We start from the raw sequence: 57,671 nt of genomic DNA on the forward strand, positions 1-57,671 counted from the left end.
TAACCCTCAGGAGTGCAAGCACTCCATCAGGTCCGCTCGACTTGCATGTATTAGGCACGCCGCCAGCGTTCGTCCTGAGCCAGGATCAAACTCTCCAATAAAGTGTTTGACTTGCTCATTTCAAAACTGACGAGATTTAAAATCTCATTTATTACTCACTCGTTGTTCAGTTTTCAAAGATCAACTTCGTTATCGTCTTATCGGCGACAACTTTTATATCATACCATGTCAGCAAGCTTCGTTGCAAGAAGTAATTCTTACCAATTCGCTTACCGCCTACCGTTCAACCGGCAGGACATTCAATATATCACATCAGTATGGCTCACATCAAGGCGAAAGTTTTTCCAAATCACTTCGATGGTTGCTTTTTGATGACCGCCTCTTGCTCAACATCGTTAGGATGCCGTTGCATAGGACGGAGTATTAATATAACACTCACACAAGTTACCCTGCAAGATGTAAATCCTGCCATTCCTTTGTGGCCGCCGTTTTTTCGGCCGGATTCATAGAATACCACGGAGGCCTGCCTGAAACAACCACAATTTATTTCCAAATTTGATCCCTCGGTTTAGAAATGAAAGACCATTGTCCCACAGGACAACGGTCTTTCCATGAATTAAATCCCTTGGCGTGCCGCTATATACTCAGGTCTCGGTTTTTGTCCGGAATACGGCTGAACCACCTTATTCTCCACACTGTTATAGACCATAAAAATATTACTGCGAGGATACGGGGTAATATTGCTGTTGGATCCATGCATGATATTGCAATCAAACAACAGGATGGAACCGGCCGGGCCCACGGGCGTATCAATGCCAAAGCGCTTCACAAGCTCGGTAAGACTATCGTGGTCAGGAACACCGTACTGCTGTTTGCGTAGCGACTCTTTATAATGATCGTCCGGCGTCTGTCCGATGCAGGGGACAAAGATTTGCTGCGAACCGGGAAGCACCATCAGCGGACCGTTAAATGAATAATTGTCTTCCAACGCGATGGAGCAGCTGAGCGCCCGCATTCGGGGCATCCCGTCTTCTACATGCCATGTTTCAAAATCCGAATGCCAATAAAACTCCTTGCCCGTAAAACCAGGCTTATAATTGATCCGCGATTGATGGATGTACACGGAGCTGCCTAGGAGGAACTCGATGATCGCCAGGAGCCGCGGATGCTGAGACAGCTCGCGAAACACCGGCTGGTTTCGATGGACAGCGAAGATAGATCGCACTTCATCCCCGCCGGGTTCGCGGATAATTTCGTCCACCTGCTGCCCACGAGACGACTCTTGGAATTGACGCGCCTCTTGTTGGTATCCTTTCAATTCTTCTCCCTCGAAAAAACGTTCCAAGAACAAGTACCCGTTCTTCTGGTAGGACTCCACCTGCTCCTTAGTAATCACCTTTCGAATCGGGCTCTCCGGACTCCATTCGGAGTACACCACCGGATCCTGTCGGGGCAGCCATTGCGGCTCCGTATGAATTCGAGAAGGATAAACATCCTTCGTTAGGTCGACATCAACTGAAATCTTGGTATCGCTCATCTTACTTCATCCTTTCTACATTAAATCACGAACTATAACAATGGATAAGTTCCTTCTTCATCATGGACTTCCCGTCCCGTGAGCGGCGGATTAAACACACAAATCATCCGCATTTGCGACCGCGCCCGCAGGTAGTGCTTTTCATGGCCGTTCAGCGCATACATCATGCCGGGGGTAATCGGATAGGTCTCGCCTCCAATGACTTCAATTTCTCCTACTCCCTCAATGCAGTAGACAGCTTCCACATGATTCTTGTACCAAATCAGCGTTTCCGTCCCTTCTTTAATCAGGGTATCGTTTAAGGAAAAGCCCATCTTGTCTTTACCCAGGAGCAATCTCCGAGAGTTCCAGGTTTCCGTATCTACGTCGTCTATCGTTCCAATTAAGTTGCTCAGATGTTTTACAATCATGCCGAAGCCGCCTCCTCTGCTAATTGGTTATAGCAATGCTCAAGTATCTGAAGACCTTGTTCAAGTGTCGAATTTTCAATCGTTAGCGGCGGCATGAGTTTGGCCACCTCACTGCACGGGCCCGAAGTTTCCAGAATCAAACCCGATGCAAAAGCCAACTCGCACAATCTCTCCGCCATCCCCGGTTGCTCAAAGGCGATCCCTTGAATCATCCCTTTGCCGCGAAGCGTCCCATGCAGTGCGGGCTGACGTTCCATCATCCTTTCTAATGAAGCGGTTATCCGGTTGGCCTTGTCTTCAATTTGCTCCCGGAATCCCCCGGTTTTCCAGTAATCCAGCGCTTCCGAAGCTCCAACAAACCCAAGGTTATTGCCGCGAAAAGTTCCGTTATGTTCCCCTGGCTTCCAAACATCCAACTCCGGCTTGATTAAAGTTAGCGCTAAGGGCAAGCCATAACCACCAATGGATTTGGACAAACAGATGAGATCCGGCTCGATCCCCGACGACTCGAAGCTGAAGAACGGTCCGGTTCGGCCGCAGCCCATTTGAATATCATCAAGAATCAACAAAATACCTTTTTGATGGCAAAGACGCTCCAGTCTCTGTAACCATGTATCGGAAGCAACGTTTAGCCCTCCTTCTCCTTGAACCGCCTCCACAATAATCGCGGCAGGCAAAGGAACACCACTTCCTGGATCATCGAGCAGTTTCTCCATATATTGAATCGTATCGACCGCTTCGCCAAAGTACCCGTCATAAGGCATAAAGACGGAGTGAGTTAAAGCCATTCCCGCCCCTTTGCGTTTAAAAGCATTCCCCGTGACAGCCAGCGAACCCAGCGTCATCCCATGGAAGGCGTTGGTAAAGCTAATAACGGTCGTGCGCCCCGTCACTTTGCGGGCGATTTTCAAGGCACTTTCCACGGCATTGGTCCCCGTTGGACCCGGAAACATGACCTTGTAATCCCACCCGCGCGGTTTCATAATAACCTCATGAAATTGACTCAAAAATTGCTCCTTGGCATGTGTCGCCATATCTAAACTATGGGTCACGCCGTCTTCAAGTAAGTAAGCGATCAGCTTATCGCGGATCTTTCGATTGTTATGTCCGTAATTTAACGCGCCGGCACCTGCAAAAAAATCGATATATTCCCGTTCTTTTGTATCCCAAAGCTTGGCATTCTGCGCCTTGTGAAATACCGTTCTGAAGTTTCGGCAATAGCTTCGGACCTCCGATTCAAGCTGTTCGAACACGTTCATACTCGGTGTTTCAAGAGTTTGGGTCTGCATCTCATACCTCCATTTATGGTTGTGGTGTAAAAGGGCCGATTCGGTACAACGGCTCCTCCTCATGTTGAATCTCCATTGGAAACAATTCCGTCTGATAACCGGTTGTAACCTCAATCGGTACGTCATGAGCTTTGGCTAACCCCGTAAACAGACGGGTCGAAGCCAAATTGCTGCGGGAGATCGTAGCTTCCAGATAAGTGATTGGGGGGCCTGCCGTCTTCGTTAGCAGATAAGTCAGCATTCGTTTACTGATCCCCTGTTTTCGATGGGAACCGGCAACCGCAACCTGCCAAACAAACAGCGTATCCGGACGGAGCGGCGACCGGAAGGCGGATAGAAATCCAACCACCCGTGACCCTACCTCTACAATCACACAGGTTTCGCGAAAATAATCGCATAATACCAAGTAAGCATAAGCGGAATTCAAATCCAGCGTTTGACTGTCGCGTATCAGTTCATAGACACCCCGTGCATCGCTGGGATTTGGCCTGCGAATCACTAGATTGCGAAGCGTGTTGTCCATTGTCGTTCCCCTGCCCCTCATGCCATCGAATACACGGCGGACCGGAATCGTTTTAAGAAAGATTGCAGCCGATCCGTTTGCGGATATTCGAATATCGCCTCCGGCGTCCCTTCCTCAACGATGTTTCCGTCCGCACAGAAAAGTACGCGATCCGCGATTTCCTTAGCGAAGTCCATTTCATGCGTGATGAGCATCATCGCCATTTCCCCTTCATCGGCGATTTCCCGAATGACCTCCAGCACTTCGCCGACCAGCTCTGGATCCAGCGCAGAAGTCACCTCATCAAACACCATCACCTTGGGGCGCATGACAAGCGCACGGGCCATCGCTACGCGCTGTTTTTGTCCGCCGGATAATTGAGCCGGATAATCCGCCAGCTTATCGTACAAACCTACTTTGCGGAGCATCTCGATTGCCCGTTCTTCCGCTTCCTCCTTGGACAGCTTAAGCACTCTCCTTGGCGCTTCCGTTACATTCTGCAGCACCGTTCGGTGCGGAAATAGATTAAAATGCTGAAATACCATCCCTACATTGCCCCGCATTTCATGTAAATGCTTCTCATTGGCGCGAACCAACCGGTCTTTCTTGGACATATGCCACAAATGGACACCGTCAATTTCGATCGTGCCGGACGTAGGCTCCTCCAGCGTCATCAACATACGTCCCATCGTTGTTTTGCCGGAACCGCTTGGACCGATGATCGCTACCTTTTCGCCTGCCGCGATGTCTAAATCGATGCCGGTCAGCACCTCGCGGTCACCGAAAGTTTTCGTAACTCCGGTATACTTTACCATCGGTATGGTCATAAAAATCACCCCCTCTTTATTTGCCCCTTTGAAGATTCATCCGTTTTTCCAATCGTCGGATCAACAGGGAGGACGGATAGCTGATGGCCAGAAACAATACGCCAACCAGCGTATAAGGCTCAAAAACCCGGAAGGATTCCGAAACGATATTTTTTGCGGTCAATAGCAATTCGACCAAAGTGATCGCGGACAAGATTGGTGTTTCCTTAAACATCACAATCAGATAATTGCCCAGAACCGGAATAATCGGTGGAATGGCTTGCGGAAGAATCACCGAGCGCCAGGTATCCACTTTGGAATAATTCAACGCAACCGCGGCCTCCCATTGACCTCGGGGAACGGCATCAATTCCAGAACGGTAAACCTCTGATAAATAAGTGCTGTAGTGAAGACCTAATCCCAATATCCCGGCATAGAAAGCCGGTAACGAAATGCCTGCCATCATTGGCAAACTGTAGTAAATAAAAAATACCTGTACCAGTAATGGGGTGTTGCGAATAAATCCATTCAACCCTTTAGCCGCCAACCGCAGCCAGATAAACCGGGAACGTATGGCAAAAGCCAGCAGCAATCCCCCGATTACAGCGGTCAGAAAACCGAGCAACGTAGCGACAACGGTCATTCTCAGCGCCACGAGAAGTTCCGGAAGGATTTCGAAAGCGTAATTCCAGTCCCACATCCGTTACATCCTCCCTTCGGACCATTTGCGCTCCCACACCCGAATGCCGAAGGAGACAAGCGACGCCATCGCCAGATACATCAGCAAGAGCAAGAGCAAAATCTCCGAAGTCCAGGAGATGTAGTTGTTCCGGAGAACCATCGCTTGGTACGTGAGATCCGCCATCGTGATGAAATAGACTAGAGACGTAGATTTAATTAATTCCACAAGCAAATTGCCAAACGGAGGAAGCATTCTTAAGGCCGCTTGCGGCAAAATAATGCGGCTCATTCGCTGCCACGGCGTCATATTTAAGGCAACCGCCGCTTCCCATTGCCCTTTGGGCACGGCCAGAATAGCGCTGCGTACAACCTCGGAACCATAAGCTCCAAAATTCAATCCTACCGCCAGCACAGCCGCAAGTAACTTGGGCAGCTCGATCCCAGCAAAAGGCAATGCAAAATACAACCAGAATAGCTGCACGAGCAAGGAAGTCCCTCGGAAGACCTCCACGTAAATCGAGGAGATCCAGCGAATAAGGCGCAATCGGGATAAGCTCATCAAGCCTGAGATGAACGCAAATCCAACCGCTAGGATTGTCGCTAACAATGCGACAGTAACAGTGATTTTCGCTCCTTCCAGTAAGGTGGGGATAAAATCAATCCAGGATTCCGGCATCTTATACTCCGCAAAGTACGGCAGCCGTCATATCTCCGGGCAGTTCCTGCTCCGTAAATCCGAATTTCTGCAAAATCTCCAGAAGCTCGCCGGATTCCTTCATCTTGGCCAGCTCTGCGTTATAAGCCTCTTGAAATGCCGTGTCCGCCAAACGGAACGCCGTCGCACCATATCCGCGAACGCTTTGACCGTCAATCACCGGTTGCGTAAAATCGCTGACTCTCTCAATGTCCTGATCCCCCGCGGATTCAAGCATGGCTTGCAGGGAAGGTCCCGTCATCGTGATCGCCTCGACGCGTCCGGATTGAAGCGCGCTGATGGCCGACGCCTGGTCCGGAACTTGAATGATCCGTTCATCCGGCACGCCGGACTTCTGCAGATAACCGATTTCCACCGCTCCCGTCATGACGGCAACGCGGGCTTTCTCCTGATTCGCGATGTCCTCATAGCTGCCCAGCCCAAGAGGATTTCCTTGTTTTACGGCAATCGCTTCGCCGATGCTATACTCCGGGTTGGCGAACAACACGGCTTCACATCGTTCCGGGTTGACGAACATCCCTGCCGTAATGAGATCAAATCGGTTGGCCTGCAAACCGGCAATCAAGGAACCGAATTCGGTCAACTCGCCTTTCATCTCGTTAATGCCAAGTCTTTTAAGGATCACCCGAGCGATTTCCACAGCTTCACCGGTGAGTTCTCCGTTAGCATCTTTGTAGGCATAGGGCTTCTCATTTGCAAAACCAACCGTAATGGACCCCTTTCGGATGGCCTCCGCCAGCGTCCCTTCCGCCCCTGAATCGGCGTTTGAACCTCCATTCCCCGTTTTCGTGTTTGTCCCCGGGTTACAAGCGGTTAACGAGACCGCAACTAGCAATAAAGTCAACAACCATGACACTTTCCTCAACCTGATTCACAGCCTTTCTTTCTTATTTTTTGCATCGGTTTAGTAGGATTAAGTCCAAGTTCTATTCCAAAAGCGTAAACCCCCCTTTCATTTCTCATCCCGGAGCACATAAAAAGAGACCCCTCGCTTGGGGGAAAGCATAGCTCCGCCAGCAGGGGTCCGCACAAAAAAATAAAAAACGGCCCTTATAAAAGGGCCTTGGAAGTTTTCGTGAAGTTGCTTGAAACTAGACCCATCCACTGCTGACGAGGTTAGCTGACGGACTCGGGTAAGATGGTACCCTACAATCGTTAAAGAATGATTCGCCCCAAAAAAACTGGTTCCCCCGCTTTCCAGTTCTGAACTGGAAACTAAGCGTGTGTTTATCGTAAAGGCTATTCCAGGCAATGTCAACCCATTATCTGTAATTTTTACATTTTAACTTTCAATTAATTCAGTTGATTTTCCGCTTCCGCCAACGCCGCCTGGTCTTCGGCCAAATCCTCTTTGGCCCGCTCCATCGGCTCGGTGTTCATCCGGCCGTCAGCCTGGGCGATGGCGTTTTCCGCTTTTTCGATGGCATTCTGGGCACCTTCGATCGTTTCTTCGCTAGGATGCGATTGAGCTTGGGTTACCGCGCGATGCGCCTTCTTGACCGATTGTTGCGCGAGTGAGATCGGATTTTGCGATTGCATGCTGGAAAACGGATTTTCCATGTTCAGCCTCCTCAAGCGATGATGAGGTTAGGATGCGAAAGTGACGCGAAAATCATGCACGAAACCCGCATCATCCGCGGCGAAACGCCCGCTCTTCCCGTTCACGTAGCTCCACCCGCCGAATTTTACCCGTGTTCGTCTTCGGCAGATCCTCGATAAATTCGATTTGACGTGGATATTTGTAGGGTGCCGTCCATGTTTTGACATGAGCTTGCAGTTCTTTAACCAGCTCGGCGCTGCCTTGAATGCCTTCCTTCAGCACCACAAACGCTTTAACGATATGGCCGCGCAGCTCATCCGGACTCGCGACGGCCGCACATTCCTTGACGGCATCATGCTTCATCAACGCTTCCTCGACTTCGAACGGACCGATGGTATAACCGGAGCTGATGATGATATCATCCCCGCGTCCTTCGTACCAGAAGTAACCCTCCTCGTCTTTATGCGCCCGATCCCCGGTCAAAAAATACGACCCGCGAACATTTTGCTCCTTCCGTTCAGGGTCCAAATAATACGATTGGAATAAAGCGGGCATGTCGACATGGACCGCAATGTTCCCTACGACTCCGGCCGACAACGGCACACCTCCATCGTCGACAATCTCCGCCACTCCCGGTGAAATGGCCTTGCCCATCGAACCCAGCCGCAGCGGGGTATCCTTCAGGTTTCCGATCAGTAGCGTGCTTTCCGTTTGCCCATAACCGTCACGGATCGTGAGGTCAAACGCGCTTTGGAACTTGCGAATCACTTCCTGGTTGAGCGGTTCGCCTGCTGAAACGGCGCTGCGTAATCCCGACAAATCGTATCGCTCGAGCCCGTCGGTCTTCGACATGATCCGATACTCCGTTGGCGTGCAGCACAGCACCCGAATGCCGTGTTGCCGGATCAGCTCCAAATACCGCTCGGCTTGAAAGGAACCATGATACACAAAGCCGGTCACGCCATTGCCCAACACCGACAGAAACGGGCTCCAAATCCATTTCTGCCACCCCGGGGCCGCCGTAGCCCAGACGACATCGTTCTCCCGAATATCCAGCCAGGATCTCGTAATCCGTAAATGGGCATACCCCCAACCGTGACTGTGCATAACGCCTTTGGGGTTCCCGGTCGTTCCGGACGTGTATGCCAGCACAGCCATATCCTCGCGACGCGTTTGGACGGCTTCGAACGTTTCAGGCTGTCCGTTCATTAGCGTTTCAATTGGAACCCAGCCGCCTGGGAGTGCCTCTCCGTACTTGTTCGAACCTACCAATAGGCGGAAATTCAGCGCCGGCAGGTCATCACCGATTTTATCGACCTCTTCCGTCACGCCATGCCATACAACAACAGCACGCGCTTCGGAATGCCGCAGCCGGTAAGCCAAATCCTTGGCCCGCAGCATTTCCGATGACGGGATGATCGTTACCCCCAGCTTCAAGCAAGCCAGGTAAATCGCATAGGCCATAATATGCCGAGGCATCATCACCAGCACGCGGTCGCCGGACTGTAAGCCCAATTCACTTAAACCACCGGCTAGTTGATTGGCCATAGCGAACAGCTTCCCATAGGTAATTTCCTCGTATTCCCCCTGTTCGCTTCGCCATTTCAGCGCAATTTTATCGGGATCATGCCGTTCCATCTCCGAGGTCACATTGTAATATTCGGGAGCGATCCATTGCTCATATGGTTTCAAATTGTCCTATCTCCTTCGAAACTCGTTTTGGACTCATTATACCACGTAATAGTACCTGGTTCTAAAACCTACCCAATTCAAGTGTGCCAATAAAATGACAATCCCGATAGGAACAGAAAAACCTGCGATACCGCAGGTTTATTAAAATGAGTGACTATCGGATCCAGCTGCGTTTCCGCCGTATGCAATCCATAAACGCCCCCCTGGTTCAAATCCGTGACCCGCAAACCCCATACCCGGCACATAAACATCAGATGGCATGCGCAGCAGATTTTTTCACTCCCCGCCCGTTCGTGCTACAATAAGGGGTGTTTGTACATAGGAAAACTTTAAACGCGGGAGGAATCATACACATGGAAGCTTTTGAGGTGCTTCTTGAAAAATACGCCGAATTGGTCATTCGAGTTGGCGTCAACATCCAGCCCGGCCAGAACCTGATGCTCACAGCGCCGCTGGAGACCGTAGAGTTTACGCGCCTGCTGGTGGCCAAGGCTTACGATGCCGGAGCCAAATACGTCCACGTCGATTGGGAGGACGAGTTTACGACTCGGATTCGCTACGAGCACGCGTCGGACGAATCTTTGTCCTATTATCCGCAGTGGCTCGCGGATATGGCCGAACAGTTTGGGGAGGAGGGCGGCGCGATCCTGCGGATCAAAGTGCCGGATCCGGAGCTGTTTCAAGGTATCCCATCCGCTAAAGTGTCTACTGCAGTTAAAGCAGCAGCCAAAGCGCGCGAGAAGCATTCCGCCCAAACGCGTAACAACCGGATCACCTGGTCGCTGATTAAAGCGCCGACCCAGGCTTGGGCGAATAAAGTCTTTGCCGATCTGCCCGAAGAGCAACGAATCCCGGCTATGTGGGAGGCGGTATTCCATATGAACCGCGTCGACCGCGAGGACCCTATCGCCGCTTGGCACGAGCATATCAAGCAATTGAAAGATAAACAGGAGTATATGAATGCCAAACGCTACAAAAAGCTGCATTACCGCGCACCGGGCACCGATCTTCAGGTAGAGCTGCCCGAAGGGCATTTGTGGTTGGGCGGCGGCGATTATAATGCGGCAGGGAATTATTTTGTCGCCAATATGCCAACTGAGGAAATTTACTCGATGCCGCATCGTACCGGCGTGAACGGCACCATCGCCAGCACGATGCCGCTGAATCTGAACGGACAGCTCGTTGAAGGCCTAACGCTGACGTTCAAAGACGGCAAAGTGGTAAGTTATGACGCAAAATCCGGCCGGGAGCATATGGAGAACCTCCTTAGCACGGACGAAGGCGCGATGCATCTTGGCGAAATCGCTCTGGTGCCGCATGATTCGCCGATTTCCCGGTTAAACCGGATTTTCTACAACACCGGCATCGACGAGAACGCCTCCTGCCACTTTGCCTTAGGCAGCGCGTATCCGGTGAATATCGAAGGCGGCGCCAAGCTGAGCAAAGAAGAACTGCTCTCCAAAGGCGCCAACGTCAGCCTGACGCATGTCGACTTTATGATCGGCTCCGCGGAGCTTGAGATCGACGGCGAACTGGCGGACGGCACGATCGAGCCGGTCTTCCGCCAAGGGAACTGGGCCTAACCCACTGCCTCGAACTAAACGAGAAAAGCTCCCCTCTTCCGCCAAGCGGAAAAGGAGAGCTTTTTCTTAATTCATCCCGGTGTAAATGCGAATCGCATCCCTTAGGAATTCCGCCGTCCCCGGCTGATCCTTGTCGTAATAAGCTTTGAACCGCTCATCATCGACGTACATTTGCGCCAGCCCGGCATGGGCTTCCTTGCTGTATTCGCTCCAGTGGAACGTCAGCCATTGCTTATGCAAATCTGCAGCCTTCTGGGCAAGTTCGCCAGCGGGATCTCCCGTCTTAAAAGCCTCGGCTAACGTGGCATTCAACTCGTTCGACAGCTGCGTCACCTTTTCGTATTCCTCTTCGGTCATGTTCATCAGCTTGCGATTGGATTGCTCTACCTTGTCTTCTCCATATTTTTCGCGGATTTCCCGGCCGTATTTCTGCTCGTTCTCCTCAATCATCTGTCGTTTAAAGCCCTCGAATTTTTCTCGATCGCTCATTTGGATTCTCCCTTCCTGCGACGCCATCGTTTTCTCCACATTGGCGATTAAAGCGTCCAATTGCTTTCGTTTGTCCAGGAGCTGATTTCGGTGTTCTCTCAGCGCACGGGCACCATCGAAGTCGGGGTCGGTCACGATCGACCGGATGTCCTCCAGACTCAGGCCTAGCTCCCGGTAGAACAAAATCTGCTGCAGCAGATCCACTTCTCGCTGACTGTATATACGATATCCTGACGAACTTGTTCTTGCCGGCTTCAGAAGTCCAATCTCATCGTAATAACGCAGCGTTCGGGTGCTGACCCCCGCGAGGTTGCCCAGTTTCTGAATGGTGTATTCCACATGCTCACCTCCTGACAAAACTCATGATAAACGTTGACGTAACGTGAAGGTCAAATCTTTTTTTCAAAAAATTTTACGCCCAACTCAGACGTGCCGCAACCACCGTCTCCCCGGTAAGGATCGCTCGTTCGATCATCATCCCGAGATAATGATCCTGCGCCGCTTCCCATAACTCGTAAAAGGCCGGTCCGCCTTGAGCATACACGCCCATCTTCTCCAAACAGGATGCAATCGCCAGCTCGTCATCATATAATCTGGCCGGTGCAAACGGATTGGTATACAACCATTGTTCCCCGCACAAAATACCCTGCAAAAAATACCCTTCCTGGTTTTCTTGCTCGCCTTTATTCACCCTTTTGAGTTCCAACTGCAACGGAACCGTATCCGCCTGCTGAATCAAGACCCGCGAATCGAAGATTTCCCCACGTTCGCCGCGGACACAGCAATGATTGGAGCGGATCCAGGAGCGATGCTGATCGCGGGTAAAATCGTAAATCCCCAGCCGATCGCCAAAATCGAGCCAAGCCAGCTCCCTTACGGAGGGGACGAGCCGATCTTCCATGGGCGGACCGCTGCGCGTTGGCCCCTGCACCCAGCTCGACTCAAAACGCATCGCGCGAATCCGCACCTCCTCGAACGCAACTCCCAACAGCCGGCGAATCAGGCTGACTCCGTGGTACAAATGGGAGATGGACACGGTTGCCTCGGTAATCCGTCCCAGCCGTCCCGATTCGATCAACCGGAGCCGAGCTTGCTGGATCGGGTGTAAATGATATTGCTCGGCGACCTGGATCCTCGCACCGCTTCCGCCTAGCCGTGAGTGAAGCAATTCCAACCCGTCCAGGTCGGACGCCGGCGGCGTTTCCGAGAGGACGGGGATCCCCGTCTCCGCCAGCTGAAGCAGATAAGGCAACATCTCCGAGCCGCTGACCGATAACACGATAAAATCCTGCTGCTCCTGCTGCAGCAGAGCTTCAACCGAGCGGTAGGTCCGAACGCCCCATTGCCGCTCTATTGCCTGTGCCTTATTTTCGTCGCGAATGACCAAACCTCCGATTTGAAACCGATCCGGCAGCGCTTGAGCGATCCGTAAATAATATTGGGCCCGAAAGCCCGCCCCACCAACGAGGCTGAAAGTAACCGGCAACCCTGCTCCCTCCTCCTTACTTACGCCTTTGAGTGAAACCGAGGCGCCTCCCTGAGAATACGCTCCTGTGCATAAAAGATCGAATCCTTCGATAGCGGCAGCGCAACCGGCTTCCCTGTTGCGGAGGATTCGTAAATCGCCATAATCAGCTCGATCGTTTTTCGTCCTTCGATACCATCGATCATAACTTGCCTGGAACCCGATTCAATCGCGCGCAAAACGTCATCCATTTGTCCGGCATGTCCGGTATACTGCAGCGGTGCAAGCTCCCCCGCAACTTGCTGAATTTCCGCCTCCAGGTCCGGATTCCGCTGCGGAAACCCGCCGTCCCCTTCGGTCGAAGCGAACAGTTGCCACGGCATCCCTACCTTGGCCCGCTCCCCCTGAAAAACAAGCCGCTGCTCCTCGCCATGATGGACAACGGAGCTGGTCACCTGAGCCAGAGTGCCGTCCGGGTACTTCAAGATCGCAATCGATAAGTCCTCAACCTGCGAATTCTCATGCGATGTATTGACGGTGACCGCCTGGACTTCCGAAGGCATTCCTCGAATCCAGAGCAGCAGATCCAGATGGTGCACCGCATGATTCATTACACAGCCCCCGCCCTCAGATTCCCAAGTTCCCCGCCATTCGACGTCGTAGTAACTTCGGCCGCGCCACCAATAGGAATTGGCCTCGGCATGGACAATCCGACCCGCCAAACCGGCATCCAGCACCTGTTTAACCCGGCGGATCGGATCGTAGAAACGGTTTTGTCCAACAACGGACAGGAGGGCATCTCCTTTCGCTGCCGCCTCGAGCATTTGGTCGCATTCGGACAGCGACGGGGCCATCGGCTTTTCGACTAAGACATGTTTGCCCGCCAACAGAAACGCCGAAGCGAGGTTAGCATGAGTTGAGGGCGGGGTGCAGAGGGAGACCAAATCCACCGAATCCAGCTTCAGCACGTCCTCGTAATCCGAATAGATCGCACAATCCAATCCAAAGCGTTCCTTCAGCTTCTCCGCCTTCTCTCCGCTCCGGTCGACCAACGCCGTGATCCGGCAGCGGTCCTTAAAGCGGGCAAATGCCTCCAGATGCGTTCCGGCAATCGAGCCGGTGCCCACGAGGGCAACGTTGATCATGATTTCTCTCTCCCCTGTTTTCTATTTAATTAAATCGGTTGGGTTCATGCCGGTAATTTTTTTGAATAAAGTGCTGAAATAAGGCACGTTTTTGTACCCAACCCGCTCGGCCACCTCATACACGAGCATCGTGCGTTGCAGCAAGAGCTCGCGTGCTTTTTCGATGCGAACCCGGGTCAGATAGTTGTTAAATGTTTCTCCGGTGATATTTTTGAAAATAATTGATAAGTGGTTGCGAGAAATGTAAAGCTTCTCCGACAGCTCCGCCAACGTAATGTCCTCGGCATAATGCTCATGGATATAACCGGTCATGTAGTCCACCACCTGCCGGTGTTTGCTGTTTCCCCGCCATTGGCGGCTGCTGCAGATCAGCGTGATTTTGTCCGACAGCCATTCCGTCAGTTGCTCCGGCCCGGTCAAACTCACCAGCTCTTTGGTGATCTGTTCGCCGGGCACGAGATCATTTAGCAACACGCCGGCTTCATAGAGGCAATACGTAAAGACGCCCCACAGCTCGCTGGCGAGGATTTGCACGGATTCGGGCGTCATCGCTTTCTGAAGCTCCATTCGGCTCATATAATCAGCGACCAGCTTCTTCGCTTCCGTCTCCTGAGATGCTTTGATCGCCGACGCCAGCTCCACGTAGAACTTCACCGAAAACAAATTGTCCGCGTACGCGTGCTCGTCTTCGTCTTCTTGATAAGCATACAGCGCGTAGACCGGATCCCGCCGTCCCGATCGTAACTCGATCGCCCGGAACGCTTCCTCCGTCGACTCCGGGATATGCTGCCACTGCGGCTTCATACCTCCGATCCCCACGCGAACAACCAGCTTGAGATAACATTTGATCGCATCGATCAGCTTCACGCCCAGCTCATGTAGCTTCTTATCCAGCAGCTCGACCGGCTCCTCCGGCCGCGGGTGGACGATCAACACCGCCCTCGTGCTATGCAGCTCGGTATACTCCAGGGATCCGAACATTTTGCGGGCCACCTCGCAAGCGATATTGCGGATTGCAAACCGGAACAAATTCCAGTCTGAAAGAGAAAAAGCACTAACGCGTGCATCCCGGATCAGATCGATGCCGATGGTCACATGGCGGGTATCCGTCCAATACCGATAAGGCTCCGGCAGCCGCCCCGCCTCACGGTAAGAGCTGTCCAGCGTGCCAACGACGGCTGAGCGGACCCATTCTTTTTCGATGAAAGGTTCATACAAGCTTAGCTTCTGTTCCATCTCGCCTTGCTTCAGCCGGTTCTCCTCCTCCTGAGCCAGTTCCCCGATCACCTTGGTTAAGATCGTCTTTAGCGTAGGCACACTGATCGGCTTGGAGACGTAGTCGCTGACATTAAAACGCAACGCTTGCCGTGCATGCTCGAAATCCGAGTAGCCGCTGAAAATGATCACTTTGCCGTCGTACCCTTCCTTGCGCAGCTGTTCAATCATATCGATGCCGTTCATCGCCGGCATGTAAATGTCTGTAATCACGATATCCGGTTCGGTTCGACGAACCACGTCCAGCCCGTCTGCGCCGTTCAACGCCTCTCCAACCCATTCCGCCCCCAGCTGCTCCCACGGAATGGCGCGTTTCATCCCTTGCAGCACTTGGCGTTCATCATCGACGATGGCGATTTTCCACACCCTCAACTACCTCCTTGGCTGTTCTCTAGATGATCTTCAAGGGAACTCCGCTCACGCGGCTGGCCCCGGTTCTATCGGTTCACCGAGCAAGGGCACCGGCGGTTCCAGCAGCTTCGGCAGCGTGATCACGACACGCGTACCGCCTTCCTCACGTTCGGTTAACTCCACGCCGTAAGCGCCTTCAAAGTACCCGGCAATCCGCTCCCTCACATTACGGACACCATACCCTCCGGTCCGCCGCTTGCGCTCGCGGTTCACGTCCTGCCTTAGTCCCGCGCCGTTATCTTCGATCGTAATGACAAGCAGGTCCGGTTGCTCCTCCATCTGGATCCAGACCTTGCCGCGGGAACGCCCGTTAAACCCGTGGACGATGGCATTTTCCACAAACGGTTGCAGGGTTAGTTTCGGAAGAAACCACTCCTGGACGGAGAGCGGCGCATCGATGGCATAGTCCAGTTCGCCCTCGCCCTCACCTCCGGCTTGCCACCGCAGCTGTTGGATTTCCAGGTAACAATGGATATGCTCCAGTTCCTCGGAGATCGTAATAAAGCTGTTTCCGTTGGACAAGCCGATCCGGAACATTCGCCCCATCAGCTCAAGAATCCGGCTCAACTCGTCTTGCCCCGCTTCGATCGCCATCCAATTTAATTGATCCAGCATATTGTACAGAAAATGCGGGTTAATGTTGGCTTGTAACGCTTCGATCTCCGCTTTTCGCTGCTGTTCATACCGCCGCTGAAGCGAACGGTACAGCTCTTCGATCTGCTCCATCTGCTTGCGGTATCCGGCGAAGAGATACCCAAACTCATTCTCGTAATCGTCCGGCAGCTCCACGGGATGCCCGCCGCTACCGGCATGACCACCGCCGCCCACAAAATACTGCCGCATCGCCATCACAAGCTCCTTGATCGGCTTCGTAAACTGGCGGCTTAAATAGAGGGTCAGCAGCAACGCCAACAAAATGGCGAGCACCCCAATCACGCCGATGACCAGGGCCAGACGGAAGCTGCCTTTCGTAATTTCACTCCAAGACGTGATTTCCACAAGCATCCAATGGGAATCACGCATCTTGGAATACACCAGCAGCGAGTTGCCCAGCTCCCGATCGCCTTGAATATGCACATACCCGGATTGGTCGGATTTCACGTTGATCCACTGCGACAGCTCGGCATGCTCCGGAACCTGGCCGGTTTTCACCGTCTGCTGGCCCAGCGTATCGATCATCATCCGATTGACTGGCCCCGAATGCCCGGCCAGCAGCTGTTCGATCTCCTTCGCTTTGACGTGGACAACCAGTACCCCGAGGTACTTGTCCTCCTCGACGATTTTGCGCGCGAAGCTGAGCACCCGCACATCCCCTTGAAAGCTGGGGACTTCATGCTCCCGGGACCAGGCGAAATCGTTCTTATCAAGCGCCTCCGCCCACTCTTGTTTCGCCAGATCGCCCAAACCGCGGAATTGGATATAGCTGTTGGCGTCCCCCCGCAGTGGACGCTCCATATATAAGTCGATCCCCTGAATGATGGGCATCGAATAGGTCAGATTAGCTAAGGCACGCTCCACGCTGACCGACCGGCGGTATCGGTCGTATTCATCCTGCCGGTCACGCAGAAACGTAATCAGCTCGTTATCACGGGACGTCGACAACGAGATTTGCTCAATGGTCACCAACCGGGTGGTGATTTCGTTATTCAGCTCATCCAGCAGCAACTGCTGGTAATGGGAGCTGGTTTTCGCCAACTCATTAGACGAAATGAGGTAGCTGGCCCAGGCGATACACGCCAGTACGGCCACGATAAAGATGGCAAAACTGCGAAAGAACAAACTATCAATCCGGAACTTCTTGAACGGATTCTTCATGCTCAAGGATGCACTCCCTTCAGGTGTAAGGAAAAAACGGTAAAGCCGCGAAGGAAACTCACGCTTTACCGTTATATAATTGGCCGTTCGCCGTCCTTATCCCTTTATTCCGGTTGTGGCAATCCCCTCGACGAAGTATTTTTGCAAGAACATAAAGATTAAGGTAGCCGGAACGATGGAGACGAGCGACATCGCCAGCAACTGCCCCCATTCTTGGGCCGACTGGGAATCATTAATCATCCGCAGCGCCAGGCTGACCGTATATTTGTCCACCGAATTGAGATACAGCAAGTGTCCGAGGAAATCATCCCAGTTCCACAGGAAGCAGAAGATCATCACCGTTACAATGGCCGGCACCATCAGCGGCATCACGATCCGGAAGTAAATGCCGAACCAGGAGCAGCCGTCGATTTTCGCCGATTCATCCAGCTCCTTCGGTATGCCGCGCACGAACTGAATCAGCAGGAAGACGAAGAACGTCCCGCCCGCGCCGCCCGCCAGCATATGCGGTACGATAAACGGCCAATACGTGTTCACCCAGCCGAGTTGGTGGAACAAGGCGTATTGCGGAATGATCAGCACCTGCCCCGGCATCATCAAGGTGAGCATAAACAAGGAGAACCACAGGTTTTTCAGCGGAAAATTTAATCTGCCAAACCCAAACGCGACCAACGTGCTGGATACCAGCGTCGCCGCGATGACCGCCGCCTCGAGGGCGAAGGTGTTCAGATAGAAATCGGTGAAGGAATGGCCCGGCACCGAATTCCAGCCTTTGACAAAGTTGCTCCATTGCGGGACCGAAGGGAAAATGCCCGGCGAAGCCAGTTCTGCGTTTGTTTTAAGCGACGCCCCGATCCACCAAAGCACCGGATAAACCATCACCAGACTGAATAGGATCATGAAGAAGTGCCGAATCAGCGGCTTCCATTTGAAGGTCATTTGCCTTTTCTCCCTTCCGGTTCCGTTTCATAGAACACCCAGTATTTCGAAGTCCCGGCGATTATCAACGTTGCCACAACGATCATCACCAACATAATCCAGGCCAATGCCGAGGAATAACCCAACTGGTACCGGCTAAACGCCCGTTCGTACAAGTAGAGCGCGTACACATAAGTCGAGTTCATCGGTCCGCCATTCGTGATGACAAACGCCGAGGTGAACATTTGGAATGCGTTGATGACACCCATCACCAGGTTGAAATACAAGACCGGCGACAGCATCGGTAACGTGATGTTGAAGAATTGGCGAACTTTGCCGGCCCCGTCTACGGCGGAAGCTTCGTATAGATCGCCCGGGATTTGCTTCAGCCCTGCCAGGAAAATCACCATCGACGAGCCGAACTGCCAGACCGTCAGCAGAACCAACGTGCTTAACGCCGTATCCGGACTGGTGATCCAGCCTTTGCCTTCGAGGCCAAACGCCCCGATAATTTTGTTGAAGATCCCGTCCACCCCAAAAATATTCCGCCACAGCAGCGATACGGCGATGCTGCCCCCGATCAGCGACGGGAAATAAATCGCCGTGCGGTACAGCCCAATCCCTCGCACCGCCCGGTTCAGCACGATGGCGACAAGCAACGCCGCGATCAGCTTGAGGGGGACCGATGCTAAAACGTACAGGAATGTGACCTTGACCGAAGTAACAAATTTGGAGTCCGCCGTAAAGATCAGTTCGTAATTCTTGGTGCCAACCCAATTGATCGGCTCGAGCAGTGTGTAATCCGTAAATGAATAATATAGCGATAAAATCAGCGGGTACGCGGTCAGCCCTAGAAAACCGAGCAGCCACGGCAAGATAAATAAATAACCGGCGACCGGTGCATTCCATCGTTTCAGGAATTGCCGGCGCTTGTTGATTCCTGGCGCGTCTTTGACAGCTAGGGCCGCGGAACTTTTCATACTAGCTTCACCTCTGCAGTTTCTGAGTGCTTATAACTCAAGTATAGGGCGGGCCCGCGGCCGGTTGTAGAAGAGGAATCCTCGAAATCTTTTAAAATATCACGAAAAAGGATCAATAAATCCGCCGACCCTGCTGATCGGGAATCCCACTTTTGCGGTAGAAATACGTGTTGATTTGATCCCGCCACTCCTTGGCATGCTCTGCTTGTTCAACCAAACGCTCGGCGACCTGCCGATGCAGCGGCTCTGCGATCATGCTGGACAGCCCAGCCCACCGCTCCACCAGCTGTTCGGCTCGTTCCACTCCTTCAAAGTGGGTATCGTAGATATGTTGAATCACGGTCTTGCCCGATTGCAGCACATGCGTGTAAGGCACATGATGGAAGAACAGCAGCAGCTCGTCCGGACAAGTCTCCAGCGATTCGTAACGGCTTTGATTGGGTTCGGCGTATTGCGAGGTATATCCCGTTCCCGTCACTTTCGTCCGGTCAACGCCAATCCCGTGGCAATCCGCAAAATGATACGTCCCCCACATCGAGTATTCATAGCCGTCCACATTCGGGCCGTAATGGTGGTTCGGATTCACCATAAAACCGATGCCCAGCGGTGCCGTATAGCTTTCGTAGATGCTCCAGGAATCCTTGAGAATGCCGCGAATGACCTGAATCACCCGATCGTCGCGACCAAAGACCAGCCGAATCCATTCGTCCGCGATAGCCTCGGCGCTAAGCTCCGGATTCCAGGCCAGCCGCCCGTATCCGTAAAGGTTAGCCTGTGCCAGCAAATGCCCGGTCCAGTTAACGTCGCTGCCGATATTCGAAACGGCGGCGAACCCGCTGTAACGGGAGCCGTGCAGCGTGCCGTCCACGATCCGTTTAACGGTTGAGCCTTCGCCTTTCAGATGGGTGTCGAAGTCCAGCACCTCCTTCCACTGGGGAACGAGGTAGCAGACATGGTGCTGCTGCCCGGTATACTCTTGCGTGACCTGGAACTCGATCATTTGATTCGTCGACGGCATCGCGCCAAGTAACGGCGATACCGGCTCGCGTACCTGAAAGTCGATCGGCCCGTTTTTGACCTGCAGGATGACGTTCGCTTTAAACCGCCCGTCAAGCGGGACGAAATGATCGTAGGCTGCCCGTGCCCGATCCGTCTTGCGATCCCGCCAGTCCTGCTTGCAGTTGTAGACGAAGCAACGCCAGATCACAAGCCCGCCGTAAGGCTCTAGCGCTTCGGCCAGCATGTTTGCGCCATCGGCATGATCCCGCCCATAGGTGAACGGCCCCGGCCGGTTCTCCGAATCCGCCTTCACCAGGAACCCGCCGAAGTCCGGGATCGCCCGGTAAATCTCCACCGCACGTTCGCGCCACCAGGTCGCAACCTCCGGGGCGAGCGGATCGGCGGTAGATAACCCGCCGATTTCCAGCGGGGCGGCGTAATTGATGCTGAGGAACAGCTTAACGCCGTACATGCGGAAGATCTCGGCCACTTTGGCCACATCCGGCAAGAACGTCTCCGTAATCAGCTTCGTTTCGATTTGATGTACATTCACGTTGTTGATGGAGATCGCATTAATCCCCGTCGAAGCCAACAGCCGCGCGTAGTCGCGAATGCGCTCCAGGTTCTGCGTAAATCGGTTATTTTCATAAAAAATTGAAGAACCCGCATACCCCCGCTCAATACTGCCATCGATGTTATCCCATTGATTCAGCATCCGCAGCTCATTTACCGGACGCTCGGCGACATTTAGTCCTTGCAGTGAATGTCCGGTGCCGATGCGGCGCAGCACGTCAAACGCGCCGTACAGCAATCCTGCGGCGCTTCCCGCGCCGATGGCGATCCGCCCAGAATCGGGTTCATGGCGCAGGGCGTAACCTTCCCGCCCCAGGCTCAAGCCGCTCTCCCCTTCCGGGAACACGCCGTCAATGATCGGACTGCGTCCCAGCAGCCCTAGCACAAAACAAGGCGCATCCTCCGTGCGCCTGCGTTCCGAGACGACGGCCACCTCGCGCCCCAGCATCGCGCTTACCCCTCTCGACAACTCGTGAGCTGCCGTTAACGCCGCAGGTTCGTCAGTTCCCTCAACGAGGATCCCGCCAAATCGGTTGAGTTCATCCCGTCTCTCGCCCGGTTCGAGACTGTGATACCGAAGCCAGGCGTCATATCCATTTTCCGCTAATGCAGTTGGTTGTTGGTTCATGGTTTCTCCCCCTGTCCTATCCAATGAAATAATGGCTCATTCTCGATCACATGCACCGGAAGGGATGGAAAAGCAGCGCGAAGCTTACGAGCCAGCCGCTTCATCCCGGGCGCTTCGCTTGGACCGTGGCCCAGAAGAATCATCGCTTTCTCCTTGCCCTGGTAGACAGCGTCGCGCACGTACTCCGGCGCTTCCCATTCCGGGCCTTCGCCGGCGATGATCAAGTCGACCTCCCCCAGCAGCGGGATCGCCAGATCGCCTCCGCCGCGGTAACCCACCAGCACGCCAACCTTCCGGCACCGCATTGCCGGATCCCCCGTGAAACGCACAAACGGGAGATTCAGCTTCCGTTTTACCATGCGGGCCAACTCCTCTAGAGTCATTGCCGGGAGCTCTAGCACCGCTGAAGCAGGGTGGTATTCGCACACCGCCTCCTGCCAGCCGAGCTCCTCGATCAGCCCGGCGGTAATGCCGTCCGGCGTTTCCCGATGGATACCGTCATGGTATCGAATCACCGCAAGGCCAAGTTCCTCCAGCCGACGCAACTTCAGCTGAACGACGGGATCTTCTTTCAGTTGACTCCCGTCCGAGCGATGGCTATAAAACAAGCCCTCATGCGAGATGAGCAAATTGGCCCTCCGCGAAGCCGCCTGTTCCATGGCTGCCTGCGTCGCCATAAACGTGACAGCGATCCCTCCCACTTCCACCTCCGGCCTACCGATGACCAGGCCGTCCACGGTGGGATTTATCGCCCGCACCGGCTTCAACCAATCCAGAACATCTTGAATACGAAGCATCCTCAGGCCTCCCTCCCTTCCCAGGTATAGACTTAAAAATCAGCCCGGAACGGGAATCCGGTTCCGGGCTGGGGTCGAATATCTTATTCGTAAGCCATTGCCGCTTCTTTCAGCTGCTTGTAGGCCTCTTCCGGGGTGATCTTCCCAAAGCTCAGCTGATCGTGCACCAGCGGGAAGTCCTTATCAATGTAGTTCGTCCAGCCTCCCGCACCGGCTGTCCACGTTTGGCCGTCTTTTTCGGTCGCACGGAGCAGCACCATGCCCACCTTGTCGACGTCGCTCATGCTGGATTCCAGCGCTGCCGCGTTATCCTTGTTGACCGGCAAGCCCCGGGACGTCTTCAAGATTTGCGCGACTTCCGGATCATTGACGAACCAATTGATGAACGCTTCTGCTTCAGCCTTATGCTCGGAGTTGTCGGATACCGACAGGTACATCGACGGCTTCAGCCAACCGCCGGCTTCCTCGGCCCGCGGCATTGTCACCAGCGCGTAAGCCCCTTTCTTGATGCTGTCCCATGCGCTGTAATTGTTGGAGAAGCTGTAACGGAACAGAATTTTTCCGGCAACCATTAAGTCCATTTGCGGATCAAATTCTTTGTCGGAGGAGTTGACGTCGGCCGGCGGCACCAAACCTTCGTTGCGAAGCTCCTCAAAATGCTTGGTCCATTCCAGGAAGGACGTTTCATCAATGTTGAACTTCCCGTCTTCCGTGATGACCATACCTTTGCCTTTACTGTATTGATATGCCGAGTACATGAAGTAGTTGGCCGCATAATCCTTCGTGAAATATTGGCCGCTTGGCAGCTTGCCTTTCAGCTCTTTCGCCAACGCGAAGAAATCGTCCCAAGACCAGCCGTTTTCCGGATTTTTGACGCCCAGCTTATCCAGCGCAGCTTTGTCGTAAATCATCCCAAACGCAACGGATCCAAGCGGTATCGCGTATTGCGTGCCGTCCAGTTGCCCGCCGGCGAGCAGTTTCGGATCGATCTTCGACACGTCGACCGCATCCAGTGGCGCGAGCTGCTTGCGGTTTGCCCAATCGGGCGCCCAGCCCGGATCAAGCTGAACGATGTCCGGTGCGTTTTTCGCTGCCGCTTGCGTGGACAGCTTGTCCAAATAACCATCCATCCCCGAGTATTCCGGTTCGAAGGTGATGTTTGGATTGTTTTTCGTATACAAATCTAGGGCAGCCAAGGTCGCTTCATGCCGTTCCTGAGACCCCCACCACATGATCCGCAGCTTCACGGGCTCATTGCCTGAGCCTGTAGCGGTATTGCCTTCCGCCTTCGCTCCCGCCGGCTCTGCCGCATTGTTCTTCCCGCCGCCGCAAGCCGCAAGCGACCCGACCAGGGTAACCGCCACCAGCGCTGTTAGTAAACGCTTCCATTTGAACATTGATAACCCTCCCATTTGAATCGTAAGTATCTGGTTTACAACATTTATAGTAACGACTTCAATTGGAAGTGGGTAGGAGAGCAATGCACGATTTGTTTTAAAATTGCCCGATAATGTGGATCCATCTCAATATACCTCTTCCTTATTTAAAATAGGCTCCAATCCAAGGTTTGCGACAGCCGTTCGATTAACTGGACCCCGGCGATGCTGTTGCCTTTAGGATTTAAAGCCGGTCCCACCACACCGATGCCGTACCGTCCGGGCACCAGGGTCAAGATCCCACCGGAGACGCCGCTTTTAGCCGGCAGACCTGCGCCGATGGCAAACTCACCCGATCCGTTGTACATCCCGCAGGTGACCATAAATGTTTTGGCGATTTGCACATAACGCCGCGGGATCAGCGTTTTACCCGTCGCCGGATCGGCTCCGTCCAAGGCCAGCACTAGCGCCATCCGCGCCAAATCCTTGCAGCAGACCTGAATTGAGCAGTGGCGGAAGTAAATGTCCAGCACCTCCTCCACGCCGCAGCCCAGGATTCCTTTATCCAGCAAAAAATAAGCCATCGACCGGTTTAAATGTCCTGTCTCCGACTCCGAACGGTAAACCTGTTCATCGTAAGCCAAGCCGGAATTACCGGCTAACTCGCGAAAAAATGTCAAAATGCGCTCCGACTTTTCCGCCGCATTCGCCCCCTTGATCATCGAAGAGACCACGATTGCGCCTGCGTTAATCAACGGATTAAACGGAATCGCCGGTTGGGCCAGTTCCAGCTTCATGATGGAATTAAAATTATCGCCGGTCGGCTCCATCCCAACTTTAGAGAAAACGGCGGCTTCCCCATGGTCGATGAGCGCCAGGATCAACGTAAATACCTTCGAAATGCTCTGCATCGTAAACGGAATCTGAGCCTCTCCGGCGGAAATCGATAGCCCTTGAGCACCCAAAAGATAAACTCCGAGCATATCCTGCTTCGCCTTTGACAGCTCCGGAATATACTCCGCCACCGTTCCTGCAGCGCTGGTTCCCCGGCATTCCTCCACCCACTCTTGCAGGTGTTGCTTCAGTTGATCCCACTCGTTCATGACCATGGCGAACCTCCATTCGTAAATTTATGGCTGATCGTTTAAACGTTGTTTGGCTAAGCGAATCATTTCCTTAACCATCGAGCCGCCGATGGCGCCGCCAACCTTGCCGGCTTTCGCCGTTGTCAGGTCGCCGTTATCGCCTTCCCGCAACGTCACGCCCAACGATTGAGCCACTTCATACTTCACATCATCCGGGCGCTCCGGATTAACGTGATATCCCTCGCGCATCATCACTTCCGCCTTAAACCGACTAAGCCGAACCGACGGGTCCGTCTCTAGGCGATAATTCCCGTCGTTCCCATTTGTTTGTACCATGGATATCCCTCGCTTTCAAGTGAGAATTATCCACTAAGATTCCCTTTTCGAGGTGAGATAAGTCATAGTCTGATCCCGTGATAAAAATGATAATTTAAGCCGATAATAATATTTTATAACACTGATACGTAAGGAAGGCATTGACATGAATTTGGACCAGTATCGCCCGATGATCGAAAAACCGCTTCGAGCATCTCTAAAACCCGCGCAGGAGGTTGGCATCATCCTGCTCTCCGCCTTGCTTGTCGCCGCAGGGCTCGATTTGTTCTTGATCCCCCATAAGTTACTGTCCGGGGGCGTAACCGGTGTGGCTTCCATCATTGGATATTTGACCGGATGGAACATCTCGCTCGTCTTTTTTCTGCTTAACGTCCCTCTGATTGTATGGGGATGGAAAGCGGTGGGTCGCCGCTATATCGTACTTAGCTGCATCTCCGTCGTCAGCACCACCTGGTTTATCTCCCTGATTCCCGAGGTTCAAGTCACGAAAGATCCGATTCTGGCAGCGGTGTTTGGCGGAATCATCTCGGCGGCGGGTATCGGGTTTTCACTGCGCGTTGGCGGCTCGACCGGAGGATTTGATATCCTGGGTTCTATCGTCACACGCAAAAAAGACGTTCCCATGGGGAACATCCTCTTTGTGCTGAATGGCCTGGTCATCCTCGCGCTAGGATTTTTTCAAAGCTGGGACCTGGCCCTCTATTCCATGTTGTCGACGTTTGTCAAAGGTAAAGTCGTGGATATGATCCATGTCGGCCACATCAAAGTGACCTGCTTCATCATTACGAAGCGCAAGGAAGAGATGCTTTGCCAGCTGCGCAAGCAGCACCACGGCATCACCTGCCTCCATTCCGAAGGCGGATTCCGCGAAGAGCAGAACTATACTTTGATGACCGTAACAACTCGGTACGAGTTGGCGGCCGTCCGCAAAGCGGTGGTTGATACCGACCCTCACGCGTTTATGAACGTGGTGCAATCCATCGAAATTGTCGGACGTTTTGCCAGACCGGTCAAATAATCATTACCTACTCAAGCTCATAGATTTTGAACAGCTCGTCAAGCAACAGATTGGCTGCTTTGATGCCACCGGCGGTATTCCAAATCGCATCGTCCACCTTATAGGTCTTTCCGTTCTTCACGACGTTCAGGTTTTTCCAGAGCGGATCGTTGGTCCAGTCCGTTTCGGTCTGATTGGCTTTACCGTCACCCGTTTCATAGGTGAAATAGAATAAACGGTCGGCATCCACCTCAGGCAGTCGCTCTTTGGTGATCTCATCAACAAAGGTATCTTTGGCGTTCAGTGTCATTTGATTTCTAGCGATACCCAGCTGTTCAAAAATAATACCGGAGAACGTGTTCGTATGATAAACCCGCGTTTTGCCGTCCATGAACCGCACCACCGATACGGTTTCTTTCAGCTTATCGCCAGCTTTGGCCTTAAAGTCCGCAATCCGAGCATCGAAGTCACCCAACAGCTCATTGCCTTTATCGGTAAGTCCCAACGCTTCCGCATAGAGCTTGAAGTTGTTCATCCAATTCCCCCGAAGGTCCTCGGACATCACCGTTGGAGCGATCGCTTGCAATTGCTCGTATACCTTTTCCTGGCGCATCTTGTTGCCGATGATGAGGTCAGGTTGCAGACCGGCGATCAGCTCCAAGTTCGGCTGACTTTCCTCGCCAACGACCGTAACTCCCTCCATCTCGTCTTGAATGTGCGGATACCAAGGATCTCCCGTCCAGGAGCGAACCGCTCCAACCGGCTTGATCCCGAGGGCCAACAGGGCTTCCGTGCCTTCATTGGTCAATACCACGACTTTCTGTGGAGTTCCTTCGATTTCGGTCTCTCCCATGGCATGTTTAACGACCCGTTTGCCATCGGCCGCCGTTGGATTCCCTTCCTTTTGATTCTCCGCCGCCGCACTGCCGTTCGTTTCGGTCTTACTGGAATTCCCCTGATTACCGCCCTTTCCGCAGCCCGAGATAACCAGCACCAGCGCTAGTACAACGATAGCCCACCAAGCGGCACGACCGCGATAAGCGTTGTTGCGAGTATGATTCATGATTCATGCTCCCCTCAAAATGATCTGTTTGCTTTCGCTGATAATGATTATCATCTTCACGAATATAGGGCATGACCCTTGCTCTTGTCAATACATTAAGAATGATTCTCAACCTCATTGACAGTCTCTTCCCCATCTTCTAAGATTTAATGGGCATTATATTTGATTTGGAAAGTGGGAATCGACCTCATGAAAGGTTTCGGCTTGTTGATTTGCGCTTTGGCGTTGGCTGCAGCGCTTGTATGCAGCATCAGCTTCGGCGTGACGGACATCCCGTTCCCTACAGTCTGGGAATCCTTCGTCCACCCGAATGGCAGCAATGAGCACCTGCTCATTCAAACGGCTCGCGTGCCGCGTGCATTTATCGCTGCTGCCGTTGGCGCTTGCCTCGCTGTAGCGGGCGCGCTGATGCAAGTAATCACCCGGAATCCGATCGCTTCACCCAGCACGCTGGGCGTCAATTCCGGGGCCGCTTTCTTTATCATCCTCGCATCCGGATGGCTAGGCTTGTCGGGGATGCAAGCCTTAACCTGGGTTGCCTTGATCGGGGCGGCACTTAGCGGTGCGGTGGTTTTCCTTTTGGGAAGCCTCGGTCGGGACGGCATGACACCGCTAAAAATTACATTAGCCGGCGCTTCGATGGCGGCCTTCTTCTACTCGTTAACCCAAGGGTTGATGTTGTCCGACGGCAAGATGTTCGACCAGGTGCTCGTCTGGCTGGTTGGCTCAGTGGCAGGTCGGGGAACGGACCAACTCCTGAATGTGCTTCCCTACATGGGGGGCGGGATCGCCATCGCCCAGTTGCTAGCCCGGCAGCTTAACGTGCTGGCCATGGGAGATACCGTGGCCCAAGGGCTTGGCCAACGGACAGGCCTGATTAAGACGTTAGCCGCCGCCGCCGTAATTCTTCTAGCCGGAGGCTCTGTAGCCGTGGCTGGGCCGATCGCCTTCGTCGGCATCATTATCCCGCATATTATCCGCCATTTCGTCGGAACGGATCACCGCTGGATTTTGCCGTATTGCGCTTTGACCGGAGCCTTGCTGCTCGTCTCGGCCGACCTCGGCTCCCGATATATCGCCATGCCGAAGGAAATTCCGGTTGGCGTCATGACCGCGATCTTGGGCGTCCCGTTCTTCGTTTACATCGCTAGGAAAGGGGTGAAGAACTGATGGCCAAATCCGGAAAACCACCTTTGTTCAGCGCCAACTCCTCCCTGCAGGCGAAAAGGAAAAGAACCTTATGGATTTGCCTGCTGTTGTCCGTCCTCTGTCTGGGGATGATGGTCATCAGTGTAGGGATCAGCAGTCAATACCTCCCTCCCCTAACCGTGTTAAAAGCCTTATTCGGTATGGCCGAACCGGGGGAACAAGTTATCGTAGTAAATCTCCGCCTGCCGCGCATTTTAGTAGCCGTGCTGGTCGGTGCCTCCTTGGCCGTTGCCGGGGCGATTTTGCAAGGCGTCATTAGCAATCCGCTTGCTTCGCCTGACGTTGCAGGGATTACCGAAGGGGCTTCGCTGGGTGCGATCCTGTTTATCTACCTGTTCCAGGGTACGATTTCGATTCACTGGATGCCGCTGGCATCGATTCTCGGCGCGTTCCTCGTGACGGCGTTGTTGTATGTATTGGCTTGGAAAAAAGGGGCGTCCCCGCTGCGCATTATCCTCATCGGCATCGGCGTCTCCGCCGCGATCAAGTCGCTGTCGTTTATGCTGATCATCTCCGGACCGATGCAGCTAGCCAACCAGTCGCTCACGTTTATGACCGGCAGCATTTATGGCGTCTCCTGGGATAATGACGTGTTGACGCTGCTGCCTTGGACGGCCGTGCTGCTGGTCTTGACCTGGCTGCAAGCCCGCCAGGTGAACATCCAAGCTTTGGGCGACGATATCGCCACCAGCGTGGGCTCCCGCGTCCAGCTGCAGCGCCTGCTGCTGATCGCGCTTAGCGTGTCGCTGGCCGGTGCCGCGGTAGCGATCGGCGGCGCGATCGCGTTTATCGGGCTGATGGCGCCGCATATGGCCCGTCGGTTGACCGGGCCGTCCTTCTCCGGCGTCCTCCCGGTCAGCGCGCTGATTGGCGCATTGATCCTGCTTGTGGCGGATCTGGTTGCGCGAACCGCTTTTTTGCCGCGGGACGTGCCTGCCGGCGTGTTAACCGCGGCTATCGGAGCACCGTTCTTTATGGTGCTGCTGTATCGCAACCGCAACCGGTTCTGATCTAGGTCCATGCCGGTGTGGCTACCTTTGCCCTCTACAGGGGATTTCCTTCGCCTACTCCGCTTGCAGGGCGACTTCCCTGCCTGCTTCTTGAAGGCCAACGCAAAAGTGCATCTCAAAACACGCCAAATCTATGATTTAACGTAGGTGAGATGCAAAAGTACATTTGAATTTGGAGGTTTTCCGCCAATCCGCTCCAAATGGCGAAATTTAACTGCAGATTTACATTTAGTTCGCGCGTAGAGCCCCGATTCTGCGCAAATGAACTGCACTTTTGCATTTGAAGCGAGGAACGAGAACCAACAAAAGCCGGCGCCCCTCAGGGACGCCGGCTTTATTAATAAATATGTGGTCTATGACCCCGCGCCCCGGTACCGCTTCACGCCGTAGTTCCAAGACGTCAGTCCGATCGCCAGGAATACGAGGCCTACCAGCGGGGTGAGCCAGGCCATTTGCCGCATCTCCTCGCGCTCCAGGAACAGCGAAGCCGGATAGACGCCAACGAAAGCAAACGGCAAAATCCAAGTCAGCAGCACTTGAATCGCCCGGTTGTAAATCGTCACCGGGTACCGTCCATACCCCTGAACATTGTACATCAACGGCAAGATGCCGGTTGGTGCATCCGAGTAGAACGATAAGGACGTTAACGTCGTATAGATGCCCGTATAGATCGCAACCGCGCTTAGCGTAAATAGCAGCAGCGCAGGAATCGTCCACCATTCGAAGCTAAGCCCCAACTGGCCGCCGCTGATCACCATGATGATCCCCCCGATGATCGAGCCAACAAGCGCCGGCGGATCGACGTTTTCCAGGAAGATCTGGAACAGATTATACGCCGGACGGGTCATAATCCGGTCCATCTCCCCTTTCACGATATACCGCTCGCTGAAGTTCCACAGGTTGACAAAGCAGCTGAACACGCCAAACGGCACCATAAAGAAGCCATAAACAAACACCACTTCGCTTTCGCTCCAGCCACCAAGGCTGTTGGTGTGCATAAAGATCACAAAGATAAAAATCAGGTTGGTCGCCTGAAACAACAGGTCGGAAATGACCTCCACCCAAAAGTCAGCGCGGTAGGTCATCCGGGTTTTCATGTAATTTTTCAAATATTCGCCCATGAGGCCCAAGTAGTACATACTCCCCTTAACCCCCTTGCACGAACAGCCGTTTCCGCGAAGCGCGGTACAGCCCAATCATCGGAATGAGCAGAATGACGAACCAGATGACCTGAATGCCCAGCACGTTCCAAATCGAAGCACCTTGAATCCGGCCGGTGAACACCGAACCCGGCAAGTAGGTAATCGCCTGAAACGGCAAGAACGACATAATGCCGCCAAGCCAGCCAGGAAACAAGCTGATCGGAATAATCAGACCCGAGAACAGATCGACGACAACCCGTTTCATGCGCATAAAGCCCTCGTTATTCTCCACAAAAAAAGACATCAATCCCGTGATCACGTTCAGCTGTGAATTGATCAGGAAGCTGAAGAACAGCATCACCAGGAAGCCTGCCCAAGCGCTCGCCTCGTTCGGCAGCTTGACAGGAAACAGCAGCATGGCGATCGCCATGCCGGGAACCATCAGCATGATGAAGCGGAACATGCCTTCACCGAAGCCTTGCATCATTTTGACGATAAGGTAGTTATAAGGGCGAATGAACTGTATGGCGATACTTCCGTCCCGGATATCGGTTGAAATTTCGCGGTCCAGGTTGTTGAAATAAAACGCCCGGGCCATCCAGGAGACCGCCAGATAAGTCGTCATCTGCGAGGCAGTAAAGCCACCAAGCTCGCCTCCGCTGCCGTAGATCGCTTTCCACGTAAAATAGTAAACTCCAATGTTCAACGAATAGATCAAGATGCCCGAATAATAGTTCACTCGATATGCCAGCATCGTCAAAAAACGGATGCGGATAAAATCGAGGTACGCTCCCCACTGGTTAGACATGGATAACCGCACCTTCTTTGCTCTCCGCGTCCGTGTCCGCCGGTTTGTCCGCCGAACCGGATTGGTAGATGCTGCGAACGATCTCATCCGTATTGGTTTCGATGATTTTGATATCCGTGATGTCCGCTTGGCCAACGACCTGTCCCAGCACCTCGGAAACCCCGATGTCCCGCGGGATCCAGACCTTGGCGTTCAGGTCGTTTTCCGCCGTCCAAATGACAGGCAATGCGCCCGTCCAGCCCCGCAATTGATCGAGCTTAGTGGCCGTCCCAAACTGGAACAACACTTCCTTGCCCGTCCCCCAGCGGTCCTTCAGCTCTTCTAAACCGCCGTCGTAAATGATCCGGCCGTCGTCGAGCATGATGACGCGGGAGCAGAGCGCCTCAATGTCCTGCAGATCATGCGTCGTCAACAGGATCGTCGTGCCGTGCTCGCGATTCATATCCTTGAGAAAATCGCGGATTTCCGATTTCACGACGATGTCTAGACCAATTGTTGGCTCGTCCAGGAAGACGATCGACGGGTTATGCAGCAGCGCCGCGACCAGCTCGCAACGCATCCGTTGACCTAGGCTCAGCTTCCGCACCGGGCGGTTCAGCAGCTCCTGCAGTTGGAGGCGCTCCACCAGTTCGTCCAGCCGTTTCTTGTATTCGTCCTGCGGCACGCGGTAAACCTTGCGCAGCAGCTCAAACGACTCGATCACGCCGATATCCCACCAGAGCTGGCTGCGCTGGCCGAAGACGACGCCGATATGCTGCACGAACTTCTCGCGCTCGGCATAGGGCACGAAACCGCCGACCTTCAAATGGCCCGACGTCGGCACCAGGATGCCGGTGAGCATTTTGATCGTCGTCGATTTGCCGGCCCCGTTCTCGCCGATATAGCCGCAGATCTCCCCTTCCGGAATCTGAAACGAAATATCTTTCACGGCGGCCACTTCGTTGTATTCCCGCTTAAATAAATCAAGAAAGGCCCCTTTGAGGCCTTCGCGGTTTTTCTGCACCTTAAATGTCTTGCGCAAATCGCGCACTTCAATGGCAGCCATGGGTATCCCTCGCTTTGATTTCAAATATGAGTCCGCTAAAAATTATATAGTAACTTCCATCAAAGCACCACCCCTTGGACGCGAGTTTTTGAAGTCCAAGAGCGGCGACCGATCGGAACCCTTGGGCGTGGCGCTTTTCCGCATTATCCCTTTGGATCAGAGAGCAAGAGAGCTCCCCATCCGTATCCAGATAGGGGTTATTGTTCCCTTAACGAAAGGGATAATCGTGTAAAAGACCCGGAGGAGGAAAGGCTCCCACAAGCTATAAATTAAAGCGATAACCAACGCCCCAGATCGTTTCGATATACTGCGGCTGCGACGGATCCCGCTCGATTTTCTCCCTAAGCTTGCTGATGTAGACGGTGACGGAAGCCAAATCACCCAGCGAATCCATCCCCCATATTCTCTCGAACAAGTCATCCTTTGAAAACACCCGGTTCGGATGCATCGCCAAAAACAGCAGTAAATCGTATTCTTTGCCCGTCAGCGTAAGCTCGGTGCCGTTCACCCACACCTTCCGCGACATTTTGTCGATGTGCAAACCGCGCAGATGCAGCTCGTCACGGTTAGCCGGGCGGGATTGGTTCGTGAGCCGCTCATACCGGGCCAAATGCGCCTTAATGCGAGCCATCAGCTCCCCCACGCTAAACGGCTTGCTAATATAATCGTCAGCGCCTAAGCCCAGACCGCGGATTTTATCGATATCTTCCTTTTTGGCCGAGACCATCAGGATCGGAATCTCCTTGGCTTCGCGCACTTGCTTGCAGATCTCGTAGCCGTCCACACCCGGCAGCATCAGGTCGAGCACAAGCAGGTCATATGGCTCCGAAAGCGCAAGCCGTAACCCCTCTTCCCCGTTCGCGGCAATATCCGCCGCATACCCGCTCGCCTGCAAATAATCCCGCTCCACCTCCGCGATCACGGGATCGTCTTCGATAATTAAGATCCGTTTCATCTCACTTCACCACCCGTTCGGGGATGTGTTGGCTTGTGTCTTGGCAGCGTAAAAGAGATCGTCGTCCCCACACCGATCTGGCTGTCTGCCCGCACGCTGCCGCCGTGCGCTTCGATGATCTGCCGAACGATAGCCAAGCCCAGACCGCTGCCGCCGCGGCCGCTCTGGCTGCTCCGTGAAGCTTCAGCGCGGTAGAACCGCTCGAACACCTTCGGCAGTGCGTCCGCGTCGATCCCAGCTCCGTTGTCCCGAAGGCGAACGAGCACTTCGCTTGGATTCGCTTCAAGCTCCAGGGTCAATCGTTTCTCCGTCTTATTCATATAATGCAAACTGTTGTCGGCAATATTCATGAGCACGCGTTTGAGCTTATCCCGGTCGGCATCGACGTAAAGAAGGGGTTCCGCGCTAGAGATAAATTCGATTTGCACCTCTGCGTAGCGGGGGTCCGCCTTCCATTCCTCACTGCAGCTCTGCAGAAAACGAATGAGATCCACCGGTTCAAAATCAAACGGCAGACGTTTCAAATCCAGCTTGGAAAACAGGAACAGCTCCTCGATCATCCGGTCCATATCGTCCGCTTTTTGCCCGATCATAGCAATGTATTTGTCCCGCTTCTCCTCCGTATCGGCTACGCGATCACGAAGCCCTTCAACGCAGGCTTTGATCCCGGTGATAGGCGTTTTCAAATCATGGGAAATATTCGACAGCATCTCCTTCCGATTCTCCTCGTATTGGAGTTGCAAATGAATCGAGTGATTTAGCCGTTCGCGCATCTCCTCGAAAGCCTCTCCCACTTCGCCGAATTCATCCTTACGTTGCATCAGGAGCGGACGGTCCAGTTCGCCTTCCTTGATGCGTTCCGCCGCATGTTTAAGCGTATATAAGGGGCGAAGGATGCTGCGGGACACGAAAAACGTCAGCACCAGGTTGGTGAATGCCACAATCAGCAGCAGCGAAAAAAACATCAACGGCATAAACCGCGACATTTTGCCCAGCAACGGATTTAAATCGGATAAGAGGTAGAGGGTTCCGGCGCTCTGATCGTCAAAGGTGAAATCCACACGTTCCGCGGTATAACGTCCGGCAATTTCCGGTTCCCGGTTCATCATCCATTTCGCATGGCTTCCCTCCTGTTCCGCATCAACTTGGGCCAGTTCCGCTTCCAAGCCTTGTTGCTCCACATCGGCGGGAGCATACGTGACCTCACCGTTTCGAACGACCACGAGTCCGGCTTGAAGTCCTTGAAGCTTCCCCCCCGTTTCAGCCAGAAACTTCGGGTTCGCGAGCAGCTCCGGATCCTGTTCAGCGACGAACTTGACGCCATTCATCAGCCGTTCGCGCTCGTTGATTTTCTCCCAAAATTCCGATAAGGCGTGCCCATGGAACTGGAAGCCGTCTCTCCCATTGGTCGTGGAATCGCCCGGGCCGAAGAATACCCGCGTCAGCACCATAGCGATCATCATCGTCAGGAGAATAGGGATCAATACCATCGCAATATAGGATAAAATCAGTCTTAATCGGATCGTCATCGGCGTCCGTTCCTTTCAACATAATCAATAGGACTTGCGTTCAAAGCGGGTGACGCTGCTTACATAAGCCATCATACTATAAGCGATCAAAATGAAAAACGATTGCAGCAGTTTGTCGGTGCCAGCCCCGGCGCCAACCCATAACGTGTGCCAATCCGTATAAGAAAAAGGCGACCAGATCGCAAATGCCGGGAACATCACCGGGAGCAGCTTCGCCGCCGCATATACCAGGATCATGGAGCCGAGGGCTGCCGCGCTGTTCGCAAAAAACATCGCGATCCACACCGCGATTAGGCTAAGTGCGGCCAGCGGCACGATCGATACGGTATAGGCGATCAGGCTGTCCGTCCACTCGTGAACCGGCGATGCGGAGAACGACAGCAGCCCGCTTACCGCGGAAGCAATCCCGGCGGCGGCTAAAATGGCCGCAGCGGCTGTGCCGAGCGCCAGCACCTTGGCGGCGAACAGCTTGGCGCGGGTCACCGGACGCACCAGCATAAGCTTCATTGTTCGTGCGGAGGTTTCGCCGGGAAACAAATCGGCAGCCGCCATAAACAAATAAAGCGGCAGTAAAAAGCCCGTCACGACATTCAAGGTGATTAAGGAGACCTGCCTGCCCAGTGCAGCGCTCAGCCCCAAGGCCCGGCCAAGGAAACCGATACCCAGCGTAAACATTACCGGAATCAAGACGGCCAACGCGAGTACCGCTTTGGTTCTTTTACGCAGCCACAGCTTCTCCACTTCATTACGCCAGCTTGCCAGCAGTGCGTTCATGTAGATCCTCCCCTTTACCTGATTGGATGGCGTCCAAATAATAATCTTCCAACGTCATGTCCGGCGGCACCAGCTCAAAACGGCGGCCGAACCGAACCAGTTCTCCGCGGTGAAGGATACCAATAGATGTCACGATCGGTTCGAGATGGCTTAACATATGGCTCGAGATCAGAAAAGCAATCCCCTCTTCGCGGGCCAGTCGAGCGATCGTTTGGCGAAGCTCCACCATGCCTTCGATATCCAGTCCATTGGTGGGCTCGTCGAGGATCACAAGTCGCGGTTCCGGCAGCAATGCAGCTGCCAGCGCCAAGCGCTGCTTCATTCCCAGGGAATAGTGCTTCGCCCGCTCGTTCTGATAAGACGCCAAACCCGTCATTTCCAGCACTTCCTCGATGCGTGAAGCCGGCAGACCTGGATAGTAACGGGCGGCTTGCCGAAGATTCCGCTTTCCGGTCATATAGTCGTAAGCGTCCGCCGCTTCGATCACGCAACCCACTCGCGACATGGCTTGCTCATAGTGCGTATTCAGATCGCATCCGAACATCCGGATCCTCCCCTCATCGGGGCGGCATAATCCGGTGATTGTCTTGAGCAGGGTCGTCTTGCCGGCCCCGTTTTGCCCGAACAACCCCACGATATCCCCGGCTTTAACGTCAAAGCTGACCTGACCGATCCCGCGTCCGTTGCCGAATCGCTTACTTACCCCCTGCACTTCCAAAAGCGTCTCCACCTGCTTCAACTCCTATCGATAAGTTCTCAACAAACGATGCCGGGCCGCCTGGCCCGGCATCCGGCTAAACTCGGTTTATCGATGCCCATGCGGCATATGTTCCGACCTCTCGATGGTTACGACCTGCTTCCCGGTCAAGTCCACGGTATCCGGGGTCGTTTGACCAAATCCAGACAGATCAAAGCTGGCTTTGATCACAACTTCGTGGGCTTGCCCTGCCTCGTCCGTACCGCGGACAATCATCTGACCCTGTTGATGCTCCACCAATTGATCCTTGTTGATGTCCGCATCCAAACGGATATCCTCGACCTTCACGTCCTTGGTTAAGGCCGGGAGATCAAAATCCTTCAAAGAAGGATGCATCGACATCATCGCGTTGGAGGAGGATCCCATCATGCCGTGGCCTTGTTGTGCACCCTGACCGCCTTCTGCCATCATCTTGTCGGCTGCGGCCATATGTCCGGCCGCAAGGGAGCCCGCCGCCTGTACAATCGCCGGAATTTGGCTACCGCTTAAATGCAGTGTGGTTTGCTTGCCGCCGGATGGCAGCTCCTGGACCGTGGCCAAATCTTTGATATTGCCCAACAAGGCTTCCATCAGCTGCTCCGCATGCTGCGGCGGATCAAAATCTCCGTCCCCGAACCGCTGCTCGTCTTCCGCAAGCGGCAGGACATGGTAGGTGTCGGTATCGTCGCCGCCGACAAACACCATTTTCCCGTCTTGCTTATACGCTTGGAACGTTTGTGTTCCCGAGGCTCCGGTCAACTCGATGTTCGCGCTTAGGGTGTCCTTCTCCTTGTTCAATTTGACCTCCAGCTTGGCGTTTACAATCGTCTTCCCGTTGTCGGTCACGACGATGCGGCCTTGGTTCGTTAAGCTGGATGCGGCATGCGTCTGCTTGATGGCGGTTTTGTACGTTTCGTACCCGGACGTTCCCGCCATAGCGGACAATCCGCTGCCGAGCAGTAGCGCAGCTCCGATGCCGAACACCGCTCCACGCTTGATCCATTTCTGGTTCATCTTCAACTTCCTTTCCCTTTGGTTTTGTCCTTCCTTTCTTAGCTTAGCCCCCGGCTCTAAAGCGCTTCTTAACGAATTCTAAAAAAAGTATAAAAAAGCCGGCTTAACGCCTATTTTAAAGACGTCAAGCCGGCTGATCAGCCATGATTATATCGGTTTTAGGAGGTTTCGGACGACCCGGGTGATAAAGGGAAAAATCACGGTCTTGGGACTCTTGATTCATGTCCTTCATCTTCCTTTATCAATATCCTTCTCTCAGTATATTGATAATCGTTCTCAATCGTCAATCCCAGTTTGTACCGCCTTCGCAATCCGGTCGATTCGGTTCGTCCAGATCCAGCCGCTATATCCCCCCGGCAGGCGCCTCATATCCTCGATCGTATCGAAGCCGCTGGAGAAATCACTGCCGTCCCCGCCGACAATGACGACGCGCGTGTTCGCCCGTTCCATGCGGTTTAGGAATTTATCCGGCCAGCCCCACAGCCAAGGCGCGATTTTCTCGGGGATATGCAGTTCGGTGTTACGGCAAGCGTCGGGGATGTATCCCGTCCAGCCGGAAGCTTCATACGAAAGCAGACATTGCTTTAATGTCGCTTTCGACATAACCCTTATCTCCGGTAGCAATTCCTTTAAGGCCGCGATGGGTTGGTCCCCACCGTAGACGGTCAGCAAATCCCGTTCCTCCTTCTTCAAGGTAGAAAGATAGGCCGCCAGCTGCTTCCCCTCCTCGGGATCCTCGCTCTTGATATGCAGCAATAGCTCCTTCCCGGGGAAATGCTCCACCACCTCAGGTAATGACGGCATCATCCCAACGCCTTTGCCGCGGAACGGATACGTCTTGCCATGATCGACCGTATAGCCGTAACCGATATCCAACATCTTCAGCTCGGCCATCGTATAGTCTTTTGTGGTGCCCTCGGCATTGGTGCGGCATTCCAGGGTCCAGTCGTGAAATACGGCGAACTGCCCGTCCTGGGTTGGCTTCAGATCCAGCTCCACCATGTCCGCGCCCGCCGCAAATGCCGCTTCCATAGAAGGCAGCGTATTCTCCAGAAACTCATGCTCCGGCTCGTAAATCCGCTCGGCCGTACACGTGTCGTTTTCGATTCCCTCCATCGGGAAGGTTTGCGCCAGACCGCGATGGGCCAACAGCTTCGGCTCCCCGCCGCGGGCGGCGGTCAAATGCGGCGTATTGTTTAAGTAGATAAAGGCTATAAGGATGAGCAAAATCCATAACGTTCGCGCTCTAAAGATATTCCTGATCTTTCGCATTCCAGTCCCCCCGATTCCTACCCAAGCCCTGCTTTTATTCTGTCTCTAAAATATACCCGCTCCCCCGGATCGCGTTGATCTGGAACGTATCGCGCCCGTATTTCTTACGAATCCGATAAATTAATGTCGTTAATTCATCGATTGTAACGTCCGGCAGCCCGTCAGGGCCCGGACTGCGGTCGTACCATACCGTCTGCTTGATCTCGCGGATCGTTACCAGCCGGTTCGGGTGCTCATGGAGTAGCTGCAGCAGCAAAAATTCCTTTTCTGACATCGAAATTTTAACGCCGTCCACGATACATTCCCGCTTCTCCCAATGAATCGTTACCGTTCCTTCAATCGCTTCCGGGTGCGACACACTGCTCACCGGCTCAAACTCCAGGGTCTGTTCCCCAGGCGAATAAGAGAAGTGCAGCACGCTTGTGCCCCGCGCCAATTTCAAGATATCGTTCGTTTCCAGCACGTAAGGGGCATGCGGGATCATCCGCACGCCGTTCAGCTCCGTGCCATGACGGCTTCCCATATCGTAAGCAACCGCACGCTCCCCTTCCCGCCGAATCATGAGATGCTTGCGGGAAATAAAGATGTTCGTAAACGACATATCCGGAAAATGATCCGAAGACGTGCGCCCGATCTCCGTCACATCTTGATCCAGGTACAAGCAGGTTCCGGGACGAAACGGGTCCCCGCGAAGAATATAAATACAGGCAAAGGTATCCATACCTCAATTCCCTCCATTTGCATTTCCATCATCATCTTATCTTAAGGGAAGGGCAAAGAATATGGCAACCGCAGTGACATTATCCTCACAGCTGGCTGATACCCCCTCGTTTTTAACCGGGCGGTTTTCTGTTATCATAAGGGGAGAACAAAAGGCGAACGCCTGACGAACGGAAATGGACAAGAGAGGAATTCATCCATGAGCTTTCAGTTAACGCAGCGCGTCATCAAATTATTATGCGGCCGAATCGCTTACGAGCGCGGTGAAGCCTATTACCGGACCGGTAAAGTCACTTTCTTACGAATCGATCACGGCTCCAGGGTCTATGAAGCGGCGGTGTCCGGAACCGGCCATTATCAGGTCTCGCTGCAGATCGATCAACATGGCGACGTGCATGCGGAATGCAACTGCCCGGCCTTCTACTCCTATAACAACTATTGCAAACATATCGCCGCCGTCTTGCTGGGGATTCATGACATGCTGCAGGGCGGAAAGCCGCCGGTTCGTCCTTCCCGGTCGCTGCTGCATCAGGATGACGATTTGAATCTAACGGGGGATGCTTGGAACAGCTCCCCTGGCGTGATCCAGCGAAGACAAGCCGGGGATATCCCCTCGCGCGATATCTGGATCGCCCGCGATATGATGCGTTTGTTCGAAGACAACGCCCAGCCTCCGCTGCGGACCGGAATGATCTTCGACCAACGCACGCCGCTGGAGGCGGAATTTACGCTCCGTCCGGTGCCGTACGGCTACCGCAAGTACCTATTTGGCCTGGAGTTGAAGATTGGCGAGAAGCGCCTTTACATCGTTAAGAACATCCGGGATTTTCTCGATAAAATCTCGCGCCGCGAGCCCTACAGCTTCTCCAAGCATTTCAACTACGATCCGGAACGTCACGGCTTTCGGCCTGAGGATGAAGCAATCCTGCAGAAGCTGGCGGAAATCCAGCGTAATGAGCAGATGTACCAAGAGAGCCTGGGAGGTTATACAGCAAAATCCTACGGTCATTCCGACCGGCTGCTGCCGATTCCGCCGTTTTTCTGGGACGGGCTGCTGCCTCTTCTCGTTCAGGCGCCCAACGTGCAGTTAGAACAAGACGGCCAGATATGGCCGGGACTGACGGTGACGGACGAATCACTGCCCCTAAGCTTTGACCTCGGTCAGGCCGGGGACGATAGTTACCAATTTTCCGCCCAGGGTCTGGACGAGGTTACGGTGATGGATGCCTACGGGGTGATTTTGTCAGCAGGCAAGCTTATCCGGCGGCCGCCGGCGCAAACCCGCCGGCTTGCCGAGATGAAGCACATGCTCGCCACCGCCCGGAAGCAGCATATCCTGATCTCGCCTGATCAGATTGAACCCTTCGTGGAACGCGTGCTGCCCGGACTTATGAAGCTGGGGAACGTTCACGTCGAAGAGAAGGTTGCCGGCCGTATGGTGCGGACCCAATTGAAGGCCCGGGTCTATCTTGACCGGGTGAAGGATCGGCTGCTGGCTGGCTTGGAATTTCAATACGGCGACATCGTATTGAATCCGTTGGAGGAGCACGGACCCAAGCGCGGAACCGATTTGATCCTGCTGCGCGACGGTGAACGGGAACGGCAAATCCTGGACTTGATGGAGTCCGGCTTGTTTGCGCGGACGGAAAGCGCCTATTTCCTCGACGACGAGGAGGCGGAATACGAGTTCCTTTATCATGTCATGCCCGAGCTGGAGAAACTGGCGGAAATCTACGCCACCTCGGCCGTGAAGACTCGGCTGATTCCCGATCTGCGTCCGCCGAAAATCTCCGTCGAGCTGGACGAGCGTACGGATTGGCTGGAGTTTCGCTTCAGCATGACCGGGATCGGCGAATCCGAGATCCGCGGCCTGCTGGAAGCGCTGGAGGAGAAGCGGCGGTACTACCGGCTTCCCAACGGCGCGCTGATGCCGCTGGAAAGCGAGGAGTTCCAGGAGATCGTCCGTTTCCTGAACGAATTTGGCCTGAGTCAAAGCGAGATCCGCGGACCGGAGTTCCGGCTGCCGGTGCTTCGCGGTTTGCATATCCGGGACGATCAAGGACAAGGCGGAACGGTCAAGCTCGGCAAAGCGTACCGCGAGCTGCTGCAGAACCTGCGGCAGCCCGGCAATCTGGATTTTCCGGTGCCGCCGCATCTCTCTGATGTGTTGCGCGATTACCAAGCCTACGGCTATCAATGGCTCAAGACGTTGGCCCATTACCGCTTCGGCGGCATCCTCGCCGACGATATGGGACTTGGGAAGACGCTGCAAAGCATCGCCTTCCTCGTGTCGGTGCTGCCGGAAATCGCCGAATCCGGGCAGCCGGCGCTGATCGTCTCCCCCGCTTCCCTGGTGTACAACTGGCGAAACGAGTTGACGAAATTCGCGCCTGACATCAAAGCAGTTATCGCCGACGGCAGTAAAGCCGAACGGGTACGGACATTACGCGAGGCATCGCAAGCGGATGTCGTAATTACCTCTTACCCGCTGCTGCGCCGCGATATCGAGCAGTTCGCCGAGCTTTCGTTCCATACGTTAATTTTGGACGAGGCCCAAAGCTTTAAAAATCACGCCAGCCAAACGGCCCAAGCGGTGAAAAGCCTGCAGGCTAAACATCGGTTCGCCTTAACCGGTACCCCGGTGGAAAATTCGCTGGAGGAGCTGTGGTCGATCTTTAGCGCCGTGTTCCCCGAGTTGTTCCCGAGCCGCCAGGCGTTTAATGACTTGTCCCGGGAGACGGTGGCTAAACGCATCCGCCCCTTCCTCCTGCGCCGGCTGAAAACCGATGTACTGAAGGAGCTTCCGGAGAAGATCGAATCGCTTCAGCCCTCAGAACTGCTTCCAGAACAAAAGAAGCTTTATCTTGCTTACTTGGCTAAGCTGCAGCAGGAGACGCTTAAGCATTTGGATGCGGACACTTTCGGGCAGAACCGTATTCGCATTCTGGCCGGGTTGACTCGATTGCGCCAACTGTGCTGCCATCCGGCGCTGTTCGTTGATGGTTATGATGGCGGTTCAGCCAAATTTGACCAGCTGATGGAAATGATCGAGGAATGCCAAAGCGCAGGCAAACGTGTGCTGATCTTCTCCCAATTCACGGAGATGCTCGGGTTGATTGGCCGGGAGCTGGGCTATCGGGGGCTGCCTTTCTTCTATCTCGACGGAAAGACGCCAGCGGTCGAACGGGTGGAGCTATGCTCCCGCTTTAATGACGGGGAACGCGACTTGTTCCTCATCTCGCTGAAGGCCGGCGGGACCGGCTTGAACCTGACCGGAGCGGATACGGTTATCCTGTATGATTTATGGTGGAATCCCGCGGTTGAGCAGCAAGCTGCCGACCGAGCCCATCGGATCGGGCAGAAAAATATCGTCCAGGTCATTCGATTGGTGGCCCAAGGTACCGTAGAAGACAAAATGTACGAGCTGCAGCAGAAGAAAAAGCACCTGGTAGATGAGGTGCTGAAGCCCGGGCAGGAAACGTTGTCCGCACTCACCGAGCAGGAAATCCGTGAAATCTTAATGATCTAGCTCCATAAAAATAGGGGTTCGAGACCGACCAGCAACTGATCGGTCCCGAACCCCTATTCGATTCATTGACCCGTGACCTCAAACTCGTACAACGAATAGCCGTAAGGAGTTCCCCGTTCGATGCCGTACATGCGGACATACCTTGCGGATTGCGGTGTCAGCGGAATTTCGTCCAGGCCGCCGTCCCCGCTTGCGGTCGAATATACCTCCTGCCAATGCTCCGGCGATCCGCTGTCGGTGGAGATTTCAATCTTATACCGCTTAGCGTAAGCGACCTCCCAGCGCAATTTGACGCCGTTGATTTGCCGCACCGAACCCAAGTCAACATAGATCCATTCCGGATCGGAACCTTCCCGGCTCGCCCATCTTGTCATTTGGTTGCCATCCACAGCCAGCTCCGGTTCAAATCCAACGCCTTCGACCGTGCTGGAAACGGCGGTCTTATTAAGCGCCAGGTTTGGCGCTTCCGGTATCGGTGTGCCTCCGGGCTTCCACCAGTTCCCTGTCATGTACAGCATATTCAGCAAATTATAGCTATCACTGAAATAATCTTCCTTTTTGTTCTTCATCCAGTCCCAACCGGCATTGACCCAAGCTTGATTCGCGGAATTCACCGTTCCCGCGGAAATGAAAGGCGCTACGAAAACAGCGGTGGCATAATCCCCAAAGGCCGTGCCGTCCAGCTTATAGCCGTTTTTGATATGAGCCGGGTTCCCGCCGGTTTTGCCTTTGATCCAGCTGGCCATCATATCGGCAAGCGATTTAGCCCGCGTATCACCATAAAAAGCATAATCCATGACGATGCGCAGCGGAACCCGGCTGGCGTTATAAGAATATTGATTGGTTTCCTTGAATTCGTCCAAATACCATTCCGGCGCCGGCTTCGGCGGGTTCCCAACCACAAAATCGGAGATGAGTCCCGTATTTGGCGAATACGTCGCCGTAAACTGCTGATACACGTTGTATAGACTATCGATCACGTGGATCCATGTCTCATCCCCGGTCACCTCGTAAAAGGCCCGCAGATGACTGAGCATCCAATCCGAAGGGCGCGTATTCAGCGCATTTTTGCCATCCCAATCGCCCAAATTCAACCGGTAGCCGGTTGTTACGTAACTGGCTTTGATTCCGTCGGTTATCATCTTTTTTGCTTCCTGCAGGTAATTCACTGCCCCGCTTGATCCCCACTGATTATGCGCCAAAATCAACGAGTACGCGATATCGATATCGCCGTCGGTGGCCGAGCCAAAATGCCCTTGGGCCGCTTTGCTGTCGGCTACAACCCAGCCCATCAGGTTAGGGTTTCCACTGCTCTTGTATGCGCGAGCCGTTTTGAACAACCCGTCGTAGATCGCCCGCGCATTGGGATCATATCCGGCCATCAGCACGGTGATGATCATCCCGTAACCTTGCCCCTCGGAGGAACCCAGCGCCGTAAAGCCATCGGGATCGCCGGTGATATTCCCCTTCACGTAATACCCGCCGGGTAATGAAGCCAAGTTATTTTTGAGATAGGTCGATTTCCAGTAATCGTAGTAGGCCACAACCGCCTGATTCATCGCCGCTTGGGTCACATGGCTGGGCTTCAATACGCCCGGATAGCTGACCTGCTGCGGGAACGGCTTAAGTTCACCGGCGGCGGAAGCCGGAGAAGCCGGGCCAGCTGCCCCTAAAGAGGCGGTAACCAACAAGCATAACCATAACAGACAAACCTTTCGAAGCATCATTTCATTCCTCCTTAAAGCGAAAGTGGTAAACCTTCTCTTTCGTTAAGCGTTTTCAGAAATGCTGGTAATGAAGCGCTAAGGATGTCTTATTTGCATTTTATAACAATTTTTTGGAAAAATAAACCGGACAACCTCTCCTGAAACAAAAGGTTTGTAATTGCCGCGATCGGGATACCCTAAAGAAGGGTAAATGACCAACATAGCAGACCGACATAAGGAGGATCAACATGGAACACCAAAATGAACAAGCCCGCGATGAAGCCGAGCTGCGCAATAAACTGGACCAGCAAGGCGACTCCTTGGCTGAGAAGAAGAAAATCGAGAACGGCGTGGATATCGAACCGGAAGCGGATGAATGGGTAGCCAAACCGGTGCCGTTCACCGACACGGATTCCGCGAAATAATTGGCGTTTTCACGCAACCGTCCGCAGGGCCCTTAGGGGTTCCTGCTTTTTTTGTGCCCCCGTGGACCTGCATATAACAGGATAACCGACCGGACAGTCGAATATCTTGGTTAGGAGCAGCCAAAAACCTATCGAGGGGCGTGAAAAGATGGAAGCGTTCGCAAAAGATCTGCTGAAGGAGAAAACGATCCTGATTACCGGCGGCGGGACGGGACTGGGCCGAGCGATGGCCGAACGGTTTCTGCAGCTTGGGGCCAAGGTCGCCATCTGCGGTCGCCGCGAGGAAGTATTGCGCAGCGCAGCGGAAGAAATGACGGCCGGTAGTGGCGGCGAGGTGTTCACGCAGCGCTGCGACGTGCGCGATCCCGAGCAGGTACGGACCTGCATCGACGCGGTATGGCAGCATTTCGGGAGCATCGACGTGCTGGTCAATAACGCGGCCGGCAATTTTATCAGCCCAACCGAACGCCTGTCCCCCCGGGCCGTTGACGCCGTTTTGGGCATTGTGCTGCATGGGACCTTCTACATGACGCTGGAGGTTGGAAAACGCTGGATCGAGCTCGGGCAACCTGGGACGATGCTGAATATCGTCACGACCTATGCATCTACCGGCTCGGGTTACGTCGTCCCCTCTGCGGCGGCCAAAGCCGGCGTGTTGTCCCTAACCCGCTCGCTGGCCGTCGAATGGGCACCACACGGGATCCGCCAGGTGGCGATAGCGCCGGGTCCCTTCCCGACGGAAGGAGCCTGGTCCCGCTTGTCTCCAACGCCGGAGCTGGCCGCGAAGATGCTGGGGCGCGTCCCGCTTGGCCGGACCGGCCGCCCGCAAGAACTGACGGACTTGGCCGCCTTCCTCATTTCGGACGCCGCAGCTTACATCAATGGTGACGTCATCACGATCGACGGCGGCGAATGGCTGCGAGGCGCCGGCCAGTTCAACGATCTGGCCGAAGTTACAGAAGAGGAATGGGATCGGCTCTCCGAATTAACACGGAAGGGCAAATAGCGTTCGCGATTTGGGGGGAGGCGATTCAAGTGCTAAGCGATTTGCCGTTCTTCTTCCCCTCCTCTCTTATTTTTACGAATCAGCATTAAGATGATCAGCATAACCGGAAGTCCGACCTGAATGAGCGGATACCACTTCAGCACCAGATCAATTCCTACCCACAGATGATGCGTAAAATTAGGAGAAGCAAACGACATCCCTAAAACGGCGATACCAAATGGAATAACCCACTTCTTATACGATGTTCCGGTGATCCGGGAGCCCCCCACTACGGCTCCAATATAGAAAAGAACCAGTTTGGTTCCCAGTCCGATAAACAAAACGAGCACGAACAAAATATCCATTCTTTCGAATACCTCAACTAATTCGATTTGCTGGACAACCTGCAACAACGGGAAGGTTACGGTCTCTGCCAGCTTTGGCCCCAGCACCAGAACATTCATCTGATTAATGAGGAGCAGAAACAGCGCCGTGATTCCGTAGGTGATGAGGATCGACCTGCGGAGGCTTCCCTCTTGATGGATCATCGGAAAGAAAACCAGAAACAGCACGGTCTGCCCAAACGGAAAAGAGATGACGTTCGGAACGTTCTTCATCACCGGTTGAAGACCATTCTCCAGCACAGGGAGCATGTTCTCGAAATGAATCAGGCCAACGCCGGCAATCATCGAGACGAGAACTAAGTAACTTATGATGATAAACGGGATCATGACAAGGCAGCTCAGGAACACCACCCGGGGCCCATATCTGACACTGTTGGCGATCACCAGGACGGCGATCAGCATGATCACCACGATGGGGGTTCGATTTAACAGCACATAAGAAGCCAGTTCACCTAAGTCTCTCAAGTTGCGCGAAGCTTCATAGGCGAAATACGCCGCAAAGATACTCCCGGCAAGTGTCCCCGCAACTTTACCGAAATAGAGTTGGCATAACTCGAACAAATCCCTTTGGGGATCGAGGTGATGGATGGTCAGATGCAGCAGGAGGAGCAGCAGCCCGGCTAACGCCGCGAGAAGCAGCACCAGCCAGGCATCCTGCTTTGCTTCGGCACCAATCTGAAATAAGGTGGTGCTTCCGACTTCAAACAACGCAAAGCTGGAGATAAACTCCGGGAGTCTGCATTTTTTTATTTCCATAAAATTCATTCCCCCCTCCCTTCGGATCACTCCTGACCCGAGTTCTGATTTAACAACGTATCAAACGATTTTTTGATCAATCCGTGACGCTCCAGCTTGACCTTGACGTGAATGTCCAGCTCAATCCTGGATAATTCCTCGCTCCAGTTGTTTTCCAGCTTCTTCCATGCTTTGGGATCTTTGCGGTGGATTTTATCGGCGAATCCGGGCAAGTCGACCCGCAGCTTTTGGCTCGCTCCCCATCCCATCTGGATTTTCTTCATGATTTCCTCCGCCGCCGCCTTCTCGATGGCCCGGATACTGTCCGGTTTGGATAAATCCTCCTGGCACATAAATTCCATCAACAAATTACCGCTCGCTTCCGTCTCCACACGCATATTGTAATGTTGTTCTTCAGCGCGAACCGGCGTGACCTTGGTCTTGCCGCTGGTAATGCGAAGGGTTCCGTTCTTGCTGTTGGCGTCCGCACCGGAACAGGAGAAGGAAATCGTGCTACCTTTAACCTGATTCGTCAGCCATGCGATGCCATAACTCTCATCGCGGTTAAGGTACCCCACGAGCCGGTTTAGATGAAGAACGCCCAACCGCTCAACCTTCATTTTGACGGGCGGCGAGGTCGTTTTATTCACGTCCAGCGATTCCAGCGCCTTGCCGTTCCCGTCCGTAACGATAATTTCCGGCACGCCAACCGTTTGTGCATCGGAGACTAGCTTCTGAGCGATTTCAAATACATTGACGACCGGAAAGTAAGAAGAATTGTTGTCTTGTTTACGCAAAAGCTCGGCCAAAGCCGTACCCGGAATTTTTTCCGGAGGGACCATTTTACGCAGGATTTCACTGGCCTTCCCGTCCGTCACGGCAACCAGCACGGTTTCTCGGGCATCGATGTTACGAAAATACACATCGAGAATTTGCTCGATGCCTGTTTCGGCGGCACCCTTCCCGATGACGAGGATCTCTGTATGCCCAAAATATAAACGCCGCGGATTCTCCGTGTATCCTAGATCAGCGGCTTCGCGAATCGTTTTGCCTTTCGTCGTAAACACGTACACGCTGGGCTGGGAGCCGCCACCGGCGCTTCCTCCGCCTTGACTCGCCCCACTTGCCGACGGAACGATCACTTGATACGTCATTTCCCAATCATCACCGTCGCGGTCAAAGCCGGTAGCGGCGGTGATGCCGAGTTCATCTAATTCGGTCCGGTTCCAGCACCCGGCCGCCGTCAAGCATACCAGGACGGCAACGCAGCATAGCAGGATACGGCGCATCTCGCACACTCCTAAGTTTCATTTTGGCTCCCTTTCGGGCTTTTACCTTGCCTCACCTGGTTGTCAGGGCTGAGAAAATCAGGCCGCCGTTTCATTTTGGGCCAAGGTACACGGATAAACACGTCCTTCATATTGGGCCCGTTTAGAGGAGCAACCGGCAAGAAATAGGGGATGCCAAAGGATTGCAGCGACACCAGGTGCATCAACAGAGGGATTATGCCCGACAGGATGCCGTAAAGACCAAAAGTCCCCGCTAGAATCATAAGGCCGAATCGAATCAGACGTACGGCTGCTGACATGGCGAATGTTGGAATGACAAAGTTGGCAATTGCCGTAAACGAGACGATAATGACCATCACGGCGGAGACGAGTCCGGCCTGAACCGCGGCTTGGCCCAGGACCAACGCCCCAACGATCGAGATCGCTGGCCCTACCACTCGCGGCATACGTACACCGGCTTCCCGAATCACCTCGAAGGTAATTTCCATCAACATCGCTTCCAGCAGCGCCGGAAGCGGCGTACCTTCGCGCTGGGCTGCAACACTGATCAACATCGTAGTAGGGAGCATCTCCGGATGAAACGTCGTGACTGCGATATACAGAGAAGGCAGCAGCATCGCGACCAAGAAGGAGAACAACCGAATATTCCGCAAAAACGAAGAAATATCGTACCTTTGATAATAGTCTTCGCTGGAAAGGAAAAACTTAAAGAACGTCACCGGACAGATCAGCGCAAAAGGTGTCCCGTCGATCAGGATGGAGACCTGCCCATCCAGAAGGGCCCCGGCCACCGTATCCGGACGCTCAGTATTTAATATCGTGGGAAACGGAGTGAACGCGCGGTCCTGAATAAACTCTTCGATATAACCGCTCTCCAGAATGCTGTCGGTATCGATGGCATCCAGCCGCTTTAATACTTCCTCCACCACGGACGGCTGGGCGATCCCTTTAATATAAGCCACGACTACCCGCGTTTGCGTATACGTGCCGATCACTCGATTCTCCAAACGCAGCTCCGGCGCTCTCAGCCTTTTGCGAAGCAGCGACAGGTTCGTCGAGATTTCTTCCGTAAAGCCTTCCTTGGGTCCGCGGATCACGGTCTGTGAAGACGGTTCCTCTACAGATCGCCGAGCCCCTCCCGGGATCGAAACGAGCATCGCCCCTTCCAAGCCGTCGATCAGGACAGCCGCCGCCCCGGTCAGCATCCCGGCGAGCATCTCGCGTTGGTTACTTGCCGGCTTCACGCTTCCCGCACGGATCGAATCTGCGAACTGTTCCTTCGAAATGGACTCAACTTCCTTCTGAATAAGGGCTTCAAGGTTACTCATTAGCTCGCTCAACAACTGGGGATCAATCAAGCTGTCGATATAACTGACGACAAGCTTCTCGCCTGCCATTTTGCGAATGTGAATATCCGGGCTGCTTCCCAATGCTTCCTGGATGAATCCCACCGTATCGATCGGGGTTCCGTTGATCGGGCGGTTCTCAGCTTCGTTAAGCCCCCCCGTGGTGGACTTCGTTTTGTTCTTCCTCTGTATCAGATGAGGGCGGTATCGATGGACTCTTCTCATGTCGTGCCTCCGGGTCTAAAGCAGTTGTAATTTGTAATATGTGTCATATCCAAATTTTGTATGCGTCTGGATGCCCCGTTGGCAACCTCAAGAAAAAAAGCCCCAGCTATTAGCTGGAGCTTGGTGTATCTATAGACGATGTATCGTTTATGTGAGCCTTGTGCTTGGAATATCGGGTTTGTTTCACCAACTGGACCCCAAGATAACACGCCAAGAACATCCCCATAAATCCTGCGGAATATCGGTACATCACGGCGTAGTCGGTTCGGGAAGCGATAGCCCCCAGTAGAACGGCGCCAACAGCGACGCCAAAATCCATGGAATTATAAAACATGCTGTTGGCAGCCCCGTATTGCTCGGGCTTGGAAATGCGCAGCATCCAGGCTTGAAGAGTCGGCTGGATCGCCCCGAAACCAAGCCCGTATAACAACGCCGATAGGACGAGAAGCGGCAGCGTTGTCGTAAACGACAGAACCATCATGCTCGCAATGACAAGAAGTGCAGCTGGAATCAACACAGCGGCATGACCTTTGGTGTCGAAGATTCGTCCCGAAACCGGACGGATCAAAACGATTGTCACCGCGTTAAATAGGAAAAACAATCCCACCTGCTCCAAATGAACAAACTCGCCAAACAATGCAATGAAGCTCAAGAGACCGCTGTAGGTAATCGCGAGGATCATATTTAACAAGGCTGGAAATACGAGTCCACGATTAAAAGCCGGGCGTTGCTTCGCTTTAGATCTCCCCTCCCCTTGAAGCTGTTGCGAGGAGTGATGGGTTTTTTCGGTTGGCTTAGCCGGACGGATCGGCGGAAGTGCCCGGGTCAGCAGCAGTAATGGAAACATCATCAGGACGGCGGTCATCCCGATCAGCGTAAGCGGGGTAAACCCATACTCCCGCATGACGTTCAAGCCGATCATCGGTCCGATCGACATCGCCAGGCTGCTGGATAACCCGAAGTATCCGATTCCCTCACCCATACGCCGAATTGGTATGATACGCGAGGCAAACGTGGGCAGAAGCGTGCTGCCAATGCCAAATCCGATCCCGTAGACGGCTCGAACCAACAGCAAGGCCTCGACTGATCCCGCCACGCTGTTTAGCACCGTCGCCGTGGCGGCGATGACTAATCCGACGAGCAACAGTACGTTCGGCGACATTTTCCGCAGCAGCCCCGCCGCCAGGAAACGAGTAAGGATTGCCGCTCCGGCAAACACGCTGGTCACCAAACTGACCTGCAGATCGCTGGCCGCGAACTCGTTTTTGACATACGACGAAAACGTAGACAGCAGCATATGCAAATTTAAAAACAACAAAAAAGCAGAGATCGTTAATGATATAAACGATCTCGTCCAAAGCCGTTCCGATTCAGATTGTTGATTTGAGGATAATGCCATGTAGGTGTCTTCTCTCCTTTTCCATCTCTCTTATTTCTCTATTTCGCCTGTGACGATCTGGGGGTCGCTGAGATGGACATTGATCCGTTGAAGCAGCTCCATCAGCAGATCATATTCCTCTCCGCTCATGATCCGCTTGACCTCGTTGGTCACGCCTTGTTCAATTGGCGTAGTATCGCGAATGATCTCCTTCCCCCGCTCCGTGCAGTAAACTACAAAGGATCTGCGGTCCTGCTTCCCCGGCTGCTTATAGATCAGCCCCTTGCTCTCCAATAGGTCGATGATCCGGGTGACCGTCGGCTTGTCCTTTCCGGTGCGATCCGCGATCTCCTTCTGGATCAGCCCGTTCGCCCGATCGATTTGATTCAGCACGGACCACTGCTCCGGCGTGATCTCATATCCTTTTAGCCGGTGCTGGAGCAAGGCAGCGATTTTTCGGTAAGCGACGCCCATGATAAAGCCGACCGCCAGCTCGTTTCGCGAATGGTTCGTCGTCATGCCATTTCGCCCTCCTAAATAGTTGTCATGACAATTATATGAGATCAAACGTATTGCGTCAAACCCGCCGTTGTCTATTTTCCGGTTCATTAGGTGATCATCTTCTCCCTTTTTATCACGGTGGAATACACTACCCTATACGAATGCGAAGGGGATATCCACTTATGAAATCTGCACGCCACCCGCGTCATGTCACCAACAAATGGAAGAAAAACGCTGCCTTGATGCAAAGCAGCGAGCTACGGGCGTACCTCCCCGAAACGCGCCGATTCAGTAAAGAGCAGCTGCTGAACATGCTGATGAAACATAAAATGGTCTACGTCAAACCCGTTAACGGCACCTGGGGAAAGGGAGTCATGCGGGTAGACTTCAAGCCGAACCAGCGGCAGGGAGCTTACCAATTTCAAATTGAAAAAACCGTTCGTTCCTTTGGATCGATTGACGAGTTGTATACTTCGATCCGCAAGCACAAGCTGCGGGGCAAATACCTCATCCAGCAGGGGATCGACCTGCTTCGATATGATCAACGCCGATTTGATCTGCGCGTTATGGTGCAGCGCACCCCTCAGAAGGTCTGGAAAACGACCGGCATCATTGGAAGACTGGGGCACCCGAAGAAGATCGTGACAAACTACCACAGCGACGGCAAGCTGGTCGCGGCAGAGAAGCTGCTCTCCCCGTATCTGAAAGCTCCGCGGCTCAAATCTTATATGAATATGCTGCAAAACTTCGGCGAGGATATTGCGAATCATTTGAAAGTTAGTTTTCCCGGATTGCGCGAAATCGGGGTCGACGTCGCGCTCGACCAAAAGCTGCGGCCATGGATTCTAGAGGTCAACACATCCCCGGATCCCTACATCTTCCGCCGATTGAAGGACAAGAGCATTTTCCGTACGATCATGAAATACGCTCGGGCATACGGCAAATATAAATAATGACAGTGAAATGAAAACCGGACGAAATCGCTGCCATTCTGGCGCCTTCCATCCGGTTTTTGTATGTTCAAGCCCCAAAGTGCCGATACATTCCCAGCAGCTTGCTTGCAGTTTGCTTCCAACTAAACCGCTCTACGACATCCTTCCGCGCTTGCTTGGACATCCTTGCGGCCAAATCGCGATCCCGCGCCAGCTTTAAAATCCATTTGGCGTGCTCTTCCGGTCGGGTATACGCACCTACCAAATAACCGTTGCTTCCATGCTTGACAATCTCCCCAATCCCGCCGATATCCGAGGCAACGACAGGGAGTCCGGAAGCCATTGCCTCCACATTCACAAGTCCAAACGCTTCATGCTCCTGGGAAGGGCATGCAAACAGGTCGGCTGTGCGGTACTTGCGGTGAATCGCATGATGGGGGACTTTTCCGGCGAACTTCACCGGAACGCCTTTGGCTCGCGCCAAACGTTTCAACTCGTTCATATAGCCGGGTCGGCCGCGGCCAATCACCGTTAAATCGATGGCCCCATATTCCTTCCGGGCGAGGCCAACCGCCCGGATCAGCACCGGAACGCCCTTTCGCGGGATCACCCGACCGGCGAATAACACGCGGAACCGGCCGCCCGAACGAGGGTCTCTCCCCTCCGGTCTAAACCGGCCGGTGTCGACGCCGAGATGCACCTTGCGAAGCTTGCTTGCATGACGAGGGAACCTTGCGGCTAAGCTCGATTTGAGCGACTCGCTGTTCGCGATGATCAAATCCGCTTTGCCAAGACTTTCGTTCACCCGCGCCGTCGGTTTAACGAACGTCAGCGAATGCAGAAACAGCGTTACCGGCGTATGCGGAAAAGCGGCCTTAATTTTGGCCATGTAATGCGGGCGATTATCCACTTGGATCAAATCATACCGATGTCCCCGAACGTAGCTCAACACGGATGAGATATATCGGCTGGGACTGCCGGTCTTCACGCGAACGATCGTTAATCCACCCATACGGCTAACATGCGGCAGTCCTCGGCCTGTTCGGCTGATCAGCGTCACCGAGTGATTCACCGCCAGCTGTTTGGCAATGGCCAGCATGCTAATTTCGACCGAGCCGCTGCCGGGAACCGGAATCTGCTCGGGCGCCACCATCAATAGTTTCATGAGGCTCCTCCTTGCCCTATGGCTTACGTCTATTTACCATATGCGCAAAGCGAGCCTCCTGCACGGGGCAACCACCCAAGCTGTCAGGTGACGCGAAACGTTCCTGTGCCGAAAGCGCAGATTTCGCCTTGATCCATCCGGGCATACGCCATCGTCGTCACCGATTTGCGCGAGACATGAACCATCTCAGCGGTTACTGTAATACGTCCGCTTTCGGCTTTGGCCACATAATTCAGGTTCAAATTTGTCGTGACGACGCTTGCCTCCGGTTTGGCGATCATCGCCAGCAGTCCCATAGCCGAATCGATCAGCGTCGCATGGACGCCTCCATGGACAATGCCGATCAAATTCAGGTGATGCGGACGGATATCCAGGGTCATCACGACCCTGTGCTCATTCGCCTCCTCCACTTGGCAGCCCAGGTAATCGACAAACGAACCAACCGCGGCTTGATTCCATAGCTCCAAGCGCTGCATCAACTCTTCTGAATCCGCTTTCATAATTGAGTGACCTCCCGTTCTAATCGACGTGTTATTTCGTCTTCGGCGGACTTCAAAACGTCCGATCATTTGGCTTGCGGCGGTTTCTGACGTTCCTCCTCCTCTTCGACAAGCTTCCGGCGCAGCACCTTCCCGGCCAACGTCTTCGGTAGACTGTCGCGGAACTCATAAACCTTCGGCACCTTGTAGGCAGCCAATTTCTCTTTGCACCAACGCTTGATTCCCTCGGCGTCCGGAGAGGCACCTTCCTTCAACACAATGTACGCCTTGACGGTCTCGCCGCGGTACGGATCGAATATCCCCGCCACGATCGCCTCCTCCACGTCCGGATGCTCAAACAGCACCTCTTCGACTTCGCGGGGATATATGTTATACCCGCCGGCAATGATCAGATCCTTGCGACGATCCAGGATATAGAAGAATCCGTCTTCATCCATCCGTCCCAAGTCGCCGGTCAGCAGCCAGCCTTCGCGCAGCGTCTTGTAGGTCTCCTCCGGACGATTCCAATATCCCCGCATCACCTGCGGGCCGCGTACGGCAAGCTCGCCGATTTCACCAACCGGAACCTCTTCCAGCGTATCCGGCTGAACGATCATCGCATCGGTATCTGGAAAAGGAATGCCGATCGAGCCGCTTTTCCGCGTCCCCCAAATGTTATTTGCGTGGGTGACAGGCGAAGCTTCGGTCAAGCCGTAGCCTTCGATCAGCCTTCCCCCGGTCAGCTCCTCGAAACGGCTCTGAACCTCCAGCGGCAGCGGAGCCGCACCGCTTACGCACACATTAATCGAGGATAAGTCGTACCCTGCAATATCCTTATGATTAATGATAGCCACATACATCGTGGGTGCGCCGGGGAACACCGTCGGCTTCTTGTGATGGATCGCCTGCAGGACCTGATGGATGTCAAAACGCGGCAGCAGCAGCAAGGTTCCGCCTAAGGAGACCGATTTATTTAACAACACCGTCATTCCGAACACATGAAAGAAGGGAAGAGCGGCTAAATATTTCTCATTCCCTATACGGGAGCGGTAAAACCATAGCTGATTCTGAATCGTATTGGCTACCAGGTTCATGTGCGTTAGCATAACGCCTTTCGCAAACCCCGTTGTTCCGCCGGTATACTGCAGCAGGGCCAAATCCTGTTCAGGGTTTACTTCAACGCGGCAGGGTTCCGGACTTCCTCCGGTGAGAAAGGACGGGAAGGCGAGCAGTTGGTCCGTATAGTTTAAATGGACGGCCATCCCCTCTTTCTTGGCTTTAATCGGATATAGCAGATTCTTGGGAAAAGGCAAATAATCCTTGATCGAGGTTGCGATGATAAATTCCATGGGGCGCAGCTTTGTCGCCGTCCGCACGCGTTCAACCAGCGGATCCAGTGTAACCATAACCCGCGCACCGGCATCATTCAGCTGATGCTCCAGTTCTCTCGGCATATACAGCGGGTTGGTCATCACCACAATGCCGCCCATCATCAAGGTGCCGTAATAAGCGATCACCGCCTGCGGGCAGTTCGGCAGCATAATGGCTACCCGGTCTCCCTTGCGAATGCCCAGCTTCTGCAGGGCATTCGCAAACCGGTACGTCTGTTCCAGCAAAACGCGATACGTCATTTTCTTTCCCATGAATTCCAGAGCCGTGACTTCGGGATACCGGGCAGCGGAAAGTTCCAGGAAATGAGCGAGATTCTGCTTTGGATACTCATAGGTGGGCGGTACTTCAGCGGGATAAAACTTCAGCCAAGGTTTCCTTGTCATACGCCTGCCTCCCAACCTCGCAAATTTTACAAAACGTATCTCTCCGCCTGGATCACTTGGGCGGCGATTTGCCGTTTTAATGACAGCGTATTCACGGCCGAGCGCTTTGTCAATTTCTTGAGAATGGACAGCTGAGTCCGCAGCACATCCCCTTGCTCCATGTAGCTGAATACCTCTTTGGCCCAAGCTTCGATCTTACCGAACTCTTCGTGGATGAACGCACTTGTCATCGCAATCGGCAGCGCCGCTTTGTCTTCACCGGCACGCGCAATCCGCTTCTGCGTTCGAAGCAGCGCGCTCTCCATGGCATAAATGGCGATCATCATATCCGCCAAATGGCTCAACACCTCTTGCTCGCGTTCCAGCTTCAACTGATATTTCTGTACGGCCTGAGCACCGGCCATCAGGAAGATTTTTTTGGACATGGACAGCAGATGGGCTTCCTCCTCCAGCGTACCTTCGAACGTCCGGCTTGGCATCGGCTCCATCAGCTCCGCCTGCAGCTTCTGTGCGGCAGGAAGCAGCGGCAGTTCCCCTTTCATTGCACGTTTCACTAAGCTGCCGGGGATCAGAAGGCGGTTGATTTCGTTGGTCCCTTCAAAAATCCGGTTGATTCGCGAGTCGCGATAAATCCGCTCGATTCGGTATTCCTGCGTAAATCCGTAACCGCCGTGAATCTGCACCCCTTCATCCGCAACGAAATCCAGCACCTCGGATCCAAACACTTTATTGATCGAGCATTCCAGCTGATATTCGGCGATCGCCTTGGCTGATTGATACCCCACATCGGCGCTGTTATGATCCACGTCGGCCAACCCGACATCAAACAGACCGGCGGTGCGGTACACCATGCTTTCCAGCACAAACGTGCGCGTATTCATCTCCGCCAGCTTTTTGCCGATCAGCGGGAAGGACGAGATTTTTTGCCCGAATTGGGTGCGCTCGTTGGCGTATTTCGCGGCATACTCGATCGCGTCCTTGGAGGAGCCGAGGCATCCGGCGGCCAGCTTGAAACGTCCGATATTCAAGATATTAAAAGCGATCAAGTGCCCTTTGCCCACTTCCCACAGGAGATGGTCGACCGGCACCTTCACATCCTCCAGGATCAACGGGCAAGTGGAGGAGCCTTTGATCCCCATCTTCTTCTCCTCCGGCCCGATGCTGACGCCCTCCATGCTGCGCTCAACGATAAACGTGCTGAAGTCCGTGCCGTTCACTTTGGCGTAAACGATAAACACGTCGGCGAACCCGGCGTTGGTAATAAACTGCTTGGTACCGTTCAAAATATAATGCGTGCCGTCCTCCGACAACACCGCGGTTGTTTTCGCCCCCAGCGCATCGGAGCCCGAGGAAGGCTCCGTCAGGCAATAAGCCGCGAGCAGCTCGCCCGTCGCCAGCTTCGGCAAATATTTCTGCTTCTGCGCTTCGGTCCCAAAATAGACGATCGGCAGCGTCCCGATCCCGACATGGGCCCCG

Annotated in this window: 51 protein-coding genes, 1 rRNA gene, 1 pseudogene and 1 riboswitch (1 of these 54 running past the window's edge); of the genes and pseudogenes, 8 read left to right on the plus strand and 45 right to left on the minus strand. The window is 53.9% G+C overall.

The genetic code is table 11. The features are described from left to right. The 11 genes from BN3277_RS17515 to BN3277_RS17565 form a co-directional block, all read right to left on the minus strand. Positions 1–101, minus strand: a 16S ribosomal RNA gene (locus BN3277_RS17515); the annotation flags it as partial. A 515-nt stretch (positions 102–616) separates the two neighbouring features. Continuing rightward, a complete protein-coding gene (gene thpD, locus BN3277_RS17520; RefSeq protein WP_059044932.1) occupies positions 617–1,537 on the minus strand; it encodes an ectoine hydroxylase in 921 nt (306 codons plus the stop codon). Positions 1,538–1,569: 32 nt separating this feature from the next. Beyond that, the gene (locus BN3277_RS17525) at positions 1,570–1,947 is read right to left on the minus strand and encodes an ectoine synthase (protein WP_059044934.1); all 378 of its coding nucleotides are present in this window, start codon (positions 1,945–1,947) and stop codon (positions 1,570–1,572) included. Further along, positions 1,944–3,236 carry a diaminobutyrate--2-oxoglutarate transaminase gene (gene ectB, locus BN3277_RS17530; protein WP_059044935.1) on the minus strand — a complete coding sequence of 431 codons (1,293 nt, stop codon included), beginning with the start codon at positions 3,234–3,236 and terminating at the stop codon, positions 1,944–1,946. Before ectB ends, BN3277_RS17525 begins: the two co-directional genes overlap by 4 nt. Positions 3,237–3,249: 13 nt before the next feature. Continuing rightward, positions 3,250–3,759 (minus strand): diaminobutyrate acetyltransferase, encoded by a 510-nt coding sequence (ectA, locus tag BN3277_RS17535; RefSeq protein WP_059044937.1) that lies wholly within the window; start codon positions 3,757–3,759, stop codon positions 3,250–3,252. A 17-nt stretch (positions 3,760–3,776) separates the two neighbouring features. Next, entirely contained in the window at positions 3,777–4,565 is a 789-nt protein-coding gene (gene ehuA, locus BN3277_RS17540) for an ectoine/hydroxyectoine ABC transporter ATP-binding protein EhuA (protein WP_082691514.1), read from the minus strand. Positions 4,566–4,581: 16 nt separating this feature from the next. Next, positions 4,582–5,244 carry an ectoine/hydroxyectoine ABC transporter permease subunit EhuD gene (ehuD, locus tag BN3277_RS17545; protein WP_059044941.1) on the minus strand — a complete coding sequence of 221 codons (663 nt, stop codon included), beginning with the start codon at positions 5,242–5,244 and terminating at the stop codon, positions 4,582–4,584. Between the two features lie 3 nt (positions 5,245–5,247). Then, on the minus strand, positions 5,248–5,901 hold the full coding sequence (ehuC, locus tag BN3277_RS17550) for an ectoine/hydroxyectoine ABC transporter permease subunit EhuC (RefSeq protein ID WP_059044943.1): 654 nt from the start codon (positions 5,899–5,901) through the stop codon (positions 5,248–5,250). Between the two features lies 1 nt (position 5,902). Next, positions 5,903–6,787: an ectoine/hydroxyectoine ABC transporter substrate-binding protein EhuB gene (ehuB, locus tag BN3277_RS17555; protein WP_232436460.1), complete on the minus strand. Its 885-nt coding sequence runs from the start codon at positions 6,785–6,787 to the stop codon at positions 5,903–5,905. 243 nt (positions 6,788–7,030) lie between these two features. Next, positions 7,031–7,172, minus strand: a riboswitch (cyclic di-AMP (ydaO/yuaA leader). A gap of 61 nt (positions 7,173–7,233) precedes the next feature. Next, positions 7,234–7,500 (minus strand): hypothetical protein, encoded by a 267-nt coding sequence (locus BN3277_RS17560; protein WP_059044947.1) that lies wholly within the window; start codon positions 7,498–7,500, stop codon positions 7,234–7,236. Between the two features lie 70 nt (positions 7,501–7,570). Next, positions 7,571–9,118: an acetate--CoA ligase gene (locus tag BN3277_RS17565; RefSeq protein WP_059047284.1), complete on the minus strand. Its 1,548-nt coding sequence runs from the start codon at positions 9,116–9,118 to the stop codon at positions 7,571–7,573. 407 nt (positions 9,119–9,525) lie between these two features. Here BN3277_RS17565 and BN3277_RS17570 point away from each other — a divergent pair, with 407 nt between their 5' ends. Then, positions 9,526–10,755, plus strand: a complete 1,230-nt coding sequence (locus BN3277_RS17570) for an aminopeptidase (RefSeq protein ID WP_059044949.1) — start codon at positions 9,526–9,528, stop codon at positions 10,753–10,755. Positions 10,756–10,821: 66 nt separating this feature from the next. On the opposite strand, the gene BN3277_RS17575 is transcribed toward BN3277_RS17570, so the two are convergent. The 12 genes from BN3277_RS17575 to BN3277_RS17630 form a co-directional block, all read right to left on the minus strand. Beyond that, positions 10,822–11,583 (minus strand): MerR family transcriptional regulator, encoded by a 762-nt coding sequence (locus BN3277_RS17575; protein WP_059044951.1) that lies wholly within the window; start codon positions 11,581–11,583, stop codon positions 10,822–10,824. Positions 11,584–11,656: 73 nt separating this feature from the next. Further along, positions 11,657–12,730 carry a Gfo/Idh/MocA family protein gene (locus BN3277_RS17580; protein ID WP_059044953.1) on the minus strand — a complete coding sequence of 358 codons (1,074 nt, stop codon included), beginning with the start codon at positions 12,728–12,730 and terminating at the stop codon, positions 11,657–11,659. A 20-nt stretch (positions 12,731–12,750) separates the two neighbouring features. Next, positions 12,751–13,854: a Gfo/Idh/MocA family protein gene (locus BN3277_RS17585; protein ID WP_059044955.1), complete on the minus strand. Its 1,104-nt coding sequence runs from the start codon at positions 13,852–13,854 to the stop codon at positions 12,751–12,753. A gap of 21 nt (positions 13,855–13,875) precedes the next feature. Then, on the minus strand, positions 13,876–15,495 hold the full coding sequence (locus BN3277_RS17590) for a response regulator transcription factor (protein ID WP_059044957.1): 1,620 nt from the start codon (positions 15,493–15,495) through the stop codon (positions 13,876–13,878). A 51-nt stretch (positions 15,496–15,546) separates the two neighbouring features. Further along, positions 15,547–17,355: a sensor histidine kinase gene (locus tag BN3277_RS17595; protein ID WP_059044959.1), complete on the minus strand. Its 1,809-nt coding sequence runs from the start codon at positions 17,353–17,355 to the stop codon at positions 15,547–15,549. Between the two features lie 96 nt (positions 17,356–17,451). Beyond that, the gene (locus BN3277_RS17600; protein WP_059044961.1) at positions 17,452–18,294 is read right to left on the minus strand and encodes a carbohydrate ABC transporter permease; all 843 of its coding nucleotides are present in this window, start codon (positions 18,292–18,294) and stop codon (positions 17,452–17,454) included. Beyond that, entirely contained in the window at positions 18,291–19,253 is a 963-nt protein-coding gene (locus BN3277_RS17605) for a carbohydrate ABC transporter permease (protein WP_059044964.1), read from the minus strand. The genes BN3277_RS17600 and BN3277_RS17605 overlap by 4 nt, the downstream gene beginning before the upstream one ends. A gap of 112 nt (positions 19,254–19,365) precedes the next feature. Then, positions 19,366–21,453: an alpha-glucuronidase family glycosyl hydrolase gene (locus BN3277_RS17610; protein ID WP_059044966.1), complete on the minus strand. Its 2,088-nt coding sequence runs from the start codon at positions 21,451–21,453 to the stop codon at positions 19,366–19,368. Beyond that, on the minus strand, positions 21,450–22,250 hold the full coding sequence (locus BN3277_RS17615; RefSeq protein ID WP_059044967.1) for a Nif3-like dinuclear metal center hexameric protein: 801 nt from the start codon (positions 22,248–22,250) through the stop codon (positions 21,450–21,452). Before BN3277_RS17615 ends, BN3277_RS17610 begins: the two co-directional genes overlap by 4 nt. A gap of 83 nt (positions 22,251–22,333) precedes the next feature. Next, positions 22,334–23,647: an ABC transporter substrate-binding protein gene (locus BN3277_RS17620; RefSeq protein ID WP_059044969.1), complete on the minus strand. Its 1,314-nt coding sequence runs from the start codon at positions 23,645–23,647 to the stop codon at positions 22,334–22,336. 146 nt (positions 23,648–23,793) lie between these two features. Further along, positions 23,794–24,735 carry a glutaminase A gene (gene glsA / locus BN3277_RS17625; protein ID WP_187380100.1) on the minus strand — a complete coding sequence of 314 codons (942 nt, stop codon included), beginning with the start codon at positions 24,733–24,735 and terminating at the stop codon, positions 23,794–23,796. Between the two features lie 21 nt (positions 24,736–24,756). After that, the gene (locus BN3277_RS17630) at positions 24,757–25,047 is read right to left on the minus strand and encodes an alpha/beta-type small acid-soluble spore protein (RefSeq protein ID WP_059044971.1); all 291 of its coding nucleotides are present in this window, start codon (positions 25,045–25,047) and stop codon (positions 24,757–24,759) included. 145 nt (positions 25,048–25,192) lie between these two features. Here BN3277_RS17630 and BN3277_RS17635 point away from each other — a divergent pair, with 145 nt between their 5' ends. After that, entirely contained in the window at positions 25,193–26,065 is an 873-nt protein-coding gene (locus tag BN3277_RS17635; protein WP_082691515.1) for a YitT family protein, read from the plus strand. 7 nt (positions 26,066–26,072) lie between these two features. Here BN3277_RS17635 and BN3277_RS17640 read toward each other — a convergent pair whose 3' ends face one another. Then, complete coding sequence (locus BN3277_RS17640) at positions 26,073–27,107, minus strand: ABC transporter substrate-binding protein (protein WP_059044973.1); 1,035 nt, start codon at positions 27,105–27,107, stop codon at positions 26,073–26,075. Positions 27,108–27,296: 189 nt separating this feature from the next. Between BN3277_RS17640 and BN3277_RS17645 the strand changes: the two genes are divergently transcribed. Then, the gene (locus tag BN3277_RS17645) at positions 27,297–28,277 is read left to right on the plus strand and encodes a FecCD family ABC transporter permease (RefSeq protein WP_059044975.1); all 981 of its coding nucleotides are present in this window, start codon (positions 27,297–27,299) and stop codon (positions 28,275–28,277) included. Further along, positions 28,277–29,326 (plus strand): FecCD family ABC transporter permease, encoded by a 1,050-nt coding sequence (locus tag BN3277_RS17650; protein WP_059044977.1) that lies wholly within the window; start codon positions 28,277–28,279, stop codon positions 29,324–29,326. The genes BN3277_RS17645 and BN3277_RS17650 overlap by 1 nt, the downstream gene beginning before the upstream one ends. 353 nt (positions 29,327–29,679) lie before the next feature. On the opposite strand, the gene BN3277_RS17655 is transcribed toward BN3277_RS17650, so the two are convergent. The 10 genes from BN3277_RS17655 to BN3277_RS17700 form a co-directional block, all read right to left on the minus strand. Then, positions 29,680–30,465, minus strand: a complete 786-nt coding sequence (locus tag BN3277_RS17655; RefSeq protein ID WP_059044979.1) for an ABC transporter permease — start codon at positions 30,463–30,465, stop codon at positions 29,680–29,682. A 7-nt stretch (positions 30,466–30,472) separates the two neighbouring features. Continuing rightward, complete coding sequence (locus BN3277_RS17660) at positions 30,473–31,276, minus strand: ABC transporter permease (RefSeq protein ID WP_059044981.1); 804 nt, start codon at positions 31,274–31,276, stop codon at positions 30,473–30,475. Beyond that, positions 31,269–32,321: an ABC transporter ATP-binding protein gene (locus BN3277_RS17665; RefSeq protein WP_059044984.1), complete on the minus strand. Its 1,053-nt coding sequence runs from the start codon at positions 32,319–32,321 to the stop codon at positions 31,269–31,271. Before BN3277_RS17665 ends, BN3277_RS17660 begins: the two co-directional genes overlap by 8 nt. Positions 32,322–32,583: 262 nt before the next feature. Next, positions 32,584–33,276: a response regulator transcription factor gene (locus BN3277_RS17670; RefSeq protein ID WP_059044986.1), complete on the minus strand. Its 693-nt coding sequence runs from the start codon at positions 33,274–33,276 to the stop codon at positions 32,584–32,586. After that, the gene (locus tag BN3277_RS17675) at positions 33,273–34,805 is read right to left on the minus strand and encodes a sensor histidine kinase (protein WP_082691516.1); all 1,533 of its coding nucleotides are present in this window, start codon (positions 34,803–34,805) and stop codon (positions 33,273–33,275) included. The genes BN3277_RS17670 and BN3277_RS17675 overlap by 4 nt, the downstream gene beginning before the upstream one ends. A gap of 24 nt (positions 34,806–34,829) precedes the next feature. Further along, a complete protein-coding gene (locus BN3277_RS17680; protein WP_059044988.1) occupies positions 34,830–35,579 on the minus strand; it encodes an ABC transporter permease in 750 nt (249 codons plus the stop codon). Further along, positions 35,551–36,309: an ABC transporter ATP-binding protein gene (locus BN3277_RS17685; protein ID WP_059044990.1), complete on the minus strand. Its 759-nt coding sequence runs from the start codon at positions 36,307–36,309 to the stop codon at positions 35,551–35,553. Before BN3277_RS17685 ends, BN3277_RS17680 begins: the two co-directional genes overlap by 29 nt. A 75-nt stretch (positions 36,310–36,384) precedes the next feature. Further along, positions 36,385–37,329, minus strand: coding sequence for a hypothetical protein (locus BN3277_RS17690; protein WP_059044992.1), 945 nt, complete (start codon positions 37,327–37,329; stop codon positions 36,385–36,387). A 276-nt stretch (positions 37,330–37,605) separates the two neighbouring features. Then, positions 37,606–38,601, minus strand: coding sequence for a glycerophosphodiester phosphodiesterase family protein (locus tag BN3277_RS17695; protein WP_059044994.1), 996 nt, complete (start codon positions 38,599–38,601; stop codon positions 37,606–37,608). A gap of 34 nt (positions 38,602–38,635) precedes the next feature. After that, the gene (locus BN3277_RS17700; protein ID WP_059044996.1) at positions 38,636–39,322 is read right to left on the minus strand and encodes an FHA domain-containing protein; all 687 of its coding nucleotides are present in this window, start codon (positions 39,320–39,322) and stop codon (positions 38,636–38,638) included. 198 nt (positions 39,323–39,520) lie between these two features. On the opposite strand from BN3277_RS17700, the gene BN3277_RS17705 reads away from it, so the two are divergent. Next, the gene (locus BN3277_RS17705) at positions 39,521–42,850 is read left to right on the plus strand and encodes a DEAD/DEAH box helicase (protein ID WP_059044998.1); all 3,330 of its coding nucleotides are present in this window, start codon (positions 39,521–39,523) and stop codon (positions 42,848–42,850) included. 62 nt (positions 42,851–42,912) lie between these two features. Here BN3277_RS17705 and BN3277_RS26440 read toward each other — a convergent pair whose 3' ends face one another. Together BN3277_RS26440 and BN3277_RS17710 are read right to left on the minus strand one after the other, a co-directional pair. Beyond that, the gene (locus BN3277_RS26440) at positions 42,913–43,359 is read right to left on the minus strand and encodes a discoidin domain-containing protein (protein WP_392396654.1); all 447 of its coding nucleotides are present in this window, start codon (positions 43,357–43,359) and stop codon (positions 42,913–42,915) included. Then, a pseudogene (locus tag BN3277_RS17710) lies at positions 43,336–44,493 on the minus strand (glycosyl hydrolase family 8); the annotation flags it as partial. The gene BN3277_RS26440 and the pseudogene BN3277_RS17710, both read right to left, overlap by 24 nt. Before the next feature lie 311 nt (positions 44,494–44,804). Here BN3277_RS17710 and BN3277_RS25825 point away from each other — a divergent pair. Together BN3277_RS25825 and BN3277_RS17715 are read left to right on the plus strand one after the other, a co-directional pair. Further along, complete coding sequence (locus tag BN3277_RS25825; RefSeq protein WP_187380101.1) at positions 44,805–44,981, plus strand: hypothetical protein; 177 nt, start codon at positions 44,805–44,807, stop codon at positions 44,979–44,981. 148 nt (positions 44,982–45,129) lie between these two features. Further along, positions 45,130–45,987: an SDR family oxidoreductase gene (locus tag BN3277_RS17715; RefSeq protein ID WP_059045002.1), complete on the plus strand. Its 858-nt coding sequence runs from the start codon at positions 45,130–45,132 to the stop codon at positions 45,985–45,987. A gap of 32 nt (positions 45,988–46,019) precedes the next feature. Here the strand turns inward: BN3277_RS17715 and BN3277_RS17720 are convergent, their stop codons facing one another. The 5 genes from BN3277_RS17720 to BN3277_RS17740 all read right to left on the minus strand — a co-directional run bounded on the left by BN3277_RS17720 (position 46,020) and on the right by BN3277_RS17740 (position 51,862). Further along, entirely contained in the window at positions 46,020–47,126 is a 1,107-nt protein-coding gene (locus BN3277_RS17720) for a GerAB/ArcD/ProY family transporter (protein WP_059047293.1), read from the minus strand. 26 nt (positions 47,127–47,152) lie between these two features. Beyond that, positions 47,153–48,394, minus strand: a complete 1,242-nt coding sequence (locus BN3277_RS17725) for a Ger(x)C family spore germination protein (protein ID WP_059045004.1) — start codon at positions 48,392–48,394, stop codon at positions 47,153–47,155. Between the two features lie 11 nt (positions 48,395–48,405). Continuing rightward, positions 48,406–49,965, minus strand: coding sequence for a spore germination protein (locus BN3277_RS17730; protein WP_059045005.1), 1,560 nt, complete (start codon positions 49,963–49,965; stop codon positions 48,406–48,408). Positions 49,966–50,074: 109 nt separating this feature from the next. Then, positions 50,075–51,364, minus strand: a complete 1,290-nt coding sequence (locus tag BN3277_RS17735; protein WP_059045008.1) for an MFS transporter — start codon at positions 51,362–51,364, stop codon at positions 50,075–50,077. A 30-nt stretch (positions 51,365–51,394) separates the two neighbouring features. Beyond that, positions 51,395–51,862, minus strand: coding sequence for a MarR family winged helix-turn-helix transcriptional regulator (locus BN3277_RS17740; protein ID WP_059045010.1), 468 nt, complete (start codon positions 51,860–51,862; stop codon positions 51,395–51,397). 164 nt (positions 51,863–52,026) lie between these two features. Between BN3277_RS17740 and BN3277_RS17745 the strand changes: the two genes are divergently transcribed. Further along, positions 52,027–52,797, plus strand: a complete 771-nt coding sequence (locus BN3277_RS17745; protein WP_059045012.1) for a YheC/YheD family protein — start codon at positions 52,027–52,029, stop codon at positions 52,795–52,797. Between the two features lie 67 nt (positions 52,798–52,864). Here BN3277_RS17745 and BN3277_RS17750 read toward each other — a convergent pair whose 3' ends face one another. The 4 genes from BN3277_RS17750 to BN3277_RS17765 form a co-directional block, all read right to left on the minus strand. Then, positions 52,865–53,941 (minus strand): glycosyltransferase family 4 protein, encoded by a 1,077-nt coding sequence (locus tag BN3277_RS17750; protein ID WP_059045014.1) that lies wholly within the window; start codon positions 53,939–53,941, stop codon positions 52,865–52,867. An 83-nt stretch (positions 53,942–54,024) separates the two neighbouring features. Next, complete coding sequence (locus BN3277_RS17755) at positions 54,025–54,441, minus strand: PaaI family thioesterase (RefSeq protein WP_082691517.1); 417 nt, start codon at positions 54,439–54,441, stop codon at positions 54,025–54,027. 65 nt (positions 54,442–54,506) lie between these two features. Beyond that, positions 54,507–56,195 (minus strand): long-chain-fatty-acid--CoA ligase, encoded by a 1,689-nt coding sequence (locus tag BN3277_RS17760; RefSeq protein WP_059045016.1) that lies wholly within the window; start codon positions 56,193–56,195, stop codon positions 54,507–54,509. Between the two features lie 26 nt (positions 56,196–56,221). Next, on the minus strand, positions 56,222–57,671 hold the 3' portion of the coding sequence (locus BN3277_RS17765; RefSeq protein ID WP_059045018.1) for an acyl-CoA dehydrogenase family protein. It continues 335 nt past the right edge of the window; only the last 1,450 of its 1,785 coding nucleotides appear in the window; its start codon lies beyond the right edge, outside the window — the gene reads right to left on this strand; the stop codon is at positions 56,222–56,224.

It is taken from the genome of Paenibacillus rubinfantis (assembly GCF_001486505.1).
Classification (GTDB): domain Bacteria; phylum Bacillota; class Bacilli; order Paenibacillales; family Paenibacillaceae; genus Fontibacillus; species Fontibacillus rubinfantis.

Coding starts and splice junctions, on each gene's coding strand:
- BN3277_RS17595 (WP_059044959.1), bottom strand. CDS start 17,355: ATGAAGAATCCGTTCAAGAAGTTCCGGATTGATAGTTTGTTCTTTCGC.
- BN3277_RS26440 (WP_392396654.1), bottom strand. CDS start 43,359: ATGACAGGGAACTGGTGGAAGCCCGGAGGCACACCGATACCGGAAGCG.
- BN3277_RS17640 (WP_059044973.1), bottom strand. CDS start 27,107: ATGAATCATACTCGCAACAACGCTTATCGCGGTCGTGCCGCTTGGTGG.
- BN3277_RS17610 (WP_059044966.1), bottom strand. CDS start 21,453: ATGAACCAACAACCAACTGCATTAGCGGAAAATGGATATGACGCCTGG.
- BN3277_RS17565 (WP_059047284.1), bottom strand. CDS start 9,118: ATGGAACGGCATGATCCCGATAAAATTGCGCTGAAATGGCGAAGCGAA.
- BN3277_RS17600 (WP_059044961.1), bottom strand. CDS start 18,294: ATGACCTTCAAATGGAAGCCGCTGATTCGGCACTTCTTCATGATCCTA.
- ectA (WP_059044937.1), bottom strand. CDS start 3,759: ATGGACAACACGCTTCGCAATCTAGTGATTCGCAGGCCAAATCCCAGC.
- BN3277_RS17560 (WP_059044947.1), bottom strand. CDS start 7,500: ATGGAAAATCCGTTTTCCAGCATGCAATCGCAAAATCCGATCTCACTC.
- BN3277_RS17605 (WP_059044964.1), bottom strand. CDS start 19,253: ATGAAAAGTTCCGCGGCCCTAGCTGTCAAAGACGCGCCAGGAATCAAC.
- thpD (WP_059044932.1), bottom strand. CDS start 1,537: ATGAGCGATACCAAGATTTCAGTTGATGTCGACCTAACGAAGGATGTT.
- BN3277_RS17570 (WP_059044949.1), top strand. CDS start 9,526: ATGGAAGCTTTTGAGGTGCTTCTTGAAAAATACGCCGAATTGGTCATT.
- BN3277_RS17635 (WP_082691515.1), top strand. CDS start 25,193: ATGAATTTGGACCAGTATCGCCCGATGATCGAAAAACCGCTTCGAGCA.
- BN3277_RS17705 (WP_059044998.1), top strand. CDS start 39,521: ATGAGCTTTCAGTTAACGCAGCGCGTCATCAAATTATTATGCGGCCGA.
- BN3277_RS17730 (WP_059045005.1), bottom strand. CDS start 49,965: ATGAGAAGAGTCCATCGATACCGCCCTCATCTGATACAGAGGAAGAAC.
- BN3277_RS17585 (WP_059044955.1), bottom strand. CDS start 13,854: ATGATCAACGTTGCCCTCGTGGGCACCGGCTCGATTGCCGGAACGCAT.
- BN3277_RS17665 (WP_059044984.1), bottom strand. CDS start 32,321: ATGGCTGCCATTGAAGTGCGCGATTTGCGCAAGACATTTAAGGTGCAG.
- BN3277_RS17720 (WP_059047293.1), bottom strand. CDS start 47,126: ATGGAAATAAAAAAATGCAGACTCCCGGAGTTTATCTCCAGCTTTGCG.
- BN3277_RS17675 (WP_082691516.1), bottom strand. CDS start 34,805: ATGACGATCCGATTAAGACTGATTTTATCCTATATTGCGATGGTATTG.
- BN3277_RS17620 (WP_059044969.1), bottom strand. CDS start 23,647: ATGTTCAAATGGAAGCGTTTACTAACAGCGCTGGTGGCGGTTACCCTG.
- ectB (WP_059044935.1), bottom strand. CDS start 3,236: ATGCAGACCCAAACTCTTGAAACACCGAGTATGAACGTGTTCGAACAG.
- ehuC (WP_059044943.1), bottom strand. CDS start 5,901: ATGCCGGAATCCTGGATTGATTTTATCCCCACCTTACTGGAAGGAGCG.
- BN3277_RS17680 (WP_059044988.1), bottom strand. CDS start 35,579: ATGAACGCACTGCTGGCAAGCTGGCGTAATGAAGTGGAGAAGCTGTGG.
- BN3277_RS17760 (WP_059045016.1), bottom strand. CDS start 56,195: ATGACAAGGAAACCTTGGCTGAAGTTTTATCCCGCTGAAGTACCGCCC.
- BN3277_RS17745 (WP_059045012.1), top strand. CDS start 52,027: ATGAAATCTGCACGCCACCCGCGTCATGTCACCAACAAATGGAAGAAA.
- ehuD (WP_059044941.1), bottom strand. CDS start 5,244: ATGTGGGACTGGAATTACGCTTTCGAAATCCTTCCGGAACTTCTCGTG.
- BN3277_RS17660 (WP_059044981.1), bottom strand. CDS start 31,276: ATGTCTAACCAGTGGGGAGCGTACCTCGATTTTATCCGCATCCGTTTT.
- BN3277_RS17695 (WP_059044994.1), bottom strand. CDS start 38,601: ATGCGAAAGATCAGGAATATCTTTAGAGCGCGAACGTTATGGATTTTG.
- BN3277_RS17630 (WP_059044971.1), bottom strand. CDS start 25,047: ATGGTACAAACAAATGGGAACGACGGGAATTATCGCCTAGAGACGGAC.
- BN3277_RS17715 (WP_059045002.1), top strand. CDS start 45,130: ATGGAAGCGTTCGCAAAAGATCTGCTGAAGGAGAAAACGATCCTGATT.
- BN3277_RS17655 (WP_059044979.1), bottom strand. CDS start 30,465: ATGTACTACTTGGGCCTCATGGGCGAATATTTGAAAAATTACATGAAA.
- BN3277_RS17525 (WP_059044934.1), bottom strand. CDS start 1,947: ATGATTGTAAAACATCTGAGCAACTTAATTGGAACGATAGACGACGTA.
- glsA (WP_187380100.1), bottom strand. CDS start 24,735: ATGGTCATGAACGAGTGGGATCAACTGAAGCAACACCTGCAAGAGTGG.
- BN3277_RS17690 (WP_059044992.1), bottom strand. CDS start 37,329: ATGAACCAGAAATGGATCAAGCGTGGAGCGGTGTTCGGCATCGGAGCT.
- BN3277_RS17735 (WP_059045008.1), bottom strand. CDS start 51,364: ATGGCATTATCCTCAAATCAACAATCTGAATCGGAACGGCTTTGGACG.
- BN3277_RS25825 (WP_187380101.1), top strand. CDS start 44,805: ATGGAACACCAAAATGAACAAGCCCGCGATGAAGCCGAGCTGCGCAAT.
- BN3277_RS17725 (WP_059045004.1), bottom strand. CDS start 48,394: ATGCGCCGTATCCTGCTATGCTGCGTTGCCGTCCTGGTATGCTTGACG.
- BN3277_RS17645 (WP_059044975.1), top strand. CDS start 27,297: ATGAAAGGTTTCGGCTTGTTGATTTGCGCTTTGGCGTTGGCTGCAGCG.
- BN3277_RS17750 (WP_059045014.1), bottom strand. CDS start 53,941: ATGAAACTATTGATGGTGGCGCCCGAGCAGATTCCGGTTCCCGGCAGC.
- BN3277_RS17740 (WP_059045010.1), bottom strand. CDS start 51,862: ATGACGACGAACCATTCGCGAAACGAGCTGGCGGTCGGCTTTATCATG.
- ehuA (WP_082691514.1), bottom strand. CDS start 4,565: ATGACCATACCGATGGTAAAGTATACCGGAGTTACGAAAACTTTCGGT.
- BN3277_RS17700 (WP_059044996.1), bottom strand. CDS start 39,322: ATGGATACCTTTGCCTGTATTTATATTCTTCGCGGGGACCCGTTTCGT.
- BN3277_RS17650 (WP_059044977.1), top strand. CDS start 28,277: ATGGCCAAATCCGGAAAACCACCTTTGTTCAGCGCCAACTCCTCCCTG.
- BN3277_RS17755 (WP_082691517.1), bottom strand. CDS start 54,441: ATGAAAGCGGATTCAGAAGAGTTGATGCAGCGCTTGGAGCTATGGAAT.
- BN3277_RS17615 (WP_059044967.1), bottom strand. CDS start 22,250: ATGCTTCGTATTCAAGATGTTCTGGATTGGTTGAAGCCGGTGCGGGCG.
- BN3277_RS17670 (WP_059044986.1), bottom strand. CDS start 33,276: ATGAAACGGATCTTAATTATCGAAGACGATCCCGTGATCGCGGAGGTG.